Origin of the sequence: Bdellovibrio sp. HCB2-146 (genome assembly GCF_047345725.1) — a bacterium.
Lineage (GTDB): Bacteria > Bdellovibrionota > Bdellovibrionia > Bdellovibrionales > Bdellovibrionaceae > Bdellovibrio.
Genome location: NZ_JBLEQP010000001.1, coordinates 400,111 through 454,944, shown reverse-complemented (window position 1 = coordinate 454,944; position 54,834 = coordinate 400,111). Strand labels below are relative to the sequence as shown.

Sequence of the window (54,834 nt, the reverse complement as noted above, 5' to 3'; positions counted from 1 at the left end):
CATCGCGCACGACCGAGAATTCAATAGGCCCTGAGCTCGCTGCTAATTTTGTTGCAAGCTTTTCGTAAGCCATGTTCGTGATTTTTTCAAAGTCTTCAAAAGAATAATAAAGGCCTGAAGGAGGAGTAAAATCGATTTTGAGATTTTTCTCGATCTCTTTTAAATAGCTTTGTGCTTCTTTAGTAAATTGAAAGTCTTCTAAGAGTGGGTTCATGCGCTCTTTCTAGAAATGCGAAGAACGCGTGTGCAGTTCTGGCAAATCTCCGAAAGTGGCCATTGAAGTTCTGCTCTTTTAATCGCGACTTCTTTTTGGCAATGAGGACAGGTGCTTCTGCCACCTAAGACTTGTCCGTCTGATTTAGAAGAGCGGTAAGCAAAGAAAATTCCTAGAAAGAAAAACAGGGGAACCAAAACAAAATGAAATACAGGAATAAGAACTGAAACAAGTGCAATAGCCCAGAAGAGAGCCAGCTTTTTTAATGACTGTTGCAATTTCTCGCGGGGACTAAAGAGATGAACCTCGAGGAAGCCTTCTGTATTGCGATCGTCCCCGACATTGGCAATCGTGGGAATTTTAAGGTCGGATATCGCGTCAGACATAGGGCAGTTTCTCTCCTTTGACTCTTATAAAAGCTCCTGTTTTTTATCAAAGTCAATAAACTGCCCCGCATAATCAGCTAGTGAGTCGTTTTTTTACGACGCGAAGAAGAAGAGGATGAACTTTTTTTCTTACCCTTTGCTCCGCCGGTTTCTTTGTTCACGGTGGCCCAGGCAATACGAGCGGCTTTCTTACGAGAAGCACCTTCTTTTTCATAGCCTTCTTCGATATGGCGGGCCATACGTTTTTGTTTTGGCGAATAGCTTTCTTTACTTCCACGAGGCATGTATATTCTCCTTGTTGGGTTGAATGGCATTGAGCCGTAAGATTTCCTTTTATTTGAGCACCCGATGGAAAACACTGACTATAAAAATCCGCGTTTCTTCAGGAATACATAATCCCTCTCAGTTGTCTGACGTCCATCATATTTCTAGTGCAACGAACGACGATGGAAGAGAACCGAGACAAAATATCTTTTATGATCAAAGAGAAAGGACAGAGCTTTCAGACTCGTGTCTTTGACGAGGTTTTCAATGTCCTCGACAGAAAATTTATACGAAAGTTCAGTGTGAATCATTTCATCTTGTTGGAAGTGGATTTCCAGATTGAGATCTTCGAAGTAAACAGTCTGTTCCTTTAAAGACAGCAAATAGCTTTCCATCGCTCCTAATCCCGGATTGTAGATTTCAACATGCTTGAAATTTTCGATGTTAAAGTTGGCACCATACTCACGATTCAAGCGTAACAAAAGATTGAGATTGAATTCGGCGGTGAGGCCTTGGCTATCATTGTAGGCTTTGTACAAAATTCTTTCTGCTTTTTTTAAGTCGAAACCCACGAGTAAAAAATCTCCGTCTTTCATCTTGTGAGAAAGTTTCTCAAGGAATAAGGACGCCTGAGAAGGCGAGAAGTTTCCGATCGAAGATCCTAAGAACAAGAAGATATTGCTTTCTTGGCTGGGAATGTCGAGTTCTTCTAAGCTTGTCGTGTAATCAGCGATGACCAAGTGAGGCTCTAAGTCTGGAAAACTTTTTTCGAGATTGGCCTCTAGTTCCTCCAGTGCTTTTTTTGAAATATCGTAAGCGTAGTAACTTCTGAAATTTGGACGAGTCATAGCTTTTTTAATAAGAAGAGAAGCCTTGCTGCCGTCTCCCGCACCCAATTCAATGAGGTTAAAGGGGCGATTCTCCATCTGATCTAAAATAAAATCCGCATTCTTTCTCAAAATCTCTTTTTCGCATGTGGTGAGATAATATTCCGGTGCTTCGGTGATCTTACGGAAGAGGGCTGTTCCGTTGTCATCGTAAAACAATTTCGACGGAAGTCGCTTTTGGGCAGCGGTAAGGCCTGTGACAATTTCTAAAGTGGAATTTACATCCATATCAATCCTCCGTAAGTCGAATGCCCGTAAAGGCCCATTTTTTGTCAGGGTAAAAGAAGTTTCGATAAGTCAGTCGCAAGTGATGTGCGGGTGTCCACGCACTGCCTCCGCGCAGTACCATTTGATTCACCATGAACTTCGAATTGTATTCTCCAAGCGGTCCGTCGTGCCATTGATGACCGGGATAAGGAAGATAAGCGCTACTGGTCCACTGCCAAAGACAATCAGTGAGGTCTTTAAAGGCGTGTCCTTGAGTTTTTGCAGCATGCTCCCATTCGGCTTCCGTCGGAAGTCGCTTTCCCGCAAAGCGAGCAAAGGCGCTGGCTTCATAATAGTTCACGTGGCAAACAGCTTTGTCCTTGTTGAGTTCTTTTAATCCGTTAAAGTCATACTCCCACCAAGTTCCATCGCGATAGACCCAGTAGAGCGGATGCGTATGCCGAGAGTTTTGCACCCAATCCCACCCATCAGATAACCAATATGAAGGCTCGGTGTAACCACCACATTCGATGAAATCCAAATATTCTAAATTGGTGACGAGAGACTGGCGCATTTTATAGGGCCGCAAATAGTGCATGTGGGACGGACTCTCATTATCGAAAGCAAAGCTGCCACCGGGGTGGCCGATCTCAACAAGTCCACCTTCAAAGGAGACGTAGTTTTTTGTATCGGTCAGAGTTGCGGCCTGAGCAATGCCCCAGTACTTTTGTGGTTGGTACTGGCGAAATAAAATACTTTTGATGTCTTGATACAGCAGTTCCTGGTGTTGCTGTTCGTGATGAATACCCAACTCGACAAGTTCCAGTGGTACGATGTTCATCTGCAAAAGGTCGATCATCGCTTGGTCGACATACTTTCGATACTCATGAATTTCACTGACACTTGGTCGAGAGAGAAATCCTCGTTCGGACTGTTTCCAGTGTGAGCCCATTTTTTTATAGTAAGAATTAAATACCTGATGAAGGTCTTTATTAAAACTGTAATACCCGGGCAAGTACTTCTCTAAAAGGAATGTTTCAAAAAACCACGTCGTATGACCGAGATGCCATTTGGGTGGAGAAACCTCGGGCGAAGGTTGAATGCAGCAGTCCTCGACAAAAAGAGGTGCTGTAATCAGACCGGTCAGGGTTCTGGTTTTTTGATAGTGCTCCGACAAATGGGGCATTTCAATCCTCGTTTCTAATTTTCAGGATGAATGTGAAAACACCGTTTTGCCAAGTATGGCCTCGGCAGCAGCACGTAATACATATCACTGTTATGTGACTCAGCATGGTGTTCGACAATTAGGCCAGTGTCCCGTGCTTGAAAACATCGGGAACTCATAGAGGGGGAGGAGTATGCTGAGGGCGTAAACGTAAAGGGAGGAGTTATGAAAATGAAAAATAAGGAGCTTATTTTGATTTTGAGTCCCTTCTTTCTGTTTATGGGAAACCTGTATGCCGGTACTGGATACGGCACGGATTCTGGAACGGGGAGAGCGGCTGTGACTGCTGATGCGCAAAAGGATTCATCGCAACGTGATACTGAAATCACGCGCAGAGTTCGCGAACGTATTATGCAAGATGCAAATCTCTCAACATCAGCGAAGAACATCACCATTGTGACGAAGGGAGGCCAAGTAACACTGTCAGGAGGTGTGACCAACGCGGATGAAAAAAAACGCGTGGAAGAACTTGCTAAAAGTGTAACTGGCGAGGCCCCAGTTTCAAATCAAACAGTTATTTCTAGATAACAGGAGGATGTTATGGATAAAAAAGGTAGAAAGGTGGTCTTTGGTATTTTCGAAGAACGCCTGAATCTTGAAAGATGCGTTGATACTTTACGCCAAGAAGGCTTCCGTAGTTCCGATGTTTCAGTCCTTATGCCTGATAAAGGTGATACGATTAGTTTCGGTCATCAAAAAGGCACGAAAGCACCAGAAGGTGTCGCAATTGGTACTGGAACAGGTGCGGTTGTCGGTGGGGCTTTAGGTTGGCTTGTTGGTATCGGTGCAATTGCCACGATTCCAGCCCTTGGACCTCTTGTAGCAGCAGGGCCTATCATGAGTGCTCTTGCTGGTATTGGTGTGGGGGGCGCTGTCGGTGGCTTAAGTGGAGCGCTTATTGGTATGGGCATTCCTGAATACGAAGCCAAACGCTATGAAAAATTCGTCAAAGACGGCGGGATTTTACTCTCTGTGCACGTCGATGATAAAGAATGGGCGGATCGTGCTGAGCATATCTTAAAAGACACAGGTGCTCGTGATGTCTCTCGAACTATGGAGGTCTCACAACGAACACCACCTAAAGATACGAACTATCATCCAAACCCTTAAATGAACGAACGGCCAAGCGATGCTTGGCCGTTTCGAATCTCACTCAGTTTTCATTCTCAAGAGTCAATCGCTTAGGAGTCTTAAAGACACTTTCATTGTGTTTTTGTAAAATACTTGTTATAGCAAGTATTAACGCTTGAGGTGTTGAAATGTCTTCCGTCCAAACGTCTCCTTCTGTTTTCTTCCGTCTCTCTTCTCAGTCCCCGAAAGTGCAAAAGGCACTTGAAATGTGGGAACAAAAACTTTCTCCCAAACAACGAACGTGGATCAGCATTGGTTTTGTCGCATTTGTGATTCTTGCAAGTTTTGCAACTTATCGCATGATGTGGTTTGAAAGCACCGATGACTCTTTCGTCAAAGCGCGCGTGCATGTGGTGAGTGCGCGAATCTCAGGAACAGTGACGGAAATTTTGGTGAAAGAAAATCAGAAAGTCAAAAAAGGCGATGTGCTTTTGAAATTAGACTCCCGTGATTATGAAGTCGCGATTAAAGCGGCGCAAGCCAACTACAGCAAGGCTCATAAAGATTTGGGACGCTTCAAGGGCTATCTGGATCAGTTAGGGCCGACAGATCGCCCGGTGTTTGATCAATACCAAGCAAGCGCGCTCGTGACAGAAGCTGAATTAACAAAAGCGCAACTGCAGTATGAATACACATCAGTTGTCGCAGCGGAAGATGGCACCGTTGGTAAACGCAGTGTTGAGACGGGTGAACAAATTCAAGCAGGCCAAGCGCTGATGCCGTTGGTAGAGCCAGAACCTTGGATTGAGGCGAACTTTAAAGAAAATCAAGTCGCTCATATCCGTCCTGGGCAAGAAGTTCATATCAAGGTCGATTCCATTCCTGAGCAATCATTTGAAGGACATGTAGAAAGTATTGCGCCTGGATCGGGTTCGACATTTTCGTTGCTGCCTCCTGACAATGCGACGGGGAATTTTACGAAGATCGTACAAAGAATCCCGGTCAAAATTGTGTTCGATAAAAAATCAATTAAAGGATTTGAAGATCGCCTGATCACCGGCATGTCGACAGAAGTTCGAGTTAAAGTCCGCTAAGGTTATTTATGACACAAGATCAACATCTCCAAGCTGAAGCCCCTATGACCTTTCGGGCCTGGGTGGCGGTTTTTGGAGCGATTCTCGGCGCCTTTATGGCGGTTCTCGATATTCAAATCACCAATGCCTCTATCAAAGAAATCACCGGTGGTTTGGGTGCCACAATCGAAGAAGCATCGTGGATTTCGACAGCTTATCTAGTTGCAGAGATTGTGATTATTCCGATCAGCGGTTGGCTGACACGCATGTTATCGTTACGAACTTATCTAACATGGACGTCGAGTCTGTTTTTATTTTTCTCGGTATGCTGTGCTTTATCGTGGAACTTGGAGAGCATGATTGTTTTCCGTGCTTTGCAAGGTCTGACGGGAGGCGCCCTGATTCCTCTCGCCTTTCAGGTGATCTTGTCCCTGCCGCCGTCAAAGCGCACTGTGGGATTGGCACTTTTCAGCGTCACAGCAACTTTTGCTCCGGCAATTGGTCCGACAGTTGGCGGGTATCTGACACAAGCCTTCCATTGGTCCGTTGTGTTCTATATGAACTTGATTCCGGGTGCGTTCTTGATGTTTGCGATCATCTACGGAATCGACAAAGAAAAGAAAAATCTCGATCTCTTAAAGCAACTCGACATCTGGGGGATTCTTTCGATGGCGATTGGCCTTTCTTCATTGACGATATTCTTAGAAGAAGGGGAAAGAGAAGACTGGTTTAGTTCGAATTTTATTCTTGTTTTGGCCCTGACGTCGCTGGTCTTTTTGATCAGCTTTGTTTGGATCGAACTGAAAACTAAAAATCCATTTATCAACTTGCGACTCTTGGTGCGAAAGAATTTTGGTTTTGGTTGCTTGGTGAACTTTGTTGTAGGCCTTGCGATGTATGGAGCGCTTTACCTGCTGCCACTTTATCTGTCATCAATTCAAAGCTACAACTCTGTCGATATCGGCAAAACAATGATGTGGGCTGGTTTACCACAGCTGTTTATCATTCCTTTTGTGCCGAAGTTATTAAAACGTTTTGATGCTCGTGTGCTTGCTTTTGTGGGAATTAATATTTTTGCTTTCAGTTGTTACATGAACAGCCATCTGACTTCGTTAGTCGGTTACGATCAACTGATGTGGTCGCAAATCGTGCGCGCTATGGGGCAACCGCTTTTGATGATTCCACTTTCGACAATCACGACAGGCCTTATAGAAAAATCCCAGGCCGGTTCAGCGTCAGGTCTGTTCAATATGCTTCGCAACCTCGGTGGCTCCGTCGGCATTGCCGTTTTATCAACGCTGATGAGTGTCCGTGAAAAATTCCATTCGGCAAAACTTGTCGAAGGTGTGACGATTTACTCACACGAAACAGTTGAACGATTGGCGATGTACAAAAAACTTTTTATCGCCAAAGGCTTCGACGTTGCCACAGCTTCCGACAAGGCATTAGCCGCACTTGACGTCACGATCCGCAAGCAAGCCCATGTGATGAGTTTCAATGACTGCTTCCTCTTCGTCTGCGGCGCCCTTATCGCAAGCTCCCTCTTGCTCCTCCTCTGCGACAAAGTCCAAAGCCCCACAGGTCCCAGCGACGCCCACTAAAATGCCAGGTGAGGCGAGCGATTGTTTTCTTTTGAAACGCGTTTGTATTTTTTAAGTAAGCGCGTTCATGCTTCAACAATCATATATTGATCGGCGCAGGAAAAAACTGTTTAGACTTTTTCTGCGTGAAAAGAAGTTCAACATCGTCGAATTTTTCGTGTCTTTGCAATTTAAATACTTCATGTAGAGTGAATCTAATGGGGAAATTGTTAGGGTGCATTCTGTTAGTATGTCTGGCTTGGGGATTTCTGTCGAAAGAACAGATGGAAGAAATGAACGCGGCACGAGCTGTGGAGCTGACTCCTGAAGAGTTGCGAACTACGGATGAAAACCCGCGCATGATCGCAAGTCTTGGGCCCTCCGGCGGCGATTCGGCTTGGATTGCATACCGCATGAAACTCTTTGACCAAATAGGCCTAACAGACGCTGAGGTGAAACGCTTGGTGGAGCTGGACAAAGCATTTTCTAAAGCCCGCGATGAAATTATCGAACGCGGCAACCAAGATGCAAATGATCGAAAGAAAAAGAAAGAGTGGGACCTTGTTCTCCAACGTTTGGAAGAAGAACACCTCAAACAACAAATGGGTGTGGTTGGACGAAAAAGATTTCAGATTCTAGTTCGCTCTTTAACACAGTTCCGTCAGGTTTATGGAGATCTCACGGGACAAGCGGCTCCACAAAACACATGGTAATTGAAAGGGTTTTGTCGTGAACAATTTGATTTTACTTTGTCTTGGTGTTTTGGCTTTCATGGCATTTCATTTTAACGAACAAAAAATCGAACCCTCCATTCAAATTACCCAAGAAGAATTGACAGAGGAAAAACCGTTTTCTCGGTCGCTAGCAAATGAATCTGTGGGAGTTGAGTTTGCCAGTCAAGCCGGCGCCCGCATGCCTTCGTCGACATGGTAAGTGCCTGTCTTGGGCACTTTTTAATAATCTAACAGGGCCATCAAAAAAGTCTCACTTTGAGACGATAAAACAATAAAGAAATCAGTGAGATATAATCATCGCTGTCGCAGCGACCCGCACCGGATCTTGCATAGATGAGCAAGTATGAAATTAGCATTGGCATTCGTCGTTTTAAATTTTTTAATCTCTCCTTGGGCACTTGCTCAAAGGACTTGTGAAGATATATTTAGAAACGACCTTTCGGCCCCAGCCAAAGCAGCTCTTCTCGCAGCCGATCGCAATGGATATAAAGTTTTAGTTCTACGCGGTGACCTGGGTGGGGAAACGAAAACCATCGTTTTGATGGGTGAAACTCACTATAAAGATAAAAAAGATTCTGAAACCGGAAAAAATGTTCTGAAGGAATTTACATTCCGCGGGTTAGAGGGCTTTGATCCGGCTCCTTATTGGTTTTCAAGCTTTTTGCGACTGGTTTCTGATGGTGTATTCGCGAAAATGAAAAGTCTTTTCAGCGACGATAAAATCAGCGAAGGATCGACAATTCACGATGCTGCCGATCAGGGTAAAAGATCTGGAGAGTTTGAAATGATGAGAGCGCGGCTTCGCGACGTGATGGAACACAAACTCAGCACTGGACGAATTTCGAAGGAAAGATTTATAGAGAAAGCCAAATCCTTTATCTGGACTTTGCCAAACGGAAAGCAAGTTTCAATGGCCGATCTTTTGGGAGAAGAGAGCGTACAAAAGTTTGCAAAACTGCTGGAGATTAAACCCGAAGACATTCCGCGTGCGCAAGTGGTCAATCCTATTTTAAACGTGCAGTTGGAGCTAGGAAAATCAAAACCCAATTGGAAAGACAATTTAACCATGCTGCATTTTATGACGAGCCTGGGAAGTCTTTTTAATTTGAAGAAGGTGGCTCCTGTCGTAACGGCAAGTTGCTCGGCCGCTGCTTGCTTTGGTGCATTCGGTGATCTTGGACCTATTTCGGGTGCTGCCATTGGGTTGGGCGCTTCGGTTGGGTACGGTCTCTCATCGCGCTTAACTATGGATGCGATGGGAAAAAATCGCGATCGTATTATGGTTGAGAACTTAGTTGAAGCATTAAAAGTTCACCACGGTCAGGATACCATTTTGGTGATTGTTGGTGAAAACCACGTTCCGGGAATGCGAAACCGCTTGGAAGAAAATTTTGGATTTCAAACGGAGTACTTTGCGCTAAGACCGTTTGTGCTTCCAAGTGCCGCATCTAACGGTGCAGACGCAAACTAAATTCCTTCTCCGACGATCTCAATAAAGAATTTTTCCGCATCCATGTCGATAAAAAGCAAACCGCTATGTAAACCCTTGTTCGCCGGTTTAAAAAGAACTTCGATCGCACAGCGTTCTAAGGGCGCTAATTCTTCAGGACAATTCGTGCGGTGATGGAAAGCTTCACCTAGCATAGAAATTTCTTTAAATCTCAACCCGTGTTCTTTCGCGCGTAAGCCCCACTGCAAAGACTTTGTCGTGCCCACTTCTGCAGATCCAAAGTTATAGCTCATGCGAATATCTTTAGCGAATGAGAAAGAGGCGTTGAGAAGCAACATAGAATATACTGTTAAAATACGGATGAAGTTCATGGGCGGATCATAGGCTGGAGCGTGAGGAAAGGTCAAAACATCTTAGTTCCCACTCCGCTTTTTTGCCGTTAAAATAAGCTCCTATGACACAGATACACGAATATTATCTCAAGATGGCAGTTGATTTAGCTCTTAAGAATGCAGAGAAGGGCGGCAGACCCTTTGGAGCTGTATTGGTCAAAGATGATCAAGTACTCGCAACTGGAGTAAATGAAATTTTAGCCACAAACGATCCAACCTGTCATGCCGAGCTGTCCGCTATTCGCCAAGCCAGTCAAAAACTTCAGTCCCCACGCCTTGAAGGGTGCGTGATCTACGCCAGTGGACAACCTTGCCCGATGTGCTTAAGCGCGATGTATTTAACGGGAATTCAAGAGGCCTATTTTGCCTACTCGAATGCCGACGGGGAGCCTTATGGTCTCTCGACCGCGCCGATTTATTCGGAACTGCAAAAACCGCTCGACCAACAGAAAATTCAAATTCGTTATATGCCTCTTGAGCAAAACGCGAGTGCGCATCTTTATAAGCAGTGGAAACAAATCTCAAAATGAGAATGAAGTGAATGATTGTTAGCCAGTGAATGTTAGTTTCTAGGCAGTGACCAAAGATTAGCGTCTGGATTCCACCATAGCCCCCTTGCAGTTGGTGTAGAGCTTGCTATCCTGTTAAGGTGTGGGGGAAGACTATGAGGAATTGGTCCGTATTTACTATCGCAGGCGCTGCGGTAACCTTATTAGCTTATCAAAACTGCTCAAACCCAAAATTTCAAATCGCGCAAAAAACGGATTCATCTTCTTTAGGTGAACCGCCTCCGGTTTGTCGAGAGATGACAGCAGACGAGGTGAAGCCACAACTGCTTTACTCATGGAACTATGTTGCAGATAAAGAACCTGATTACAAACAGGTGATGGCGGCTCCAGTTGTGGGCGACCTTGATGGCGACAAAATTCCAGAAATCGTTTTCACTTCATTTAAGGATCACCTCTATAGCTCAAAAGGAATGTTGCGCGTAATTGATGGCGCAACCGGAATGTCGAAGTTCTCAATCACCGAAGACGATCTTCTTCCCTTTGGCTCAACGACTCCGGTTATTGTCGACATCGACCGTGATGGAAAAGGCGAAATTGTCTACCTTCATTACTTAGGGAAAAAAGTTATAGCACTTAACTATGACGGTTCCGTTCGTTGGCAACAAGCCATTGATACCACAGGGATGGCATTCGCGGCATTGTCGGATTGCCGTATGGGTCTTTCAGCAGCCGACCTCGACGGTGATGGAACGGCTGAAATCATCGCCGGAGCTTGGATCATTTCTGAAAATGCAAGCAAGGTACCTGCAGTTAAAGTGCGCATTGCTGAAAACATTAACGCTTGCCGTACATTTGCAGCAGATCTTTCTGAAACAGAAGGTCTTCGCATCGTCGGTGGAACAAGTGTGATGGATAAAAACGGAAAAACATTGTGGAGCTATATCCGCTCTGGCTTTCCTGCGACAGCTGACTTATTGCCGGAAGTTCCAGGCGCTGAAGTTGTTGTAACAGGTGGTGGATACTTAACGATTTACAATGGGATGACAGGTGCCACTCTTTATGATCGCAAATTGTCAGAGCATGCTGAATTGATCTGCCGTTATGATGCAGCCAACAATCCACTTGTCGGTGGCGGTCAGGCAACGATCGGTGATTTCGATGGTGATCCATCAACACTTGAGATCGCAGTTGCAACAGGTAAGTCTTTAACGATTTTCGACAACCGTGGAAATAAAATTGCGGGTAGCAGCACAACAGACTGTTCGTCGCTGGTAACCGGTATTACATCGTTTGACTTTAACGGTGATGGCAAACCAGAGATCATCTACGCAGACGAACAATACGTTCGCATCTACGAGATGGATGGCAGCCGTAACTTGAAAGCCATCTGGCAAACGATCAATCCAACGGGAACTCTTTATGAGTACCCAGTGGTGGCTGATGTAAACGGTGATGGTTATGCTGAGCTCGTTGTAGTAGCAAATAACTATACTGTGAATAGCTTGTATAAAACAGACGAAGAAAAAGCGGCGGCTGGCGTGATCACAGGACTTCGTGTCTATGGTCCAAATAAAGTAGGTTCTTGGATGCCAACGCGGGCAGTGTGGAATCAACACTCGTACGTGACATCGAACGTGAATGATGATTTGACTGCGACTTCGACGACTTTGGTCAATGGGATGCTTTCCAAATTCTTTAAGCGCAATACGCAAAAAGGACTTTTCCAAGCGACCTGCGTTCCGGTTTCTTCTCCAACAGGCACATCAACCGGCAACTAAGACCGGTTGATTTTAAAAACTTTCAATAAATAAAACAAACTTGGGAAGATAAAAAGACTTCCCACCAAGAGGGCAATTACCAGTTGGCGCAACGTCGCCGCTGGGGCTGCCGCATCGTAAAAACTCATCGGACCCTCGATAGTGAAAAGCGCATTGGGAAAGTGCAAAAGAAACGCCCCAACGATAATCAAAAAGATTTGACCGGCAGAAATCACTCTAGCTTGATAAATCTTTCGCTTCTCAACAAAAAACCACAGAACGATATAAAGCAAAGTTGCAGCCAACATCGCAACAATAGCAGTTTTATGTGCAAAAAACTCTGCCAACAAACGTCCACCTTCTAAATAAGATGTCAAAAAAACCAGAGCACCAAAGACAACAACCAGAACATTGAAAGAAAAAGCCCGACGTGCGAAAAGAATTCGCAGATCAACGTGACGAGTTTCTCCGATTAAATAAATACTCGCCAGAAAACCAAAAATAAAAACAACGAAGAAGCCCATCATCAATGGATAAAGACCCCACCAAGGAGCAATATAGGCCGAATAAAAGTCAGTGGGGTGGAGAGTGATGCGCCCACGATTCAGACTGCCGACAATGATACCCAACCACAGGCTGGTCCAAAAACTCGAGATCCCGAAAAGCCAGGTGTAGATTTTTTGTGATTTCTCGTCTGAAATTGCATCGTAGTGACGAAAGGTGAAAACACTTCCGCGAATAACGATACCTACTAGCAGTGCCACCATGGGAATGTGCAAAGCTGTCATCATAGTGGTGAAAACCAAGGGAAAGCCCATAAAAAGAATTACGACCACGAGGATCAGCCACATGTGATTGGCTTCCCACACTGGTCCCATAGCATCGTTGATCACATTTTTTTGGTGGGTGCGCAGGTCGGGTTTAATAGGAAGCAGTTCAAGAATTCCAGCGCCATAATCAGCGCCCCCTAAAAGAACATACAGAAGTAAACTCGCCCCGATAAAAAATAAAAGAATCTCGATCATTTAAACCTCGAATTTCTTTTGTGCCGCTATCACTTGCCGTTTGAGCAGCCACACGGTGACGAAACCTAAGAACAAATAAAGTGCCAAGAATAAAACAAAATGAAACACCATTCCTGGTACGGGAGTCAGAGCTTCGCTGGTTTTCAAAAAGTTATAGATGATCCACGGTTGTCGTCCGACTTCGGTGACAATCCATCCAGCCTCAATCGCGATAAATCCCAAAGGCAAAATCCAAAAAAGCATTTTGAGAAACCAAACCGGAAAATTTTGTTTTTGAAGAAAGAAAAAATAAAGCAAAGCCACAGCTGCCATAAAGGTGCCGATGGCCACCATAATTTGAAAGCTGATATGAGTGAGGACAACAGGCGGCCAGAGTTCGCGTGGAAATTCCTCAAGACCTTTTACTTCCGCATTAAAATCATTGAAGGCAAGAAAGCTGAGCGCCCCGGGAATTGCGATCCCCCAATTCATCTGTTTATTTTCAACGTCTGGAATGCCACCGAGATAAAGAGCGGCTGACGTTCCAGTGCGAAAATGCCCTTCCATTGCGGCGAGCTTTGCCGGTTGAAACTCAGCCACTCGTTGAGCTGCGAAGTGACCGGCAAACGGTTGCATGAGCGAAGCCGTCGCGCCAAAAGCCATGGCAATCTTGAGTGCCTTCATGTGCAGCTCACGGGCTTTTCCCTTTAATAAGAGATAGGCATGTATTCCGGCTACTGCAAATCCCACGGCTTGCAGGGCTGCGATCTGCATGTGCAGACTTTGATGCAGCCAAGCTTTGTTAAACATCGCTGCAACTGGATCCACATTCGCCACGGCGCCATCAATCCATTCAAAGCCAGCAGGTGTATTCATCCACGAATTCGCTGCGACCACGAAAATTCCGGAAGCAAATCCCGAAAGGCCCACCACCAGGCCCGTCGCCCAATGCACCCACGGATGCATTCGTTTCCACCCGTAAAGAAATAGTCCAATGGCGATAGCTTCGAGGAAAAAAGCCGTTCCTTCCCATGAGAAAGGCATCCCAATAATAGGCCCGGCGTACTTCATAAATCTTGGCCAGAGAAGTCCCAGCTCAAATGACAACACGGTTCCTGAGACGGCGCCGACAGCAAAAAGGATCGCAACACCTTTCATCCACATTTTCGTGAGTTCTAAATACTCGGGATTTTTTTTCTTAAGATAGAGATAGTGTGCAGCCGTCATAAAAAACGGCATGGTCATCCCAATCGAAGCAAAGATGATGTGAAACCCCAGAGAGAATGCCATCGTAGAACGAGCTGCTAGGAGATTGTCCATTTCCAGAATATAGGCTGGTGAAAGAGGAGGGTCAATCCGGACCCTGTAAGGCAACAATTTGCTGCGGATGTCAGATGTCTTCAATCCCCGGGATCACATATATCTTGAAATAATCTAGATCATACAGAGGGGGGATTTTGGGCCGTTCTGGACCTTCATCCCCTCATCCTTCAGCACATTTATTGCGATAGGAACAATGCTCCGTTTAAACCATTAGGGGTTTTGTATGTTTCAACTGTTCAAGAAACTTTCGCTCACTCAACAACTCACGTTCCCTATCGCGATCGTGGGTTTTTTAGTCCTGGGAGTGATCGGTTTTGTCTCAACTCAAGATACTTTTAGGGAAGCCAAGAGCAATGCTTTGGCTACAAGTTTGGAAGTCGGAAAAAAATACTCCCAGCAGATCGAGTCATATCTGAACAAGCCTTTTGCGCAAACTGAAATATTGGGGCGAACTCTTGCTATGCAAGTTGAAAAAGGCCTGCAAAGTCGTCAACGCACACATTTTGAACTTTTAGAAATGCTAAAAAGTGATTCGGGATATTTGGCGACTTGGTCGGCTTGGGAACCGAATGCGTTCGATGGCCAAGATCAAAAATATATCAATGCTGAATTTCATGAAAAGACCGGCCGATTTTATCCATGGTGGATTCGCCAAGGTGACAATCTCATCTATAAAACTCTACTCAATCCGGAAACACCAGATTTGGGTGACTGGTATTTTAAGCCCATGAGTTCCAAGAAGAGTATGTTATTGGAACCGTATTCGGATACCGTTAACGGTAAAAAGATTGTGATGACCTCTGCCGTTTATACGATTGTGCAAAATGGTGAGGCTCAAGGCATCGTCGGTGTGGATATCAGCTTGGATACAGTTAAAAATTTGGTTGCGGAAGTTAAACCGTTCGCCGATTCAGAATCCTATCTTATCTCTGATACCAATATGCTCGTCGCAGGCCCCGACGAAGAAAAAATCATGAAGCCCTTCGAAGCTGAATCACAGGTCGCTGACTTGATCAAAAAAAACGAAGTCGGCAGTCTAGAAATTAAAACAGAAAAAGGGAAGGAATTGGTTCTGGTTGTTCCCGTTGGTATTTACAACCTCCAACAGAAGTGGACTCTCATGGTCCGAACCCCAGAGAAAACAATTCTTTCTTCTGCCTACGCCATTCTTTGGAAGCAAGGGATTATTTCAATCATTGGTTTGGCATTGCTGATGACGACGGTCTATTTTGGTGCGCGTTCTTCTTCGACCAAGATCACAACGCTTTCGACAAATCTGACGACGTCGTCAGGTGCCGTGGCTGAAGCTATTGAAAATCTCAACGTGACGGGTGGACAATTAGCTGATTCTTCCACACGTGCGGCAGCTTCTATCGAAGAGACTGCGGCCTCTCTGGAAGAAATCACTTCGATGGTCAAGCTCAATACGGAAAATGCCCAGCAAGCAGCGGTCCTCTCTGGCGACTCCGCACGTTTGGCCAAAGACGGTGAAGAAAAAATTGAACAACTTATCCAGATGATGACTTCAATTGAGTCTTCTTCCAAAAAAATGGAGGAAATCATTGGAATCATCGACGACATCGCCTTTCAAACGAATCTTTTAGCATTAAATGCATCGGTAGAGGCCGCGCGCGCTGGAGAGCACGGACGTGGATTTGCTGTTGTGGCTGAGGCTGTTCGCTCGTTGGCGCAAAGATCTGCATCTGCGGCAAAAGATATCAATGCTCTGATTACCACCAGCGTGGATCAAGTGAAGCAGGGAACTGTTGCGGGCCGAGAAAACGGTGAAGTTTTACGCAAGATTTCAGGAAGCATCGATAAGGTGGCTTCTTTAAATCAAGAAATCGCCCATGCAAGTCAACAGCAGTCTTCGGGCATTTCGCAGATTGGTTCAGCGATCAATCAGCTGGATGAACTCATTCAAAAAAATGCGTCGCAAGCGCAAGAGGTGGTTGCAACAGCATCAGAGATTAACGATCAGTCCGCTGTTATGAAATCAACCGTGCAAATTTTAAGTGGAGAAGTCAGCTCTGAGAATTCAGAGCTGAACCCTTCGCCGGTATCTGTTTAGTCTTTTTCTGCGATGTGGGGATGAGTTCCTCCCACCAGGATATAAATTCTTTTGTTTCACCTACAGCATAAGCTTCACCAATTCGTGGCGTGACTATTTTGAGTCCGAGTTCCTGACTGGCTTGAATGACCCGTTGAATAGGGTCGTACCAAGAGTGCAGCGAGAGCGAAAATTTTCCCCAATGCACAGGAAGAAGAACTTTGGCCTTTAGATCCATCGCAGCCTGCGCCGTTTGTTCAGGAAACATATGAATCAAAGGCCAATCGGCATCATATTGCCCGCACTCAAGAAGTGCCAAATCAAAGGGACCGTATTTTTCGCCGATGACTTTGAATTGTGAATCATATCCTGAATCGCCTCCAATAAAGATGCGATAATTTCCGAGCTTAAGTACAAAAGAAGCCCAGAGCGAGTGATCTCTTTCAAAAGAGCGACCTGAGAAATGACGTGAGGGAGTGGCCGTTAACTCGCAAGTTTCAGATACGGTCGCTGAGTCCCACCAATCAAATTCCTGAATTTGATTTTTCTCGAAGCCCCAATGTTCGAGGTGTTCTCCGACTCCCAGGGGCGTGTAGATTTTTTTAAACTTCCCCTTCAGGGCCAGGACCGTTTCGTAATCAAGATGGTCATAGTGATCATGGGTGATGATCAAGGCATCAATAAAAGGCATATCGGCCGCTTGATAGGCGTTCGATCCTCGAAAGGCTCGAATCATAAATGAAAATGGTGAGGCGTAGCCGCTAAAAACCGGATCGATCAAAAAATTCTTACCTTGATATTTAATCAGATAAGAAGAATGCCCAAACCAAATCACCGTGGGAACAGCATCCTCAACCGCACGGAGATCTGTTGTTATCGTCGGCACATTTTTAAGAGGAAATGCATAGCGCCGAGACAAGATAAAATTCACCAGCGTTTTGAGAAAAAATCCTCCACCTCGAGTAATCGGCGTCGGCAAAATATTTTGAAAAGTGCCATCCTTGAAATTCGGAGAAGCGAGGTGGCGGCTCAAACGAGACGGATTTGGTTTTTGACCGAGTGTCTTTAAGCGCATAGAAACAAGTATTCCGCTATTCCAGCCAGAGGAAAAGGTAAAAAACCGCAGAAGCATTGCGCTAATCTTGAAACTGCAGTCCGACTTTCAAAATAGAATCTTCAAGGGATTTAGTCCAAATCACTTTTCCGGGCATGACTCCCAGTCGGCCCACCTGCAATAAAATAATCTGATTCGGCTTTAAGACTTCCTGCGTGTGTACGATCAATGCACACCCTGTGTACGATTCATTTAAAATTAATCCGACGGCAGTCGGCTTAAAATTTTTCTCATCTGTGCCAAAATCAATGAGCGCATGATCAAGTGGGTCGGGTTGAAATCGTGTCGATCGCATTTGCCACTCCTATGTCATTAGACTACCTGAGTTCTTTGTTGCACGAAATGCTTGTCTTGATTTGAGACGTCTCAATGACGTGTTCTTAATTAATAGTCTCGACTTAGAGCTGTAACCTCATTCTAAGTCGTGAAAATCTCAGGCAAAAAAGAGATAATTTTAATTCCAGCTTTGGACTCGAAATTCCGATAGGAAAGATATGCAATACCTCATTATTTTCGCAATTATATTCGCTTCTGGTTGTGCCACTAAGACACGTCAACCTAGTTCCGTTGTGACAGCGGTGCCGAAAGGTGCGCTGGAGCTTGAGCAGGCGCTCACGCAAGGAGCGTTGCCGACAGTGACGCATTTAAAATCACTGACGACAGCGAAAGCATATGAGGGTTTAACGTCGCGTGATCCAGCAGCGCAATTGCCAGACAGTTTGCGTGCCGAGAAATACGTGGCACCAGCTTTGACAAAAGAAAAAGCTCAACAGTCTCAATTCTTGCGTAAGTTCCGTGCATGGAGTTTTGCTAAGAAGACGAGCAAGGGCCGTGAGCTGGTAGAGAAGTTTACATGTGACAACGTGATTGAAACACAATCTCTTGGGTATTCTCTTGAGCTTGATTTCCCAGCTGAAGAAGCAGGGCAGTTGGCAAAGGAACTTCACGAGAAAGTTTTGACTTGTCCTGACTATCCAAAAAATGAAAGCATTTTCCGTTTGGCTATCTTTTCGATTCAAAGAGGAGATTGTGCAAAGGCGAATGAGTACCTGACAAAATTTCCTGCTAATTTGGATCGCGGCGTAAGCGATCGTCTCTCTTATGTTCGCAGCCTTTGCTCTGGAACTAAAGACGTGGCAGAGCGCAACCCTTGGGGCGGCTACGGAATTCTTCTTGGTGATCAAAACAAAGAAAATGACGAAGTGCCTGCTTGGTTTTTATCTGCGACAAGTGGGTCTGAGGAGTGGGATCGTCTCTTAGCTTCGTTTATCGAGCTTTATGAGATGGAGCGCTATAGCACGATTCAGTACCTCGCAACGAAGATCAATTTTGAAAAATTCCGTACTCTGCCATTGCCGTTCCAGACCTCGATGCTGGTTATGATGAGCTACGGTGGGGCCGACCTTCCAGTTTTCCAAACATTGCATAAGTATTTGTCTGAGCACCCAGAAACAATTTCACCAGCGGTTGCGGGTCTTTTGTTCCCAATTCGTTATTGGAAAGAGATTGTCGATAACAGTAAAGCTGCAGATCCAGTTTTGGTAAAAGCTTTGATTCGTCAAGAAAGTGCGTTTAACCCTTCAGCACGCAGCCGTGCTCGCGCTTTTGGACTGATGCAATTGATTTACCCGACAGCGAGAATCTTTGGTGTAAAAGAAAAGAAGGAATTGATGGTTCCGGAGTCCAATATCAATGCGGGCTCTAAGTTCCTCGCTCAATTGATCACGCAGTTTGGCTCCGTTGAATTGGCCCTCGCAGCTTACAATGCTGGTCCTGCGATGGTGAAGCAGTGGCAGAAACGTTATCCAACCGATAATATTGATCTCTTTGTCGAGATGATTCCTTATTCTGAAACTCGCGAATATGTTCGCTTGGTCAGCCGTAACTATAAGGTCTATCAAAATCTTTTAGTGAAGCCACAAATCTTGGGTGAGGTCAGACATCCGGCATCCACTCCTGGTCACTAAGAGAGATATCGAAAATTCAGGAATAAAAAAAGGCTTCTGATGAAGCCTTTTTTATTTTTCTAATCTTCTAATCCCAACTCTCGGAAGCGGATCCGCATTTTTTGGAAGTTTGATTTTCCACCAGGACCTGTGATGTCAGGATGTTCTTCTTTCTTTTCTGTTCCTGCCATCGCTGCTGGATCGTGGGTTCCTCCTGGAAGGAACTTGCGCAACTCTGGATTTCCTGGGGGCGGAGTTTCGGAAGCCGTCCCACGGCTTTGTGTTTTCACGCGGCTGAGGGAATCAGAGGTTCCAGAAGTCGGGGTGTCAGGTGTCGTCGTCGGTGGATCCACTGTTACTAAAGTCGGAATTCTTCCGTCAGATGATGTCGAATAAGAAGATGGTGTTCCTGTTGCAACAGTTGTGGTTCCTGAAGTCGTTCCTGTACTTGAGCCAGAACCGGCTAACTCTGGAGAATTTCCAGCAGTCGTAGAGGCTGCCGTACCCACTCCTGCAGCTGGAGCTGTGCTTGTCGAAGAACCACCCGATGAGTTTGTATCCTCATCACAGTTTTTACCTTCTTTAAGACCTTTGAACATTCCCATAATTCCGACGCCGGCAGAGGCGAGGAGCATACCGTAGGATTGTTCACAGGTCTTCTGTTTACCGTGCAACGTCAGTTTGTCCGTTGTTGCCATATCGCGCTTTGTGGCCGTCATGATTTCCTGGGCCGCTTTGGCAATTTGAATTCCAGCTTCGTAACAGATTGAAGGGTTTAAGCCCGGTGTGCAGCGGAGGGATTCACTTCCGACGGCAGAATTCAATTTTATAGCGATATCCAAAATCTTCATCAAACTTTTAATCGCCGTTGAACAACTCATGTTACATTTTACTCTCAAAGCACCGCACGCGACCGTATACGCCGTCATTGCAGCGTTCGCTAGACCCATGGCTTGTTTAAATTTGGAGCAGCTATCATTCATTGCCACACTCGCGACGCCAACAAGACCATTGATTGCCATGACCGTTGTTTGCAAATTGGGGTTTGTCTCGGACCGACAAATTTTTGAAGCTGTGACTTGATCGGCAAAGCATTGCTTACGACTTGCTGAATATGTCGCAAATTCGGCCTTGAGCTGAGCGGCCTCGGGAAGTATCAGTTGGGCACCGCCACCAGCAGCGGCCACCATTGCCGGTGTAGCTGCGATTTTTTCAATCGCAGCACTGATCGCCGGTGGAATGTCTTCGTTACCAGCAGGTGCGACTTCATCTGGAGTAAGAGGTGAGATCGCGGCGGGACCAAAAGCGTAAGAGTTAAGTGCAAGGAAATGTGTCGCAGCCAGAATTGCCAGAAATTGCTTCCACATGGTTTGTCCCCCTTGTATGTTTTTTCGGAATTGTTGAGTCACGACTTAAGGCCTTTTGTCTCTCGATGAGACAAATTTCTTACAGAATCGCTCTTTTTTTTGTCGGGGAGCAGCGACTCCGGGGAACACGATATCTTTACGTGTTTGTTTTATTGTTTCTGCGAAGGAAAAACTGTTTTGATTTAGTGAGTGTTATCTCTCGCCTTTTTTTGAGTTATTGTAGTGCCTGTTCAACTCAAAAGGAGTTCAAGTTATGGAATATAGACAGCTAGGCAGATCAGGATTGAAAGTTCCTGTCCTGAGTTTAGGAACAGGCACCTTTGGTGGCACAAACGAGTTTTTTAAAGCATGGGGGACCACAGATGTTCCTGAAGCAAAGCGCTTAATTGATATTTGTCTCGAAGCGGGACTGAATTTTTTCGACAGTGCTGATATCTACTCAGATGGAGCGGCCGAAGATATTTTGGGAAAAGCTCTCGAGGGACGTCGGCATCAGGTTTTGATTTCTACCAAAGCCACGTTTCGCTCCGGCCAAGGTGCGAATGATGTGGGCTCTTCCAGATTTCATTTGATCAATGCCGTTGAGGAACAACTTAAACGCCTGAAAACAGATTACATCGACGTCTATCAGATGCATGGCTTTGATCCCATCACGCCGGTAGAAGAAGTTTTACGAACTTTAGAAAACCTCGTGCAAAGTGGGAAGGTTCGTTACATCGGCTGTTCTAATTTTTCAGGCTGGCATCTTATGAAATCACTGGCGGCATCGGATCGCTTGGGAATTGAACGCTACGTGGTTCATCAAGCGTATTATTCCTTAATTGGTCGAGACTACGAGCATGAGCTTATGCCTCTTGGGCTTGATCAAGGCGTGAGTGCAATGGTGTGGAGTCCTCTTGGGTGGGGCCGCCTCACTGGCAAAATCCGCCGGGGTGTGGTTCCGACTTCAGGCCGCTTGCACAACGCTCCCGGCACAGGACCATCGGTTTCAGAAGAGTATTTATATAATGTTGTGGATGTACTTGCGGCAATTGCGGAAGAAACAGGTAAGAAAATTCCGCAGGTGGCCCTTAACTGGTTGTTACAAAAACCAACCGTCGCCAATATCATCATCGGTGCTCGCAACGAAGATCAGTTGCGTGACAACCTCGGTGCTGTTGGATGGAATTTGACCGCAGAACAAGTGAAACGACTTGATGATGTGAGCAATAGCTCGCTTCCTTATCCGTATTGGCATCAACAAGACATCCAAACAGATCGTCGATCTTAAAATATGAAAAAAGTCGGAGGTTGTGAACACCTCCGACCATCGAAACACGAATAGTTTTGCGTCCAATCCTCGACCTTCCTCCTCACATTTCTGCTTTGGCCACCATACGAACGTTCGTCTCGAATTATAACATCTGTATTACATATCTTACATATGCTCGATAAACGCGCGTAAAATTCCGAACAATACCTGAGAAAAAAAATCATTCGTTTCCGGAACGTGCGTGTTCCGCAGAGCTAAGGAGACTGCAGATGAGCGTCGCAGCAAGAATGTCGAACCCAGTTTCGCATCAAGATGACTTACATACATTAAGAGAAGAGATCAAAGCTCTTCACCGAGTTCAAGCAGTCATCGAATTCAATCTCGATGGGACAATCCTAACAGCGAATGAAAATTTCTTAAAAGGCTTAGGATATTCTTTGGATGAAATTCAATCCAAGCATCATGCGATGTTTTGTGATCCTGAATACGCTGCCAGTCTTGAGTATAAAAAATTTTGGAGCACTTTAGCTGCCGGGGAATTTGTAGCAGGTGAGTTTAAACGTTTCGCTAAGGGCGGCCGAGAGATTTGGATCAACGCATCTTACAATCCAATTTTCAATGAAGACGGGCAACCTTATAAAGTCGTGAAGTTTGCAACAGACGTCACGGCGGCGAAACTTGCAACAGCTGAATACGAAGGCAAAGTGCAGGCTATCAACAAGGCTCAAGCGGTGATCGAATTCAATCTGGATGGAACTATCATCAATGCCAATGAAAATTTTCTTAAAACTCTTGGCTATGGGATCAATGAGATCCAAGGCAAACATCACCGTATGTTCTGCGAAGGCGAATACGGTGGAAGCGCTGAGTACGAGAACTTCTGGAAAAAACTCAATCGCGGAGAATTCGATTCAGGACGCTACCTGCGCGTGGGCGCTGGCGGAAAACGCATTTGGATTCAAGCGACCTACAATCCAATTATGGATATGAACGGTAAACCCTATAAAGTCGTAAAATTTGCGTCTGACATCACAGCGCAAGTTGAACTTGAACAAGCAGTAAAACGTAAAGCTGAAGAAGACCAAATGAAAGTCGATCAATTACTAGCTACGGTCAGCAAAGCCTCTGAAGGTGACTTGACTTGCGAAGTAACGGTTTCAGGTAATGATGCTATTGGGCAACTTGCTCACGGTATCAAGCGTATGATGACAGATTTGCGCTCTGTGATCTCGAAAGTTGTGCATTCAGCAAATAACTTTGGTGATTCTTCAAAATCTATCGCCGAACAATCGAACTCCGTAGCCTCTGGCGCACAAAGTTTGGGAGCAACAGTGGAAGAAATGAACGCTTCGATTGAAGAGTTCACGGCTTCAATTGCTTCAATTGCCGACAATACGAAAAAAGCCAATGAGCTTGCGAAAGTAACGCAAAAAGAGGCCGAGCTAGGAAATCAAGCCATTGCAAAATCAATCGAGGCGATGGAGCTTATCAATAAATCATCTGAAGATATCAGTGAGATCATTAAAGTGATCAGCGAAATTGCGAGCCAAACAAATCTTTTGGCGTTCAATGCGGCAATCGAAGCCGCTCGCGCCGGCGAGCATGGTTTGGGATTCTCAGTTGTTGCCGATGAGGTTCGTAAACTTGCGGAACGCTCATCTCAAGCAACTAAAGAAATTTCTAAACTGATCAATGAATCTGTGAAACGTGTCGAGCAAGGCAGCTCGATTTCAAAACAAGCAGGGGAAGCATTCGGTAAGATTGTTGCGGGAATTGAGAAAACAACTCAATCAATTTCTGAAGTCACGGTGGCAGCCGAAGAGCAGTCTGATGCTGCAAAAGGTGTGAGCGCCGCGATTCAGCATATTGCAACTGAATCCGAGAAATCAGCACAAGCATCTGAGAGCATCGCAGGTTCGACTCGCGGTCTGGTGAATGAGGCCGAAGAGCTAAATAAAACTGTGTCAAAATTTGTGGTTTAATAAATGGGTGAAGCATCTAGAAAACTAGAGGGAGCAACTCTTCAGAGTTTGCTCTCTTTAGTAAAGACACATACGGGTATTACGATGGAAGAGCGCAAAAGCACTCTTTTGTCGGGTCGTATCGGACGCCGCCTTCGCGTTCTTGGTTTGGAAACTCCAGAGCAATATCTAGAGTATTTGCAAAATACTTCTGAAGAAACTCAAGAATTTGTGAATGTCGTGACGACGAATGAAACGGTTTTTTTTCGCACGCCAATTGTCTGGAATTATTTTATCAACGAGTTTTTGCCGGAGTGGAACAGTAAGAATCCGGGGGCGACTCTTAGAATTTGGTCAGCCGCCTCATCCTCAGGTGAAGAAGCCTGCACCATTGCGATGAGCTGTGAGGAGTTTAAAGTTCAAAATGCTCAATTCCGCTATCGTATCTACGGTTCTGACATATCCACGGAAGTTTTAGAAAAAGCCAAGTCGGGGATCTATCGTGGACGTTCCATGGACGAGTTCAAAATTAAATTTCCAGAGCGTTATGCTAAGTTCTTTGAAACACAATCGGATGGTTCGGCTAAACTACAATCAGCGTTGCTGAACAATATTGAGTACTCGACACACAATTTACATCGTCGAGCGCCGAAGTCTGAGTTTTACGATATAGTATTTTTGCGAAATGTTTTGATTTATTTTAACGACGTCGATCAAGAGTTGGTTCTCCAAAATATTTATGGATCTGTTAAAAAAAATGGCATTTTGATTCTGGGAGAGTCGGAATCTCTTTCACGCTTCAAGGCGTCTTTTAATTTTGTACAACCCTTAATCTATAAAAAGGGATGATCATGAATCAAATCGAGCACCACGTCAGAATTGGCCAGATTAAAACCGCGGATGCGGGCGAGGTTTTGAAAACCGTTCTGGGCTCTTGCGTGGGCATTGCTTTGATTTGGCGTCGCCACGGAAAATTTGCTCTGGCCCACTGTTTGTTGCCTGAGCCATTAGCGGCGGAAAGAACTCAGGAAGCTCGCTATGTCACACAAGCGATTCCTCGCATGCTCGAAATACTGGGAGTCAGTAAAGAGGACATTTCAGAACTGGAAGCAATCGTTGCCGGTGGCGGACAGATGATGGATGTCGAAAAACCATACGTGAAATATATCGTAGGCACTGAAAACCTGCGAGTTGCTAAGCAAATTTTAGAGACTCTGAAGATTAAGATCATCGCATTTGAACCCGGCGGAGAACAGGGGACAAAAATGCGATTGGATACGAGTACGGGCGATTTTACTGTGGAACGTATTCCGCGCGCTGCTTAGGAAGGTTTATGAAAACGTCACATCTGCAAATGTTTGCCTCTTTCCGTTTGGGAACAACTGAACTCGCAATTCCTATCTCTTCTTTGCAGGAAGTAGTTAATTATCCCGAAAAAATCACACTCGTTCCACTAGCTCCTCAATATCTGACTGGTCTTTTTAATTTGCGGGGTGTGGTCAGCCCGATCGTAGATATGGCAAATCTATTGGATGTGCCAGGAGATGCGTTAACCGAAAATAAAAAAGTGGCTGTAGTTTGCTTGGAGCATGTTCGCATCGGACTTCTTTTTGATGCGACCTCTGAAATCCTCAATGTCCAACCTAGTGATATTTCATGGTTTGATGAAACGGCTCCTGGCAATAAATCTGTGATCCGGGGAGTTTTAAAACTCAACGGCGGAGACCGAATCATCGAGATCATTGATCCGATGTCATTGGTGAAAGTCGAAAATATCCCACAAATCCTTGAGCAAACCCGAGACAGTCACGTGGAAGTGGCTCGTAAGAAATCCAAACGCTCGCAATGTATTACTTTTCGTTCGGGTGAGTTGGAGTTCGGACTTGAGATCGCCTCCATCAGTGAAATCATTCGAGTGCCCGAAATTAAAAAAAGTGTATTGGCTGTCGATTACTGCATCGGCATGGTGAACTTACGCGGAACAATTATTCCGATTCTCGATTTTAAAAAGTTTCTAAAAATCGAGGACAAAGGCGGAGTCGACGCAGACATGCAGAGAATTGTGATTCTCAAGCTTGAGAAGGTGCATGTAGGATTTTTGGTGGATGCGGTCGATAGCATTGTCACATTCTACGAAGATGACATCTTACCGATTCCGATGTTTAAGCAAGAAAAGATTGAAATGATGAAGGGACTTCTTTGTCACAACAATCGCAGCAATGTCTTGCTTTTAAAACCAAACAAAATGCTTTCCCATCATGAAGTTTTAGAAATCACCAAAGGCCACGAGAGCCTTTACGGGAAAAAAGACGCCACGGTTCAAGAGACTCAGCAACGTGCCAGCGAGAGAAAGCCCTATCTTTCTTTTAAACTCGAATATCCACTTTCAACTCGTTTGGGATCAGTTGATGAAATCGCCAAAATGAGTGAAGACTTGATTCGTCCTCCTGGATACCCAGAATATGTTTTAGGGATGCTCAATATGCGTGGCCAAGTTGTGATGGTGGTCGACCTTCGTACTTTTTATGGTATGAAGCCTATGGCAGATCGTCAGAACTCGCGCATTTTAATCGTCAAAGGCCAGCAGTCGAAATTTGGTTTGGTGGTTGATGAAGTTGAATCGATTAGCACTTTAGATGAATCTAAAAAAGTTAAAATGCCAAGCATGCTCACGGCGGGAGCAGCCACAGTTCTTCAAGGCGATATGAAAGATGTCGTTGAGATGACCGATATGTCGGGCAATAAGAAAACCATGATGATTTTTGAGGTCGCTGACTTCATTCGCAAAATCGAAGCTCAAACGACCGAAAACTCTGTCGCCTAGGCCCTCAGCTTAGGTGATATGTCTTTGAAATATCTGCGGAAATGACAATGTCCGAAAATGGCTAGTTTTAGGTCATTAAAAGGCCTATGATGGCCTCGATGACCAAGGCTGATATTTTCTATGAAGCAATGCGAACACGCGATGCCCGATTTGACGGGAAGTTCTTTGTGGCGGTTAAAACCACTGGAATCTATTGTCGTCCTATTTGCCCTGCCAAGCCCAAAAGAGAAAACGTCGAATTCTTCGCAAGCCCTCACGAGGCCGAGAAGGCAGGGTATCGTCCTTGCCTCAGATGTCGTCCGGAGAGCGCACCCAGGTCGCCAGCTTGGATTGGGAAATCAGCTGTTGTGCAAAGGGCGGTCAAGGTCTTGAATTCTCGAGACAGCTTGGAATTTGATGAAGATCAATTCGCCGGTCTTTTTGGAGTGAGTGCGCGGCATTTGCGTCGCCTTTTTGTTGAAGAGATAGGAAAAACGCCCAAGCAGTTGCAAATTGAAAATCGCTTGAATCTGGCTAGAAAACTCATTGTCGAAACTCCGATGCCTATCACCGAAATCGCATTCGCGGCAGGCTTTGATTCGATTCGACGCTTCAACGATGCTTTTAAAGAACGCTTTAAAAAAGCTCCGCGCGACATTCGTCGCAATAAAACGGAAAAAGGGGAGGGGCTTAAGATCACTCTCTCATATCGGCCTCCCTTTGACTTTGAAGGTCTGATGAAATCTTACTTCAACCACAGGATGGGAAATTTAGAATGGTTTGAAGCAGGAAAAATGCACCGAGTGGTATCCCTCGGGAATCAAGTGGGCCAAGTGAGCATCTCAAACCTGGCGGAAAAATCGGCTCTCTTGGTAGAGATTAATTTTCCTGACACCTCACAGGTCCACGCCATAATTTCGCGTGTGAGAAATCTTTTTGATTTGGATTCAGATCCAGTGATTGTGGCCAACTGCCTTGAGACCAACAAAGAATTGAAAAGCATCTTAAAGAAGTTCCCAGGCATTCGTTTGCCTTCGGGGTGGGATCCGTTTGAAACAGCGATCGCCACCATTCTTGGACAGTTGGTCAGTGTCGAAAGGGGAAGAGCCCTCGTACATGATCTTATTGAACTAGCGGGATCTGATTCTGGATTTAAAGTGGATGGACGTGCGGTTAAATTATTTCCGACGCCGCAAGAAATCGTCTCGGCTGACTTGACGACACTGAAGACCACGGGAATGCGCAAACAAACTTTGGTCGCATTTTCTCAAGCAGTTTACGCTAATGAAATTTCTCTGGATCCCACCCAAGACGTGGATGAGTTTCTTAAAAAAATTCAGAAGGTCAAAGGCATTGGGTTGTGGACAGCTCAATACATGGCCTTAAAAGTTTTGCGTCACACGGATACATTTCCTGCGAGCGATTTGATCTTGGCACGGGCCCTTGAGCTTCATCCTGAAGCCGCTCTGGAAAAGCTAAGTCCTTGGCGTGGATATGCAGCGGCTCTTTTGTGGCGAAACTACACAGGCCAGCTCAAAAAAATTCCTGCAAACAGAAAGAAGAAAAAATAATGGAACTAGTACAATTTAAAATGGAATCCGTTATCGGACCGCTGTACTTGGTGGCGAGCGATAAAAAGTTACGCGGGATATTTTGGAAAAAACAAAATGTTCCCAATGGAAAAAACAAAATTATCGAATGGGCAGAGGCCGAACTGAATGAATATTTCCAAGGGTCACGTTATCACTTCACGGTACCTCTAGAACCGATCGGAACTGAATTTCAAATGCGCGTTTGGAAGAAGCTGCAAGCCATTCCCTATGGTAAAACCATTTCTTATAAAGAGCTGGCGTGCGAAGTTGAAAACTCCAAGGCGTCTCGGGCGGTGGGCACCGCGAACGGGCGAAATCCTTTGTCGATTATGATCCCTTGTCATCGCGTGATTTCTTCTGATGGAACCCTCGGTGGATATGCGGGCGGACTGCCTATTAAACAGCATCTGCTCCGTCTTGAATCTGAGGTAAAATCAAAGCTTTAAGCTCGGTCTTGCGCCCCAAAAACGGCCTCTGTCTAAAGACTCAACAAGCATTTTAAGTCAGCTGCCATTCATATGCTTTCGGATGGCCCCTGAAATTGCATAGCCTCATCGAGGTTCCTTTTTTGAATCTCGGGAGTGTTTGTGAAAAGGTCTTCGATTTTATCGATTTTTTTGGCGCTCAGTATGGGTTCGACGGCCTGGTCACAGCCTCAAGAGCTGAATTTTATCGATCAAGGTATCTACGAAGAAACATTAGAAAGCTGCTCTCAGTTTAAATTTATGGGAGACCACCTGAAGTCTTTCCTGATTTCGGCGGGACAAGGATTCACTCTCATCAAGGAATCCATTGCTCCTTCTGATGAACTTCAACGTGAAGTCGAACAGCTGATTCGTCACAAGGGGATAAGTCCGTATCTTTACGAGCGTTTGAATTCGGAGGGCTTTATGCAAGCCTTGCGCGAGTGCTTTCCAGACTCGGAAGCAAAACGTAATTTCTATGTCGGCAGTATGATGGTGAGTGATTCAGCAGGTCGTTTACCGGCAGCATTGGTTTTATATATCACTTCTAAAATTTCTGCTAAAGGCGTCGGCGCCGTATTTGCGTATTCAAAAACAGCCGGTGTTTTGACAGTCGGAACACTGACTTTGGCGAGTTCTGTTTCCGTCTACAAGGAAGTAAAAAAGCGCTACAACGTTATTTCAGAAAAGGTCGAAGCTGATCTGGCTGTGCTAGGCGAAATGTCACGCGCTCCAGTAGAGCTTCAGCTTGAACAGGCAGATATCATTCTGCGCGAAACTATTTCAGCCCTCGAAGTCCGTTTGCGAACTGAAGCAAACGCTGATCTTCGCGAGCAAATTCAAAACGATATTCAAACATTAAAAAGCTCATTAGGTAAAAAAGGATAATTTATGAAAAGAAAGCAATTAGCAGCGGGTCTACTTTCGATCCTCACGATTCAAACTTCTGTACAAAGTGCATTTGCTCAATCAGCAACCATCACAAATGATGTAAGCCTTCAATGTGGTTTGGACAGCACATCTTTGTTGGCTGTGAATAAAACTTTAGATATCGCAGTCAAAGAACTCAAAGACGTTGAAGACGGCCGAGCACTGAATGTGGGTGCCGCAACAGCTCTGACTGTAGCAGCCGCTTTGGTCACGCTTTCTGTGGGACAGGACAGCGGACTTAAGGCAGCTCTTATTCCAGCAGGAGTGACGGCAGCAGCTGCGGGATTAGGTGCGTACAACTTCCAAGTGGATAGCAAAAAAGTTTCTGAATACCAAGCCGCTATTGCGAATTTACGCAGCATCGTTGAGCAATCTAAGAAATTGGAAGACAGCGGTGCTTGTCGTGTCGCTACGACGGGCAGTCGCGCCGAGAAGATCCAGGCAATGATTCAATCTTTAACGGAACTACGTGGTTCATTGATTGAAATGAGCGGCGAGCTTGATAAAGCTCTGAAAACCAACGGCACGCGCGGTGCAACTTTGTCGGCAGTGGGTGTGACATTGGCGGCAGCGGGCCTTTTGATGCTCGTAAATTCAAAAACAATCCCTATTCACAATACGCTTTTTGTATTCGGTGCGGGTACCATCTTAGGTGGTGCAGGGAGCGTTTATAGTGCCGCTTATAATACAATTTTCTCGAATGAAGTTCCGAAACTAACAGCAGATCTTCGTCACCAAGTTGAGTTGATTGATGCAAAAAGAGCTGCCCTCGCTCAAGCACTTGTAATAGAATCCAAGTACTAATGAGGTAAGCTGTGGCCATTGATTCTACGAAGTTGATTGAAGGATTTGCATTTGAAATTACATCAGGCGATTTTAAAGTTCGCACGGATGTGACGGAAAAACTGGGCGGTCAAAACAGCGCTCCAGATCCACATGATTACCTACAGGTGGCACTGGCGGCATGCACAGCCATCACTGTGCAAATGTATGCAAAACGCAAAGGTATTCCTCTTGAGTACACGGACGTGAAAATAGAAATCACGGCCGAAGGTGCTTCTAATGAGATCGACCGCCAGCTGAAGTTTGTCGGTGACTTAACGGAAGAACAAAAGCAAATGCTTTTCAATATCGCAGAAAAATGCCCTATCCATAAGTTCATTTCTGCGGGAGCAAAAATCAACTCCCGCCTTGTGTAAATAAGATGAAACTAAGTCGGTTGATGGAACAGCATCAGAAATTCAAGGACCAAGGCTTGAAAGAAAGCTTTGGTGATGGATATTTGATGGTTCACAATCGTGTTTACAAAAACGTCCGTCTGGCTGCGATCGATGCGGGCTATCGCTTTAGTCACGAGCGCAATGAAGCTTATGAAACTTTCCCTCTCTTGCAGCTTGATAAATTACTGCAAACCAAAGTTTTACCTTATTCGCAGAACGTGGTTGCTTTTGAATCCATGACGGCCAAAGAACTCGATATTCTGACTTGGGATGATCTGGACGGTAATCTTAAGAAGAATTTCGTTTTTCATGAAGCGACACATGCGGTGGTTCGAAGTTTGGCGGAAAAGTTTCTTCCTTCGCAAAAGTTGGAAGGAAGTGTCGAGGGCCAACGCCTTTTTGCCCTGCGCATGTTGCTAGAAGAATCCTGTGCGAACACCTGTGAACTGATGGGTGTGCTGGACACCGGTGATGCAATTCATAAATCCTTCTACGAGTTGAACTCCTACGTCTGTGAGTTTGAAAACCGCACACATTTAAAAAATGCAGTAGAGGAGTTTGGCTCAAAGACCGTGTTCCATTGGATGATACTTTCCTATTTGCATGCAAATTTCTTAAGGGAACGTATTAGTGATTCTGAGTTCTCAGGTATGTTAAGAGCTGTGGGTCTTGAGACTGCTGATGCGAAGAAGCTTAAAAACTTGCGTGGTATTAGCAAAATCGCCTTTAACTTAAGTGAACGTTTCCGATACCAGACAACAGATTTTCATCTGCGTCTGGCCGGAGTCAATATTCCGACGGAAGATCTTTTTGATTTCGATTTCCTCGCAGTTCTAATAAGCATCAAAGGTATTGAAAGCTTTTTTAAAGAACTTATGAAGCTCGCTCCCTAAAGGGGCTCGTCGGCAAATGCTTTAGTTCTGATGAATTGAAACGCCTTTCCAGTTCACGCCGATATCGTCCCAGCGGAAACCGTTTCGGTCTTCCCATCTTGCAATTTCCTCAAGATAAATATCATGATGAAACGCTCTGAGAACTGCCGTTGCTTTGGTAAAGTAAGAAAATGCAATAGCGTGAGGTTCACAGAATCCGTATTGATTTTCTTCCATGAGTAATTCGAAAATATCTGCCGGTACAGCCTTCTTGAATTCATGGAAGTCTGCATGCTGTTCTCGTTTGTCTTTATCTGAGAGAACCCGACGGACGAGATTGCATCGCTCGAAGTCCCAACCTGTGTAATGAGCTATGATTCGCAAAATGTCTTCGTGATAGATAATCACACCAAAGTTACCAGCCAGTGACTTTTGTAACTCGGGAGCAAGCGCTGGATGGACAAATGGCTGCTCTTTCGCAAGACGATAGCGTTCGATTCTGTCGAGCATGCCTTGGCAGTTGGGGCGCCACAGAGCCGTGATATTTACGATGTCTCGGAAGCTCACGATTTTTTGATTGCGAAGATATTCTGCCATTTTTGCTGAGCCTTCATAACCCGGGATAAAGTTTTCCCACTTCATAATCAAAGCGTCTGGAGAAAAATCGAACTGAAATATCTTTTCGATATCGCCTTTTCGAAAGAGTGACAAAATCTCTGGAGAGTCGTCAGGAATTTCCCGATATGGAATGGCTTTGCCAAGACGGGCATCCACATTGTTCATAATATCAAGCAAGGGCATTTTAAAAGCCTGAATTTGCCCGTACTTAAGTTTCGCAGTGGTTTCTCTGCAAAAATCAACAAACTCCTGACCTCTTTCGTATTCAACGTCGATATGAATATTCGGAGCCTGAGTTAATAGACGCTCTGGCACGAGGCCGTGTTGAGTGGGATCAAAATCATTTAATCCCAAAGCATACAGCACCAAGCTCGCCGATGAGCTGCCGCGCGAGGGACCTAGCCGAAGTTTTTTTTGCTTCGCTAAATCAATGCATTTCATGAGGGCCACGACAAATTCTCTTTGCTCGGGAGTTCTCAATAATTGATCGCGCTTTAAGTAATTTAGATGAGTCGGGGAAAGTGTACCGTGTTTGGTTTTCAAATTCTCCAAAACTTCTTCGTGAATAGCTTCCATATATTCTTTCCTTTCTGTTTCATTGATCGATTTTCCGGAATCGATTTTTTGCGAAACGGAAAGGAGGTTTTTTAGTTTTGTGTGACGTTCGCGCAGCGCCAAGATCTCAGTATCGACTTCATCGAGTTTTCGCTGCAAGCTTTGCGCAAAGCCGCTTTGAGAAACTTGAAGGATGGTTTTGATCTCTTCTAAACTAAATCCCAAATCCTGCAGGTCTTTGATCTTTTTCACCCTGTCGACAAGGTGAGTGCCATAATAGCGATAGTTATTCTCTCCACGAGAGCCCGAATCGATGAGTCCGATGGATTCATAATAGCGGAGCGTGCGTGCAGAGACGTTAGCTAGTTTCGCAAGATGGCTGATTGAAAGCATGAAGGAGTCCTTTCCGTTCACTCCACCATAGGGTTTGACGTAACGGCAAGGTCAAGACCGTGAGCTGCAATTTAAGAGAGGCCCTGCTGCGGCATGTTGGTTTTGCGTCGCAGGAAGTAAATGATCAGAATGAATATAATGATTCCTGCGGAGATTGTGTAAACCTGGGACTCAAAATGAAAAATAAAAATGACCGACATGGCAAGAGCCATAAAAGGGAGTACCGGCCAACCTGCGATGTTCACTGGCACTTGAAAGGGACGCTTGAGTTGAGGCTGCGTTCTTCGTAAATAAATAACTGCGAAATTAATTACAATAAAAACTATTATTGTAACCAGCGACGAAATACTCGCGACGAGCTCAATTCTTTCTAGCAATAAAAATCCACACGATAACAAAAAGATAAAAATAGAGGCCAGCCACGGCGTTTGTCGTTTCGGTAAAATCTTTTGAAAAACCGCTGAGAGATCTCGGCCACGCGACATGCCCAGCAAAATACGACTGCCAGCAAGGAGGGCGATCATCACCGTATTTCCTGTCGCAAAAAGAGCAATCCCACCCAGTGCACTTGCCATTTTCGGTGATTCTTTAGAGACGGCGGCACTCAGAACTGCAGAAGACTTTCCTAATTCTTGCGGGCTCATAAGCGCCAAAGCGGCGAGGCCTACGAAAATATACACGACGGTGGTAAAAACAATGCTGATAATAATGGCGCGAGGAATATTTCGACTCGGATCTTTTGCTTCCTCAGCGAGATTCACCATGTTCTCAAATCCCAGGTACGCGAAAAAAATCAAACTCGCCCCCGAGACCACTGTCCAGTTCAGGGGGGAGGAAAGAACTTCACCAAACTCTGGCTTTTGCAAACCAATATAAATAAAAATAAGCAACCCGATAGTTTCTATCGACGTAAATAGGATATTCATCCACGCCGCTTCTCGAACGCCTAAAATATTAATAAGTGTAAAAAGCAAAAGAAGACCCGCTGCCACCCAGAAGTGCGGAATATTGAGAAAATGATCCAGATATCCGGCAAAGGAAAGTGCCACAGTGGCTGACGTCGCAACCGCCGCAAAAACCATCAGGGTTCCACATAAAAAAGACAAAAAACGAAAGTTTGGAAAAATATTTTTGAGGTAAACATATTCTGCGCCTGCTTTGGGATACAATGTTGCTAACTCCGCATAGGAGAGGGCGGTGAGAAGTGCACTGATCCCCGCAATGATAAAACTCAGCCAGAGTCCCGCTCCGGCAACGCCTGCGGCTTTACCAATAATTGAATAGATTCCGGCGCCCAGAATCATTCCCGTGGCATAGTAGGTTAGCTGAACCAAACCCAACGATTTTTTTAAGCCTTTTGTATTCTCCACTGACGTCATTTTCTTTTGTGTTCCTCGAAATCACCAGAGAGAATTGCTCTCAATGCGAGATTGCAGACTGGTGGCGCATCCGTTGACACAACTTCTTAAAGCAATTGAGGCCCTGGTCCCTTTTTCGCAAGCTTGTCGTCAGGATTGCGAAGTGGGCAGTCCTTCATCGATAAGCATCCGCACCCAATACAACTATTGAGTTGTGTCTTGAGCTTCGTCAATAATTCAATTTGTTCATCCAAGTGCGTCTGCCATTTTTTTGCTAGGCGATTCCAATCGGCGTTGGATGGTTGATGATCCGTTGGTAACTCAGCAAAAGTGTCTTTGATTTTTTCAAGCGAAAATCCCAAACGCTGCGCCACCTTGATCAAAGAAATCACGCGCAAAACTCCGCGGGGATAACGTCTTTGATTTCCTGAATTGCGTTCACTCGCAATCAAACCTTTTTCTTCATAAAAATGCAGAGCCGACACGGCAACACCGGCGCGCGCTGCAACTTCCCCAACGGAAAGAGTGCTTTTAACGGCTTCTGATTCGTTATTGGACTTTTTCATAAATGCCTTGACCTCAAGTTAACTTGAGATATTAGACTGCCTCCAAAGAATAGACAAGGAGCTTTCGAAATGAGTTTTGCTTTCTATAAAACCTTCCACTTGGCCAGTATCTTCGCTCTTTTTATGAGCTTTGGTTTAATTGTACTGGCTTGCACATTTGCGACAACTGTCGGGCGTTATAAGAAGTTTGCATTTGCTCTGCACGGAACTTCTTGGCTCCTAGTTTTTGCCAGCGCGTTTGGTTTGGTGGAAATGATGGGACTTGGAGAGAACTTCCCGGCTTGGGCCCACGCCAAAACGGGCATCTGGTTCTTACTCGGAGCTTCCGCATTCTTAATTAAATTTCGACCTAAATGGGTCTTGTTTCATATCAGTTTAACTTGGGCGCTAGGACTAGCGGCCATTTGGTTTGTCGTTTACAAACCAGTTTTTTAATAGGAGTGAATTATGAATTTTGAATTACCAGCTCTTCCTTATGCTAAAGATGCATTAGTTCCTTATATGTCCGTTGAAACTTTGGACTATCACTATGGAAAACATCATAAAGCTTACGTCGACAATTTGAACAAGCTTGTACCAGGAACAGAGTTTGAAGGCATGCCACTGGAAGAAATCATCAAACGATCTTCGGGTGGTGTATTTAACAATGCAGCTCAAATTTGGAATCACACATTTTTTTGGAATTGTCTTTCTCCAAACGGCGGCGGCACTCCACCAGCAAAACTAGCGGAAGCCTTAACTAAAAACTTTGGTTCGGTTGAAAAATTTCAAGAACTCTTTACTGAAGCAAGTATCAAACACTTTGCTTCAGGCTGGGCGTGGTTGGTAAAAAAATCTGATGGTTCCCTTGCGATTACCAGCACGAGCAATGCGCAAACACCGCTCACGGAAGCGGGAATCACGCCATTGATGACTTGTGATGTGTGGGAGCACGCTTATTATATCGACCACAGAAATCGTCGGGCCGACTTTTTGGCGGCGTTCTGGAAAATCGTCAATTGGAAATTTGTCGAAGAAAATCTTGGTAAATAGATTTCGACGGATTACCATAAATCCTAAATGACGACTGAAAATACGGTGCTCTATAAAAATATTGTGATTTTGACCGGGGCGGGGATTTCTGCTGAAAGTGGAATCCGCACGTTTCGTGACCAAGATGGTTTATGGGAAGAGCACCGTATTGAGGATGTCGCAACACCGGATGCCTTTAGAAGAGACCCGGCCTTAGTTCAAAGGTTCTATAATCTCAGACGTGCGCAACTGCGCGATCCCAGTGTTCAACCCAATGCCGCACACATGGCACTGGCTGAGCTGGAAAAACATTGGGAAGGTCAGTTTCTTCTTGTGACCCAAAATGTTGATAATTTGCATCGCCGTGCAGGGAGCAAAAATCTTTTGCACATGCATGGAAAGCTCGATCAGGTATTTTGTTTGAATTGTGATGAGCATTTCACGTGGGTTGACGATTGGGATCTCGAAGCTCCTTGCCCGAGTTGTGGCAAAGTCGGTTCGGTCAGGCCCGACATCGTGTGGTTCGGCGAAATGCCTTACTTCTCTGACGAGATCTATGCAGCGCTTGAAAAGGCCGATTTCTTCGTTTCTATTGGTACTAGCGGCAACGTCTATCCTGCGGCTGGGTTTGTCCAGCTCGCCTGGAAGGCTCATAAGATAGAAGTGAATTTAAAGGACACCGAAATATCGCGAGCATTTTCTGAGCACTTCATCGGCCCGGCCTCCGTCGAAGTTCCAAGGCTGGTTCAGGCGTTTCTAGAAGTGAACAAAGAATAGACATTCGTGAAGCGTCTACAATCTGAGGGATAAGAAGGTCGTTCCCTTCGCGACTTTCTGATAGAACTAGCCCCTATGGAAAATGTCGCTCGTATTGTTACAATTTGTTTGGTTTCTTCAGTCCTGTTTGCCTGCAGTTATCCTCTCGGAGAGCTTGGGCTCATCAAATCCAGTAAAGAAGTGAAAGTTTTTGATCTGAAAGCATTTTCTGATAAGAAAATTGATTTTGCTTTGGTGAAATCAGTTCCTCTGCGCACGTGCTTAGAATGTCATACCAGCGGTTCACGATCTATGGATACGGCTGATAAAGTTTTAAAATTGCAGAACGATATTCTGGAGTCGATCCACAAGGGCTCCATGCCACCTAAATCAAGTGGCTACAGCGCTCTTAACGACTGTGAGAAAAAGATCTTGGAAACTTGGATTGAAGATCAAGTCCGTGGTCGCGCGGCTGCGATGCTTGTAAAGGACATTCCAGCATGTGCTGGTGCCAAAGCTCCTGAGGTAAAACCTAAAACAGATTTCAAAAACTTAGAGTTGAGTTTTGAAAATCTTAAAAAAGAAATCCTCGCACCCAAATGTCTGAGCTGCCATGCTTCAGACTCTCCAGGTTATCAATATGCTTTGGATGATCTGCAAAGAATGAAAGACAACGAACTTATTTTGGCGACAGCTGATGAGAGCTTACTTTATCAAGTCACCGTTCCGGGACGAGTGAAATACTTTATGCCACCAAAAAATAAAGGCATTCCTCCGCTCACAGCTGACGAGCAAGACTATCTCAAACGTTGGATCGAAGCGGGCGCTAACGAGTAGGCCCGCTAAAGCAAACGAATCGTATATTGTGCAACATCCGAATGGTCGATTTTGGTTGATGTGCTTCGATATTGAAACGGTGTGGTGCGCTCAAAATTTTGCATTTGCAAAGTCATCAATTCACGATTTCCTTGGAGAATTTTTAGTTCGAAACGTGTTCCTGTCAGAGAGACGTTCATATGCGGAACGGTACAATAAATCACAGTTGAACCTTGGGCACCGTTGATCCATGGTCCCACTTGGTCACGCCAGGGTGCTGGTTGATATTCAAAGTTTGGAAAACGAGACGGATCTCGCTGCGCAATCCAGTTGCGCTGTTCTTTCGAGAGAGCAGGGATCTGGCAGCTCGTGCCAGCAGGAACTCCATCGGCAATCAGATCAATGGCGAAGTCTTGGCGGTGATCAAGCCATAGAATTTTTTGACCCGCGACTGTTTTAAAACGATGGAAGATTTTATTAAATTCTGAAATAAGAGACTCCGTGGCCGTTTCAGAAAAAAGCAAACGAGTCAAAGCGCGCGCTTTGCGCGAGTCTGTGGCATCATAGAGTCTGCGATCTAGCTTATAAAGTGTTTCATGAACCCACAGAGCTGCGACATCCGTCGGACTTAACGCAGATAAAATCTCTCCGTCGATTTTTAAAGTTTCAGAAGCAGAATCATAAAGAGCCAGTTGCTCGTACTGACAATTCTTTAAGGTGAGCTCCGGAAGGGCATCGTCGGTCAATGGCAAGCCAACGCGTGGATTTTTTAGTATCCTCGTGCGGTCTTGAATTTCTTTAAGAGTACGGCGGATTTCGTATTGAACGCCCGGACTTTCATTTAAGCGTTTCAGAGCCTTTTCTAGCTGCAGCTCGGAGATTTCTGTCGAGCGCGGAATTTCCTCGCCCCAACTTTCTGCTTCAAAGAGATCCAAAAGATAGGCCTCGGTGATTTGTTTTGATTGTGAATCACGGCAAACCACTGAGATACCACCATTGCCCACGACCCGCGGTCCCGCAAAGGCCATCGAAGCAAATACGGAAATAAGAAATGTTAGAAAAAATTTAATCACACGATTCCTTTTGAAAATCTAAACGGAAAAATTGGAGTGAAAATTGGTAGACGGAATTTTTCGCTTTTTCCTTCGAATAAAACTTATCGGCAAACTGACGTTGAAAGTGGCGAATTTCTTGTTGCGCTTCATTCAATCGATCCGCATCGAATGACAAGGTCATATTCAGAAACTCGCGATGCAAAACCGATTGCTGTTGTAAGGCCTCTCCAGCTTTTTGCAGCATCTGACGGTGATGAAGTTTAATCGAATCAGAAGGGACGTTATAAGTCGTTTCAGATTCGTTAATGACGGGAGTGTAGCGTCCATTTTGCATTTTAATCACGTTCAGTGACACCAGTTTTTCCAAAGCCCCTTCAACTTGAGGCAGAGGCAGACTGAGACGTTTGGCAATCCAATCAGTCGTGTGTTGGCAGTCGTTCAGCTCAAGAACTTCCAAGATGGCATTAAAGTACCACTCTGAAATCGGATGAAAATCTTCCGAAGTCATTTTCTTCACATTCCAATCACTCGGTGCCAAGGTATTGAGAAGTTCGCGTGCCTGCTGGCGAGATGCAGGGCTGCGTGAGTGATGTGCTTGCACGCTTAAAATAAAATACTGACGCTCCTGATGTGAAAGCTGCAAAGTCGTCGCTAAAGCTTGAGCTTTTTTGAGTGAAATGCCTTTTTTACGAGCGAGAACTTCTGACAACCAAGAGGCCGACACTCCCAAGTCCCGCGCAAAACTACGCAGAGAATAGTGAGAGTTTTTTTGCACACGTCGGTCGAACTCTTGATTTAAAAAGTTGAAATAAAAATTTTCCGCCATGATGAAAGAAATCCTAGGATAGTGGTTAGGGGTTGGCTATTGAATTTTGACCAAGAACATAAAATTATTCAGCGCGCTTTAAAAATATAAACGGCTCCTGCACGATTGACGGAATTATCGGAGCTCGCGCCCGGCCCGTTTGTGACGGTGTTTTGATTGCTGCTTTCAAACGGAGTTCCCACCACAGCGGTTCCATTTCCAAGCACCGAGCTAAAACCAAAATAGTCATTGGCATCAGCGTTGCTGGCTTTCAGATAAGCAGTTTGCGACCATGTCGAGTTTTTTCGTTTAAAAGTGTAACAAGCTCCCGAGTTTATTGACGATGTATCCGTACTTGCCAGAGGATCATTCCAGACTTTGCGTTGATTACTCGATTCTCCCGGTGCACAGGCCAGAACTGTGTCTCCGCTCACCGCAACACTGTATCCAAACATCGCGTATGCTGTTGTGTTGCTAGGCTTGAGATAAGCTTCTTGTGCCCAGCTGCTACCAGTTCTTTTAAAAATATAAACAGCCCCTGAGGATTCAGAAGAGTTATTGGAACTGGCGGTGCTGCCATTGGTGATCGTATTTTGATTGCTGTCTTCTTGATGAGCACCGACGACGAGAGTGTCAGCATTAATATCAACCGAAAATCCAAACGTGTCGTTAGCACCGACGTTGGGTGCTTTGATATAGGCCTCTTGTGCCCAGGTAGAACCACTTCGTTTAAAAACATAAACCGCGCCAGATTCAGCGAAAGAGTCGTCTGCTGAGGCTGTGGTTCCGTTGGTAATCGTACTTTGATTGCTATCTTCTTTCTGCACGCCAACGACTAGAGTGTCTCCGCTTAACGCCAGCGCTGTTCCACCAAATTCATCATTAGCTCCTGCATTTGGAGCTTTGATGTAGGCTTCTTGCACCCACGCAGTTCCAGTACGTTTATAGATGTAGACAGCGCCACTTTTGGTTAAAGAATTATCAGCGCTTGCTGTCGTTCCATTGGTGATCGTTACTTGACTGCTGCTTTCAAGAGGAGCACTCACGGCAAGTGTATCTCCATCAAGAGCGACTTTGGTGCCGAAATAGTCACCAGGATCTGCATTGGAAGCTTTGATATAGGCCTCTTGCGCCCAGCTTGTTCCAGTTCGCTTGTAAACGTAAACAGCTCCGGTCGTATACGCCGAATTGTCTGCACTTGCAGTTGCGCCATTGGTGATGGTTTTAAGATTGCTACTTTCCGAGTTGGCGCCCACAACCAAAGTGTCTCCGCTTAATGCAATCGTGGCTCCGAACCAGTCTCCAGCATTTGCGTTGACAGCCTTGATGTATGCTTCTTGTGACCAGTTGCTGCCGGTGCGTTTATAGACATAAACAGCTCCTGCATCGCTTGCAGAATTATCAGCTGATGCTGTTGTTCCATTGGTGATTGAGGTTTGATTGCTATCCTCAAGAGAAGCGCCCATAGCAACAGTGTCTCCACTCAGTGCCAATGCATAGGCAGCCTGGTCCACGGCATCGGGATTGGGGGCCTTTAAAAAGGCTTGCGGATACCACCAGCCCGGGCGAACGTGACTGACACGAAATCCACTAAAGCCAGTCAGGATAGCAGTCGGCACTGCAACGCCTAACAGTCTTAAAGTTTTTCGATAGGTCCAGAAATTCATACGAGCCCCGCCGTATCTAAATTATCTCTTTATACTGTTGAGGCGCAAAGTTACGAGCGGGGCTAGGATTCCAAAGTGTTCTCTGAGGTCTGAACAGCGAACAGAGTAAGAACAAAACGTCTGTGATGATACATATTCGATTCATCATTCCTATCGGCGATGATCGAATCCTAAGGAGTTCCTATGCATCCGTGGCATGAAGTCGATATTGGCGAGAAATCACCTCAAATTGTAAACGCGATAATAGAAATTCCGAAATTCTCGAAAACCAAATTTGAGATCGACAAAAAATCAGGATTGTTGAAGGTCGACCGCGTGCTTTATAGCTCTGTTCATTATCCCGCGAACTACGGATTTATTCCGCAAACTTATTGTGATGATAAAGATCCGTTGGATATTTTGGTGCTGGGGCAGGCCGAGGTTCATCCGATTTCAATTATGCGCGCGCGCCCCATTGGCTACATGCGAATGGTCGATCAGGGAGAAGGGGATGATAAAGTCATCGCTGTGCATGAGGATGATCCGGAGATGGCGCATATTCATTCCATTCAAGACGTCGCACCTCACATGCTGAAAGAGATCCGAAATTTTTTCGAAGTCTATAAAGAACTCGAAGGTAAAAACGTTGAAGTACAAGGCTTCTTCGATAAAAAAGAAGCTCTGCAAGTTATTCAGGAGTCCATTACTCTTTACAGTAAACACAAAGCAGAACTTAGAACTAAATAGGCCTTTTGATGTCTTTCTGTTTTCATTTTCGGAAACGTTCGACGTTGCCAAGCGGTGTGGGAGCAGTAAACTGTAATGAATAGAGGCTTTTTTGTTGACCCATTGAATGAATAATAAAAAGATTCAAGCGGTTTAAAAGGAGCTATCTCTATGTTTCAATTTTCCGTTCTGATTTTTTCTGTTTTGATGTCAGTGTCTGCCTTTGCCGCAAACCTATGTAATGAAGGCCGCGCCCCGAATTTTCCTTACCCAGCTCGCAAAGCGGCCACGGCCATTCTCGAAAAGCACGAGCAAGGGTTCTCAGTTCCTCACGCCGATTATTCAGGAACAGGTTATTGTTATAAAGCCCCTAAAGCCGAGGGTGTTTCAATGGAAGAAAGCTTTGCACATGTGGGTCGCTTCCGTGGAACAGCTGAAGCAGCGTACTTGTTAAAGCAAGGTGGTTTGCACACAGTGGTTCATCGTGGGTGGGTGGCTTATGTTGGCGACAACGAATGTCCACTGGTCATCGCTGAAGACAATCAACAAGCGCAAGCCCAACTAGTCGCTGGAATCAATCAGCAAGGTGATATTCGCCTGATCCCAGGCGGGCTTGGATGGAGCCTCGTGGTTCCGAGCATTTCCACTTATATCATTTGTTATTTTCCAATTCGCTAATACAAAGTCCACTGCTGGGGCACAACGACCCAGCTGGTTTTTCGCAGCCTTCCGGCTTTCGGGACTCGACGTTTTTTTTCGTTCTTGAGTTAATAAGATGTGCAATCGGAAGGAGATGACTATGCGATCTTCAACTCTAATTCTAGTCCTGGCAGCGGCCGTGGGAGCGATTACTTGGATTGAAACGTCCCGAAAAAAGAAGGGGCCTTCTAAAATAAAATCAAAGCCTCATAAATACAGTGAGGAAGAGGTCGATGAGAGCCTAGATGAGTCTTTTCCCGCCAGCGATGCCCCTGCTTGGAGTTCAAACACCGGATCGGGCGGAATGCCTCATTGAGCACCGCTTGTAATATAAGCGTGAAAAATGTACCCGGGATAAGGCTTAGGGAACGCTAACTAGGCCTCGGATCCCTAGGGTCTGTTATTTACCACTTTATAGGCCGAAATTGTTTTGGTATGTCAGGCCCATGGATGCAAACTCGAAGTTTCCTGACCTAGCTGAATTTCTTCAGAGAAAAATTGCCGAAATCCGCAGTCGTAAGACTCGGCCGGTAAGCATTCGTTCCTTGGCTGCCAAATCTGGGATGTCACCGGGACGATTTACTGATTTGATTTATGGTCGCCGCGCCCTGAGCGAATTTTACGCCGAAAAACTGATCGTCGGACTTAAACTAGAGCGTAAAGACCAAGTCGAACTTCAAGCTCTTATCTCGACGGCATCACGTAAAGAAAAACCTCGTCGTCTGCTCACTGAAGAAGAACTCTCTGTTGTGACAGGATGGGAGAATTTTGCAATTCTCAATCTTCTCAAGACCACGGATTTTGAATCCACTGCACAAAAAATTTCTGAGCGCTTGGCGATTGGTGAAGAGCGCACAACGCAATGTCTGAACATCCTCACAAATCTCGGTCTGGTAAAGCTTCATAATGGACATTACGAAAGAACATCAGGTTTTTTGACCACATCTTACGAAATTCCAAGTCAGGCGCTTAAAAACGCCCATGAACAAGTTCTTTTGAAAGCTATCGACGTTTTGAAAACCACGCAACCAGAACACCGTCACTACAGCTCCCTCACTCTGGCAGTGGATGCTAAAAAACTGGATGTCGCTAAAAAAATGATCGATGAATTCCGCAAGAAGTTCACACGTCAATTCGAGCTGGGTAACAAATCTGAAGTTTACAATCTGAGTGTTCAATTTTTCCCATTCACTGCTGTTAATGAGGCTGCTGATGTTTAAAGTCGTTTTGGTTCTTTCTATCCTTGTGATGTCATTTCAGACTTTCGCTCGTGGCGGAGATGAACTTTTAAACGGTGGCGATGGTTTGGTTTGTGCCTATGGGGAAGTTAAAACATATGAACTTCTCGATTTGCATGAAGGCACTTTGATATATGGATTGTCTTATGAAAGTGCGGCGAGTGTAGAGAATGCACTCAACCGCGTTTTTACCTATTTGAGAAAGAAAGACAACGCGCGTTCTTGCCTTTACAGCCGATGGCTTCGAACTTTTTGGGATGAATCAAGATTGATCTATTCGGCGTTTCCGAATATTCGCGATGAGGGGTACCATACAGTTCACCCTAATTGCTGGGTGGAACAGGTTGCAATCCGTACGTTCCGCGCTCTTCCGAGCAACACGCGCTATCTTATCAGTGGCAAGATTTATAATAAAATGAGCAACCTAGACAAGGCCGCTCTTATTATGCACGAACTCGTGTATCGTGAAGCACGTTTGGCAGATCGAAAAAACTTTTCGAATTCCCAGCATATTCGTAAATATGTTGCGTACCTTTTTTCCAAATCAATGCGCGATGGCAGTCAAGAGCAGTACGATCAAGTGGTTGAAAGTGTCGGATTGCCAACATCAGAGAAGTACTGCGATCCAATGAACAAAGTTTATAAAACGCCCTAGATTTTTTTAATAATCATTTCTTTCGGCAAGCGGAAACGCTCGCCCCAAAGTCCGCGCAAATCTTTTTCGCCGACAGAAACGACCATCACGATACGTGCGCGCCAACCAAGGCCGAGAATTTTTTTAACTCGGCTTTCATCAAATCCTTCCATAGGACAAGTATCGAAACCTTGAGCGCTGATTGCGAGCATAAAGTTTTCAGCGGCAAGAGCTGTTGATTTAATGGCAATTTCTTCGATATCGCGAGAAGACCAGGGCTTGCGCATGATCGGACGGAATAACCCTAAAATATTGAACATCAGCCATTTAAAAGGCGCCAGAAATCTCCATGAGTATACGAGCGGCATCAGCTTTGTATAGTACTTGGTCATCATGGGATGGGGATTGTCGCCTAAATGTTCGAGAATTGCTTTTTGCGAAATTTTCCAAACTGAAGGATCTGCGACAAAGACCACAAGTTCTTGTGCGGTACGAGCGGCGCCTTGATTCAAGCAGGCTTCTGCCATTTTCTTTTTGGTTTCAGAATTATTCACCCAATAAATGCGCCAGGTTTGCATATTCGAAGAATTGGGGGCTAACAAGGCTGCATCCAGAGCTTTGTCCATTACAGACTCTGGAACAGGTGTCTCTTTGTACTTACGAATACTGCGTCGGGCGGAAACGGCTGCGAAAAAATCCATGCATTATCATTGAGTGGATTTTGAGAACGGTCAAGCCGCCGCCCGGTGCTATTTGAGAATTATTTAAGACCTTGCTCTGTTGCGATCGCAGAAGCGCGTTCTTTAAGATCTGTGATATTGTTCAGATCAAATGAAGAGTTGTCTTTGAATGTTCCAAACACTTGCAAAAGCTCAGGCGAAGTGACATGCGGGCTCACCGGATGTTTATCTGTGATTTTGCTAAGTTCCATTTGGGCCGCATCACTCATCAACCAAGCAGCAAATGCTTGAGCTGCATCTTTGTTGGCGCTTGAATTCAAAATCGCCACACCATCAACGTTCACGTGAGCCCCAATATCATTTTGATTTGGAATAACGGCTTTCACTTTTGTATTTGGATGAGCACGAAGATGTCTCATGTAGTAGTACGTGTTGGCGATACCAACCAAGCAGTTGCCATTTTCGATTCCAGCGATCACACCTTCAAGGTCTTTTTCAATCAATGGAAGTGCTTCGCTGTTAACAGCCCATGATTTCAAAACTTGAGCTGTTTTTTGTTCACCCCATACGCCTAGCAAGAAAGAGTGCAGACCGATTGTGTATTGCGCTTTCTTTTGACGAACGCAGAGTTTCCCTTTGAATTTTGCATCACCCAAAGACTCATAAGTTTGAACTTCATTTGGTGAAACGAGTTCAGAGTTATAGTAAATAATGCGCGAACGTTTCAGCAAACCGACCCACATATTGCGAGAGTCTTTAAGATGCGTTGGCCATGCTTTAAGTTCTGTTGTACGAAGAGGTTCAGAGAGGCCCTTCACCGCCAAAGTGTTAAGCATATCAGCATCCTTCATATGAACGATGTCAAATTGAGGATCCACTTTGCCAGCTAAGATATCGGCAATGGCCGCATCGCTTGAGTTATAAACGACTTTGAAACCAGCCTCAGTTGCATAGTGCGAATTGAAAAGTTCAACAACAGGGCCAGCTTGTTCTTTGGGGAATTGTCCAACCCAAGTCAGAACGGGAACTTCTGCTGCGGCAAAGTTCAAAAAACCTAACAAAACAAATAGCAATGCAAATACCTTCATGGTCGCTCCTTTTTGTAATTGAGTTCTCTGTGTAAATGGAAGAACTCATAAAGGGCAGGCAATTGCTGTTTTTTCCGACAAATGAAAGTGAGTTGAAAGAATTTATATTGAGACGCTCTGAGTTTTGTCAGACGACTTTGTTTTTCGATAATAAAAAAGCAAAATGACACCAAGACACATCACTAAGGATCCAAAATACTTCCAAGGACGTCCTGGGTCGCGATTCACAGATAAAATCGAAGCACTCGCCAGGCCCATCGGTGTTTCTTCAAAGCTTGCCTGGTACAAGTAATAGTCTTTGTACTTAAGTGGTTCATTCATCGAGATGAGAGCCTGCACCCCGTTATCGTAAGAAACTTCGCTCTGATAACTTTGCGCTTTTTTACTTCCCGGATAATCTGTTTTCTGAAAGTTTCGCAGTGAAATATCAAAACCCAATGGGATCTTTTTATTTTGATAAGCGATCAGATAAACCCATTTTTCGGTAAAAACTTTGATGTAGTCATTTAAGATCAAATAACTTTCATGCCCGTTGTAGCGAGCACGAAGGGCAGGACGAGTCGTGGGTGTCGGATATTCCAAGCGCTTGATATCGTATTTTTGAATGGCCTTTTTAAAATAGCGCAGAGCCTTTAATTCTAAACCCATCCATTTAGTGCGAACGAGATCACCTTCTTTAAGAGTTCCCTGTTGATAAGGCTGCAAATTTTCTTTGCTGTAAAGAGCATAACTCAAAGTCTTTTGCTCATTCTCAAAAAAACGAATCTCATTGATTTCAGGAGTTCGCTGCCAAAGTCCCCCTAGACTTAAAAGCACGGGGCCTACTTGTTTTTCTGCGCGTTCAAAGGGGTTGCGTTGAAGTAACCAATCTACTTCGCTCACGTTGGCGTTGGAAAGTTGGTAACGAAGAGCAGAACCACTGGGCCCCTCCGGTGCATTTTCAATTTGGACTTCTGCTTGCCCATAGGGAATGGATTCTAAAAGTTCAAAATTAAGGTCCTTAGCACGAATGAGAAAAGGTTTGTCATCCTGAATCGGCTTTTTTAAAAAGTTCACATCAAGTGAAGTTACAAGCTCATAGTTTTCGCCAGTTCGTGAGCGATAGACATTTAAAACTGTTTCTTGCAGAACGATATCGCGAACAGCTTCACCGGATCGAGGGAGTCGAAGAGTCCCATCCACGCCATAGAGCTGAGTCAGAAGCGAACCATAGATAATAATAATGATTCCGACATGGGCTAAGATAAAAGGCGCGTGGCGAGGCTTCCATGGCCAGCGATCGGCGATAACGGCAAGAAGGCTTGCAACCAAAAGTCCTAAGGTCGCATACATCCACGGTGAGTTATAAATAAGGTTCTTGGCAGTCCACGCATCAAAGCGTGACTCCACAAAAGTTCCGATTGAAATCAGAACAGCGAGGGCCGCAATAATCACCACGGCCAGTCTTAATGAAGCAAAAAACCGAAGAACTTGACGAAACACTCAGATTATTTTCCCGATTTATTTTTGCGAAGTTCGGCGATAATTTTTTGTCCTTTGCGAACTTTGTCAATAGAAATACCCAGCACGCGGGCCGACTCTTGAGGAGCATGGAATCCAGAAGAATTCTCTGCCTCGACAAAGTCAAAAAGGAATTGGGCTTGTTTTTGTAAATCACGAGCTTCGGCAAGTTTTGCGTTTGGAGTTTTGGCCAAATCCACATCTTTGAATTCTTTAAGATCGTTGATGTAGTCGACGAGCGCATCAAAAGCGATGTTACGAAGTTCAATGTGACGATCTTGAATAGTCTCAACGCGCGCTTTAAGTTCTTTTTCAGGAACGTTGTGACATGTTTGGCAGGCTTTATTGATATTAAGAACCGGGCTGCGCACTTGGTGGTCTGTGACCTTCATTGCGCCGACACGTTGATACGGCATATGGCAATCCACGCAAGCAACTCCCGCACGCGCGTGAGTTCCCTGATTGAACATCTCAAACTCCGGATGCTGGGCTTTGAGAACGTTGGCGCCAGTCAGAGCATGAACCCAATCTTTATGACCATTGGACTCGTACTCCGCTAAAATTTCATCAGCCTTCAAGCCTTTTCCCCACGGATAAGTCAGGCGCTTCCCTTCGCCTTTAAAGTAATACTCGACGTGACATTGACCACAGACAAAAGTGCGCATTTCTTGGCGAGTGGCCATTTTGTTGACGTCGTATTCTTTAATTCCTTGAGAAGCTTTAAACGCACGGATTCCCTCAATGAATGCAGGACGAGTGATCCGCAACGACATCGTGGAGGGATCATGACAGTCGATACAAGAAACAGGATGCTGCACGGAATGAACAATTTCTTTGTACGGAATTTTGTTCATTTCATCAAATCCCTTCGTGATGTCTCCATTGCCTAATTTTTTGTACAGCACATACGTTGAAGCGTGACAGTTCAAGCAGGCACCGGGTTGTCTCACGACGTTTTGTCGCTCTGTGAATTCTTGATCCTCGAGCATATAAGCGTGTCCACGCTCTTCACGGAAATCTTTAGAAAATGCGTATCCAGCCCACATGATTTTAAGGCGTGGATCTTCATCCAGCTTTTGTGTTGAAACTGTTTTGCGCGGATCTTTTTCCGTTGGGATATGCGGGAAGGCCTCAGAGCCCCCGTACTTCGTGCGGCCCATGTCAGCGGTTCTAAGATAAGAATCATACTGATGCGGAAAGTTTTTACCCCAGATCGCTGGATCATCCGTGTCGTCTGTGATTTCTACCACGCGGTAAAACGGATTACGTCCTTCGGACTTACGTTCAAAGATATTTACCAAAAGCATTGTCAGAAGAACAGTCGCAATAGCAGTTCCCGCGACGGCAATAAAAATCCATTTGTTCTTTCCCATACTTTCTCCTATCTGGCGTGACCGGTGCTGCGATGACAGTGCAAGCAATTGGCTTTGTCGTTGTGATTTGCATCCATGCGATCCATAGCCTGAATCATGGGTTGATGGCAGCTGATGCACGAACTTTTCACGACATTTAAACTGTGCTCTTTAATTCGAATCGGTTCATGAAAATTTTGAAGTGTGAAGGCAGCGGAATGGGCAAATCCATTCATCGCCTTCACGGCATATTTACCTACGATATTGTGGGGGAGGTGGCAGTCGTTGCATTTCGCGACATGGTGATGTGAGGACCTCTGCCACGTATCCATATTTTCTTGCATAACATGACAGTTCACGCAGGCCATCGGATTATCTGACATATAAGAATAGCCGCGAGCATAGATAAATGAATAACAACCTAAACCAATCACCACTCCAAAAAGAATGAGAATAAGAAGATTGAGTTTACTTAGGTTTGCCATAAACCAATTCTCGATTGGATTTCAACAAAAGTGAAGCAATTTGCGAGCTGCGCGTGACTCGCATGCTCATGCACAGATAGAACTGGGGGTGGATGCATGAACTGAGACAAGCCTCCAGGTAAGGGCTTGCCTCCTAGCAATACTAATTAAAGACCGCATTCGAAAGTAAATTTCTCCCAGTTGTTAATCTGTGTTGCGTCGGTGTGAATCGTGTCAGTAATGCGACCGCCACCACCAACAGCTGTCCAATAGCGCCCGTTGATAGTTTGAATGGCATACACATTATTTCCGAGGGGAATGGTTTTAAATTTTTCCCATGCTTGCAGCCATGTGGCATCAGAGTGCATCACATCGGTAATGCGACCCCCACCGCCGACTGCCGTCAGATAGAATCCTTTAACCGTTCTAAATCCATAGTTGATATAAGAAGATTGACCGTCGCAAGAATCAACTAAGGTGAATTTTTCCCAAGAGCCAATTCTTCGTGCATCGGTGTGAAGCACGTCTGTGATGCGACCTCCACCGCCGACAGCTGTGACATAGCGACCATTAAAAGTTTTTATCGCACAGACGATCGGTCCGTTGCAGGCATAAGATGTGGAGTAAAAAATGAGAGACAGGAAAAAAGTAGAGAGAAGAAAGACGGCTTTCATGGTCTTGGCTCCTTGTGGTGAAGTGGTTCCTTGTACTTAGGAAATACTCGCTTCAAGTAAGGATCAAGACGGCCCTCTTAAAAACATTTTTTTCTGAAGAGTGCTGCTGCATGACAACCTGTGAACGAATCGGAGTAGATCGACAAAGGCGTTTTTCTGTTTTTATTCGGGATCGGGAACGATTTATTTCGTCATGTCCTCATTGAGTTAAAAACAAGTATGGCAAATATACCGGTCACCTCATTTGATTCGACGTTTCTCTTTTTGCAAGATCCCTATCACTTCGTTTGGCGTACCTGCGATCAGGAAAAAACGAATATCTTTCAAACGAGAATCATGGGCCGCAAAACCATCTGCCTGACCGGGCATGAAGCCGCAAAGTTTTTCTACAATGAACCACGCTTGGTACGAAAAGGCGGGATGCCAGAGCCACTGGTCTCTACTTTGATGGGAAAAGGTGGAATTCAGAATATAGACGGAGAGAAACATAAAAGAAGAAAGAAAATGTTCATGCTCATGATGACTCCGCAAAACGTCAAATACCTCGTTGATCTCGTCGAATTTCACTGGGAAAAAGCCCTACCGGCGTGGAGTGGGAAAAAAGAAATACTTCTTTATGATGAACTGATGCCGATTCTAACTCAGTCCGTTTGTGAGTGGGCAGGCATTCCTTTGCCACGCTCAGAAGTAGGAAAACAAACGGCCCGTTTGCGGTCTCTTTTTGATGATGCCGGTCGAGGAGCTCGCAATCTGCGAGCCCGATGGGCGCGTCGCCAAGTGCAAAATTGGATTGGGGATATTGTGTGTCGCGAACGCAATGGCTTTATGAAACTTCCTGATGGAAGTCCGGCAAAACTCATTGCTTGGTATCAAGATGAGGACGGACAGTATTTAAGCGAAAAAAATGCGGCCGATGAAATTATCAACCTCTTGCGCCCGACTGTGGCGGTTGCCGTTTACATGACTTTTGTGGCGCACGCACTTTATGAGCATTCGCACTATCAAAGCAAGATTGCGCGAAAGTCCGATATTTTTAATACGTTTTTTGCGCAAGAAGTTCGCCGTTTCTATCCCTTTTTTCCAGCGGTGTCAGCGAGAGTACAAAGTCAGTTTGAATGGAATGGATATGTTTTCCCTGAAGGCGCTCGGGTGTTATTGGATCTGCACGGTATCAATCATGATCCGCGAGTTTGGAACAGTCCCCAGACTTTTTTTCCCGAGCGCTTTCAGCTTTGGAATGGTGATCTTTATAATTTTGTTCCGCAAGGAGGTGGTGATCACTGGACGCAGCACCGTTGTCCTGGCGAACGCATTACAATTGAATTGATGAAAATGGCGTCGGTTTTTCTGGCCACACGTATTTCTTACACCTTACCGAATCAAGAAATGTCGATAGATGAACGAAGATTACCAGCACTTCCCAAGAGTCATTTCGTTATGAGCAATGTGAAGCTGAAAGTGGGAAGACTTGACCAGCCGTTGCAGATTTGAAATTTGAATGCTGTGTCACTTGTGAGTAGAACCCAATCATTATGACAATTGCCGAACGTCTTCTTCAAAACAGCTCTTTAAATGAGTTTAAAGAGAAATATTATCGCAAAGAACCTTTTGCGGCTCCTTTAACGGCGTGGGAGTTCCGTGACCTTTTAAGTTGGAATCTTTTAGAGGAAGTGGTTTCCGACCACAATGACTGTTGGCTACCCAAAGAAGGCCATCTGCCTGCCAGTCCAAGTTTGTGCACAGGACGTTTAAGCTCGCATGAAGTTCGCCGTGGTTTTGCTGAGGGACGAACGATTCTCGTGCGACATTCTGAAAAGGCTCATCCGGCTTTTGAGCACATCGCCAACGATTTTCAGTATAACTTTCAAGGCTCTATCGACATTCAATTGTACTACACACCAAGTGGTCAGCAGGGTTTTAATTGGCATTATGACCTGGAAGAAGTTTTTGTGATCCAAAGTGTGGGTTCCAAGGAATTTCGCCTGAGAAAAAATACGGTGAGCACCTTTCCCTTAAACATCGAGAACTGGCGAGAAGATTGGTACAAAGAAACCAGCGGTCCTGAAATTCGATGTCTTTTAGAGCCTGGAGATTGGCTCTATATTCCGTCTGGATATTGGCACACAGCTCATGCTGTCACAAACTCCGCTCATTTGTCAGTGGGAGTTCTCGCGCGTGAGGTTTATTGCTGAGTAAATACAAGTTGCTGCCTTTCGTAATCGATTTCACTATGAAAATCTCACGGGAGGATAAAATGAAATATGTTTTGGCATCCTTTTTTCTTATGTTCTTCGCCTTCGCCCATGCCGATGATGAGAAAGCGACAGAAAAAACACATCAAAATATTCAAAAAGGCGTGGAAGAGGGACATCCTGCTGAAGCCAAACGCAAGCAGAAAAAGCCTCGTAAAGATGCCGAATCTTATCAACGGGAAAATAGCCAACGTTCCAGCTGGCCTGCGAATCCAAGTGACCGAGCGACACGCGGGTCGGGTCCATCGGGGGATCCTACTCACAGCGATAAAAATGCCAATGAGTAAGTCATGACGATTTTCACGATCGGATATGAAGGGAGCGACATCGATCAGTTTGTAGAAACGCTTCAGAAAAATAAAATGAAGTGCCTGATCGATGTGAGAAAAAATCCCGTCAGTCGGAAAAAAGGATTTTCGAAATCAAAGTTGGCGCAAGCGCTGGCTGCTGAAGGTATTGAATATCTGCATTACGGAGACCTAGGAGTGCCCTCGGCTTGGCGTAAGGAAGCAAAGGCAGAGATTATCACCCGCGAAAAAATGTTTAAGAAATACGCCAAGGAAATCTTACCGATCCATCAAGATAAGATCGACGAGATCATCAGAATTGCAAAAAAACGTCGTTCTGTATTGCTGTGTTATGAACACAATGCCTTGGACTGTCATCGCCACTATTTGACAGAGAGAATCAAAAAACAAATCAAGGTAAAAATTGTAGATCTTGAGGTTGAAGATTTTAGCCAAGGCCCCCGGCTTTATCGCCCACGAACAACTGCGAATCGCACTTTATCTTAAAGTCATTTGACTTTGTTAGCGAAAATAAACAATTGTTCGATGCGAACCTTCAAAAAAGGAAAAATCATGACTAAAGCATTTTTGAGTTTTGTGATCTTGTCATTCTCTGTGGTGGTGTTTGCTACTCCTGCAAAATCTGAAAAAAAATTGGAAGGCAGCCGTTTTGTTTTTGAGGCTTTGGCTGAAACTTTCCCAGAATTTGTTGAGGATGTTGGTGACTCTACAAAAGAAATCAAGATTCCCCAATTGAGTTGTTTTTCTGCTAATGAAATTGTTGAGAATCAAGCTACGACAAACACTGTGTGTGAAGCGATCAACAATGATTTTAAAAAGATTAGAAAGAGCGCTACGAATTTGTTCTTGGTTTTGCTCAATCAGCGTATGACCATCCACAACTATAGCAGCCCTGGCATCACGTACATTGAACTTAGAGATGTGGACTGCAAGATGCAGCACTCCTCAAAGTATGAATGTACTGTGCGCCAGGTTCGCTAAATTTATTGAGCGTCGCAGGCAAAACTACTTATTTAAAGTTTCGATAGCGGCCGCATCATGGCCGGGAATAATCATAATATGAGGATTGCGTTCGCGCAGAGCTTTTAGTTCGAGAATGCGCTCCATCACCTCATCTGGCTTATTGTCGGCAGTCACGCGCGCCACCCAAAATTTCGGAAGAGCTTTGGAGATGGCCGCCGAATTCCATACGGTGTCACCGACCAGGAAGATTCTTTTGTCGGGGCTAATATTAACAAAGAGTCCAACAGATCCTGGTGTGTGACCAGGCATTCCCACCAGCACGAGCGTGCCGTCGCCAAAAATATCGCGGCTCTTTTTATAGCCTTCATATTCTTTGTCTTGCAGCTCGTAGATTTGCCAATTGGTATTGGCGTCAAATGTAGAAGCAAGGACGGCCGTCGAAGCACCTTTAATTTTCGTAAACTCAACTTCTTCTTTAAGTGCTTCAACCGGTGTGCCTGGGAAATCCGCCAGACCGCTGACATGGTCAAAGTGAACGTGGGAGACAATAATGCGATCAAGCTTAATACCCATTTTTTGCAGCTGTTCAGCCGCTGAATCTCGTTGGGTAAAATGAGTCGCGATACGAGCCCACCAAGTCATTTCTTGAACTTGCTCTTTCGCTTTTTTACCAAGTCCTGTGTCGAAGAGAAAATTCCCCTGCGGATGCTCAATTAAAAAAGCGGGATGTGCCATCGGAAATTTTTTAAAAGCTGAACCGCCTTTAAACGTCATCATCTCTAGGGGATTTGCAGTTCCCGTTAAAAGTACCGTGAGTTTCACTTTAGGACTCGGCGCTTGCGAGTATCCACCAGAGCTTAATAATAAAAATGCTACGACAAAAGAAAATATCTTCATAAATTACCTCTGGCTTGATTCTAAACCTTGGAGTAAACTCCATGGTCAAGGGGTCTTTATGCTTATTGGTGAATTGTCGCAAAAAACAGGTCTTTCTCGAGACACGCTTCGATTTTATGAAAAAGAAGGGCTG

General features: G+C 45.0%; 61 protein-coding genes (2 of these 61 cut by a window edge). 37 read left to right on the top strand and 24 right to left on the bottom strand.

Going from position 1 to position 54,834, the window contains the following annotated elements; genetic code table 11:
- The 5 genes from ACLWOR_RS02235 to egtB form a co-directional block, all read right to left on the bottom strand.
- Window positions 1-214 carry the 5' end (the start) of a hypothetical protein gene (locus tag ACLWOR_RS02235; protein WP_413939038.1) on the bottom strand. 290 nt of this gene lie to the left of the window's left edge, so the window shows 214 of its 504 coding nt (coding positions 1-214); the start codon lies at window positions 212-214; its stop codon lies beyond the left edge, outside the window.
- Entirely contained in the window at window positions 211-600 is a 390-nt protein-coding gene (locus tag ACLWOR_RS02230) for a hypothetical protein (protein WP_413939037.1), read from the bottom strand. The genes ACLWOR_RS02235 and ACLWOR_RS02230 overlap by 4 nt, the downstream gene beginning before the upstream one ends.
- Window positions 601-677: 77 nt before the next feature.
- Window positions 678-884 carry a hypothetical protein gene (locus tag ACLWOR_RS02225; RefSeq protein WP_413939036.1) on the bottom strand — a complete coding sequence of 69 codons (207 nt, stop codon included), beginning with the start codon at window positions 882-884 and terminating at the stop codon, window positions 678-680.
- A gap of 144 nt (window positions 885-1,028) precedes the next feature.
- Complete coding sequence (egtD, locus tag ACLWOR_RS02220; protein ID WP_413939035.1) at window positions 1,029-1,979, bottom strand: L-histidine N(alpha)-methyltransferase; 951 nt, start codon at window positions 1,977-1,979, stop codon at window positions 1,029-1,031.
- 1 nt (window position 1,980) lies between these two features.
- The gene (gene egtB / locus ACLWOR_RS02215) at window positions 1,981-3,144 is read right to left on the bottom strand and encodes an ergothioneine biosynthesis protein EgtB (RefSeq protein WP_413939034.1); all 1,164 of its coding nucleotides are present in this window, start codon (window positions 3,142-3,144) and stop codon (window positions 1,981-1,983) included.
- A 204-nt stretch (window positions 3,145-3,348) separates the two neighbouring features.
- Between egtB and ACLWOR_RS02210 the strand changes: the two genes are divergently transcribed.
- From ACLWOR_RS02210 to ACLWOR_RS02180, 7 genes are all read left to right on the top strand, one after another.
- A complete protein-coding gene (locus ACLWOR_RS02210) occupies window positions 3,349-3,711 on the top strand; it encodes a BON domain-containing protein (protein WP_413939033.1) in 363 nt (120 codons plus the stop codon).
- Window positions 3,712-3,723: 12 nt separating this feature from the next.
- Window positions 3,724-4,293: a DUF3341 domain-containing protein gene (locus tag ACLWOR_RS02205; protein WP_413939032.1), complete on the top strand. Its 570-nt coding sequence runs from the start codon at window positions 3,724-3,726 to the stop codon at window positions 4,291-4,293.
- A 149-nt stretch (window positions 4,294-4,442) separates the two neighbouring features.
- Window positions 4,443-5,348, top strand: coding sequence for an HlyD family secretion protein (locus ACLWOR_RS02200; protein WP_413939031.1), 906 nt, complete (start codon window positions 4,443-4,445; stop codon window positions 5,346-5,348).
- Window positions 5,349-5,356: 8 nt separating this feature from the next.
- Window positions 5,357-6,928, top strand: coding sequence for a DHA2 family efflux MFS transporter permease subunit (locus ACLWOR_RS02195; protein ID WP_413939030.1), 1,572 nt, complete (start codon window positions 5,357-5,359; stop codon window positions 6,926-6,928).
- 197 nt (window positions 6,929-7,125) lie between these two features.
- On the top strand, window positions 7,126-7,620 hold the full coding sequence (locus tag ACLWOR_RS02190) for a hypothetical protein (RefSeq protein WP_413939029.1): 495 nt from the start codon (window positions 7,126-7,128) through the stop codon (window positions 7,618-7,620).
- Between the two features lie 16 nt (window positions 7,621-7,636).
- Entirely contained in the window at window positions 7,637-7,840 is a 204-nt protein-coding gene (locus tag ACLWOR_RS02185) for a hypothetical protein (protein WP_413939028.1), read from the top strand.
- Window positions 7,841-7,984: 144 nt separating this feature from the next.
- Window positions 7,985-9,112 (top strand): hypothetical protein, encoded by a 1,128-nt coding sequence (locus ACLWOR_RS02180; RefSeq protein ID WP_413939027.1) that lies wholly within the window; start codon window positions 7,985-7,987, stop codon window positions 9,110-9,112.
- On the opposite strand, the gene ACLWOR_RS02175 is transcribed toward ACLWOR_RS02180, so the two are convergent.
- Window positions 9,109-9,462 carry a hypothetical protein gene (locus tag ACLWOR_RS02175; RefSeq protein ID WP_413939026.1) on the bottom strand — a complete coding sequence of 118 codons (354 nt, stop codon included), beginning with the start codon at window positions 9,460-9,462 and terminating at the stop codon, window positions 9,109-9,111. The genes ACLWOR_RS02180 and ACLWOR_RS02175 overlap by 4 nt on opposite strands.
- Before the next feature lie 83 nt (window positions 9,463-9,545).
- Between ACLWOR_RS02175 and ACLWOR_RS02170 the strand changes: the two genes are divergently transcribed.
- Window positions 9,546-10,013 (top strand): nucleoside deaminase, encoded by a 468-nt coding sequence (locus tag ACLWOR_RS02170; RefSeq protein WP_413939025.1) that lies wholly within the window; start codon window positions 9,546-9,548, stop codon window positions 10,011-10,013.
- A gap of 134 nt (window positions 10,014-10,147) precedes the next feature.
- Window positions 10,148-11,770 carry an FG-GAP repeat domain-containing protein gene (locus ACLWOR_RS02165; RefSeq protein WP_413939024.1) on the top strand — a complete coding sequence of 541 codons (1,623 nt, stop codon included), beginning with the start codon at window positions 10,148-10,150 and terminating at the stop codon, window positions 11,768-11,770.
- On the opposite strand, the gene ACLWOR_RS02160 is transcribed toward ACLWOR_RS02165, so the two are convergent.
- Window positions 11,767-12,774: a cytochrome d ubiquinol oxidase subunit II gene (locus ACLWOR_RS02160; protein WP_413939023.1), complete on the bottom strand. Its 1,008-nt coding sequence runs from the start codon at window positions 12,772-12,774 to the stop codon at window positions 11,767-11,769. The two genes, ACLWOR_RS02165 and ACLWOR_RS02160, sit on opposite strands and share 4 nt — an antisense overlap.
- Entirely contained in the window at window positions 12,775-14,073 is a 1,299-nt protein-coding gene (locus ACLWOR_RS02155; protein WP_413939022.1) for a cytochrome ubiquinol oxidase subunit I, read from the bottom strand.
- A 226-nt stretch (window positions 14,074-14,299) separates the two neighbouring features.
- Here ACLWOR_RS02155 and ACLWOR_RS02150 point away from each other — a divergent pair, with 226 nt between their 5' ends.
- Complete coding sequence (locus ACLWOR_RS02150) at window positions 14,300-16,147, top strand: methyl-accepting chemotaxis protein (protein WP_413939021.1); 1,848 nt, start codon at window positions 14,300-14,302, stop codon at window positions 16,145-16,147.
- On the opposite strand, the gene ACLWOR_RS02145 is transcribed toward ACLWOR_RS02150, so the two are convergent.
- Window positions 16,101-17,201 (bottom strand): MBL fold metallo-hydrolase, encoded by a 1,101-nt coding sequence (locus tag ACLWOR_RS02145; protein ID WP_413939020.1) that lies wholly within the window; start codon window positions 17,199-17,201, stop codon window positions 16,101-16,103. The two genes, ACLWOR_RS02150 and ACLWOR_RS02145, sit on opposite strands and share 47 nt — an antisense overlap.
- A 61-nt stretch (window positions 17,202-17,262) precedes the next feature.
- On the bottom strand, window positions 17,263-17,535 hold the full coding sequence (locus tag ACLWOR_RS02140) for a hypothetical protein (protein ID WP_413939019.1): 273 nt from the start codon (window positions 17,533-17,535) through the stop codon (window positions 17,263-17,265).
- Window positions 17,536-17,734: 199 nt separating this feature from the next.
- Between ACLWOR_RS02140 and ACLWOR_RS02135 the strand changes: the two genes are divergently transcribed.
- Window positions 17,735-19,207 (top strand): lytic transglycosylase domain-containing protein, encoded by a 1,473-nt coding sequence (locus ACLWOR_RS02135; RefSeq protein WP_413939018.1) that lies wholly within the window; start codon window positions 17,735-17,737, stop codon window positions 19,205-19,207.
- 59 nt (window positions 19,208-19,266) lie between these two features.
- Here ACLWOR_RS02135 and ACLWOR_RS02130 read toward each other — a convergent pair whose 3' ends face one another.
- Window positions 19,267-20,553 carry a hypothetical protein gene (locus ACLWOR_RS02130; RefSeq protein ID WP_413939017.1) on the bottom strand — a complete coding sequence of 429 codons (1,287 nt, stop codon included), beginning with the start codon at window positions 20,551-20,553 and terminating at the stop codon, window positions 19,267-19,269.
- Window positions 20,554-20,806: 253 nt separating this feature from the next.
- On the opposite strand from ACLWOR_RS02130, the gene ACLWOR_RS02125 reads away from it, so the two are divergent.
- From ACLWOR_RS02125 to ACLWOR_RS02075, 11 genes are all read left to right on the top strand, one after another.
- The gene (locus ACLWOR_RS02125) at window positions 20,807-21,823 is read left to right on the top strand and encodes an aldo/keto reductase (RefSeq protein WP_413939016.1); all 1,017 of its coding nucleotides are present in this window, start codon (window positions 20,807-20,809) and stop codon (window positions 21,821-21,823) included.
- Between the two features lie 251 nt (window positions 21,824-22,074).
- Window positions 22,075-23,787, top strand: a complete 1,713-nt coding sequence (locus ACLWOR_RS02120) for a methyl-accepting chemotaxis protein (protein ID WP_413939015.1) — start codon at window positions 22,075-22,077, stop codon at window positions 23,785-23,787.
- A 3-nt stretch (window positions 23,788-23,790) separates the two neighbouring features.
- Entirely contained in the window at window positions 23,791-24,615 is an 825-nt protein-coding gene (locus ACLWOR_RS02115; RefSeq protein WP_413939014.1) for a CheR family methyltransferase, read from the top strand.
- 2 nt (window positions 24,616-24,617) lie between these two features.
- The gene (locus ACLWOR_RS02110) at window positions 24,618-25,091 is read left to right on the top strand and encodes a chemotaxis protein CheD (RefSeq protein ID WP_413939013.1); all 474 of its coding nucleotides are present in this window, start codon (window positions 24,618-24,620) and stop codon (window positions 25,089-25,091) included.
- A gap of 8 nt (window positions 25,092-25,099) precedes the next feature.
- A complete protein-coding gene (locus ACLWOR_RS02105; RefSeq protein WP_413939012.1) occupies window positions 25,100-26,590 on the top strand; it encodes a chemotaxis protein CheW in 1,491 nt (496 codons plus the stop codon).
- An 86-nt stretch (window positions 26,591-26,676) separates the two neighbouring features.
- Entirely contained in the window at window positions 26,677-28,140 is a 1,464-nt protein-coding gene (locus ACLWOR_RS02100) for a DNA-3-methyladenine glycosylase 2 family protein (RefSeq protein WP_413939011.1), read from the top strand.
- Complete coding sequence (locus ACLWOR_RS02095) at window positions 28,140-28,607, top strand: methylated-DNA--[protein]-cysteine S-methyltransferase (protein ID WP_413939010.1); 468 nt, start codon at window positions 28,140-28,142, stop codon at window positions 28,605-28,607. The genes ACLWOR_RS02100 and ACLWOR_RS02095 overlap by 1 nt, the downstream gene beginning before the upstream one ends.
- A gap of 141 nt (window positions 28,608-28,748) precedes the next feature.
- Window positions 28,749-29,513 (top strand): hypothetical protein, encoded by a 765-nt coding sequence (locus ACLWOR_RS02090; protein ID WP_413939009.1) that lies wholly within the window; start codon window positions 28,749-28,751, stop codon window positions 29,511-29,513.
- Window positions 29,514-29,516: 3 nt separating this feature from the next.
- Window positions 29,517-30,359, top strand: a complete 843-nt coding sequence (locus tag ACLWOR_RS02085; protein ID WP_413939008.1) for a hypothetical protein — start codon at window positions 29,517-29,519, stop codon at window positions 30,357-30,359.
- 11 nt (window positions 30,360-30,370) lie between these two features.
- Window positions 30,371-30,754, top strand: coding sequence for an OsmC family protein (locus tag ACLWOR_RS02080; protein ID WP_413939007.1), 384 nt, complete (start codon window positions 30,371-30,373; stop codon window positions 30,752-30,754).
- Window positions 30,755-30,759: 5 nt separating this feature from the next.
- On the top strand, window positions 30,760-31,668 hold the full coding sequence (locus tag ACLWOR_RS02075) for a hypothetical protein (RefSeq protein WP_413939006.1): 909 nt from the start codon (window positions 30,760-30,762) through the stop codon (window positions 31,666-31,668).
- A 21-nt stretch (window positions 31,669-31,689) separates the two neighbouring features.
- Here the strand turns inward: ACLWOR_RS02075 and ACLWOR_RS02070 are convergent, their stop codons facing one another.
- The 3 genes from ACLWOR_RS02070 to soxR all read right to left on the bottom strand — a co-directional run bounded on the left by ACLWOR_RS02070 (window position 31,690) and on the right by soxR (window position 35,137).
- A complete protein-coding gene (locus ACLWOR_RS02070) occupies window positions 31,690-33,213 on the bottom strand; it encodes a MerR family transcriptional regulator (protein WP_413939005.1) in 1,524 nt (507 codons plus the stop codon).
- Between the two features lie 71 nt (window positions 33,214-33,284).
- Window positions 33,285-34,583 (bottom strand): APC family permease, encoded by a 1,299-nt coding sequence (locus ACLWOR_RS02065; protein ID WP_413939004.1) that lies wholly within the window; start codon window positions 34,581-34,583, stop codon window positions 33,285-33,287.
- Between the two features lie 95 nt (window positions 34,584-34,678).
- Window positions 34,679-35,137, bottom strand: a complete 459-nt coding sequence (gene soxR, locus ACLWOR_RS02060) for a redox-sensitive transcriptional activator SoxR (protein WP_413939003.1) — start codon at window positions 35,135-35,137, stop codon at window positions 34,679-34,681.
- A 69-nt stretch (window positions 35,138-35,206) separates the two neighbouring features.
- Between soxR and ACLWOR_RS02055 the strand changes: the two genes are divergently transcribed.
- From ACLWOR_RS02055 to ACLWOR_RS02040, 4 genes are all read left to right on the top strand, one after another.
- Window positions 35,207-35,572, top strand: coding sequence for a hypothetical protein (locus ACLWOR_RS02055; protein ID WP_413939002.1), 366 nt, complete (start codon window positions 35,207-35,209; stop codon window positions 35,570-35,572).
- A 12-nt stretch (window positions 35,573-35,584) separates the two neighbouring features.
- On the top strand, window positions 35,585-36,169 hold the full coding sequence (locus tag ACLWOR_RS02050) for a superoxide dismutase (RefSeq protein ID WP_413939001.1): 585 nt from the start codon (window positions 35,585-35,587) through the stop codon (window positions 36,167-36,169).
- 27 nt (window positions 36,170-36,196) lie between these two features.
- Window positions 36,197-36,925 carry an NAD-dependent deacylase gene (locus ACLWOR_RS02045; protein ID WP_413939000.1) on the top strand — a complete coding sequence of 243 codons (729 nt, stop codon included), beginning with the start codon at window positions 36,197-36,199 and terminating at the stop codon, window positions 36,923-36,925.
- Between the two features lie 75 nt (window positions 36,926-37,000).
- Entirely contained in the window at window positions 37,001-37,741 is a 741-nt protein-coding gene (locus tag ACLWOR_RS02040) for a hypothetical protein (protein ID WP_413938999.1), read from the top strand.
- Between the two features lie 5 nt (window positions 37,742-37,746).
- Here the strand turns inward: ACLWOR_RS02040 and ACLWOR_RS02035 are convergent, their stop codons facing one another.
- The 3 genes from ACLWOR_RS02035 to ACLWOR_RS02025 all read right to left on the bottom strand — a co-directional run bounded on the left by ACLWOR_RS02035 (window position 37,747) and on the right by ACLWOR_RS02025 (window position 41,247).
- Window positions 37,747-38,793 (bottom strand): hypothetical protein, encoded by a 1,047-nt coding sequence (locus ACLWOR_RS02035; protein ID WP_413938998.1) that lies wholly within the window; start codon window positions 38,791-38,793, stop codon window positions 37,747-37,749.
- A complete protein-coding gene (locus tag ACLWOR_RS02030; protein WP_413938997.1) occupies window positions 38,786-39,601 on the bottom strand; it encodes a TIGR02147 family protein in 816 nt (271 codons plus the stop codon). The genes ACLWOR_RS02035 and ACLWOR_RS02030 overlap by 8 nt, the downstream gene beginning before the upstream one ends.
- Before the next feature lie 68 nt (window positions 39,602-39,669).
- Window positions 39,670-41,247 (bottom strand): FG-GAP repeat protein, encoded by a 1,578-nt coding sequence (locus ACLWOR_RS02025; RefSeq protein WP_413938996.1) that lies wholly within the window; start codon window positions 41,245-41,247, stop codon window positions 39,670-39,672.
- A 183-nt stretch (window positions 41,248-41,430) separates the two neighbouring features.
- Between ACLWOR_RS02025 and ACLWOR_RS02020 the strand changes: the two genes are divergently transcribed.
- From ACLWOR_RS02020 to ACLWOR_RS02000, 5 genes are all read left to right on the top strand, one after another.
- Window positions 41,431-41,973 carry an inorganic diphosphatase gene (locus ACLWOR_RS02020; protein WP_413938995.1) on the top strand — a complete coding sequence of 181 codons (543 nt, stop codon included), beginning with the start codon at window positions 41,431-41,433 and terminating at the stop codon, window positions 41,971-41,973.
- A 150-nt stretch (window positions 41,974-42,123) separates the two neighbouring features.
- Window positions 42,124-42,630 carry a hypothetical protein gene (locus tag ACLWOR_RS02015; RefSeq protein ID WP_413938994.1) on the top strand — a complete coding sequence of 169 codons (507 nt, stop codon included), beginning with the start codon at window positions 42,124-42,126 and terminating at the stop codon, window positions 42,628-42,630.
- A 121-nt stretch (window positions 42,631-42,751) separates the two neighbouring features.
- A complete protein-coding gene (locus tag ACLWOR_RS02010; protein ID WP_413938993.1) occupies window positions 42,752-42,967 on the top strand; it encodes a hypothetical protein in 216 nt (71 codons plus the stop codon).
- A 130-nt stretch (window positions 42,968-43,097) separates the two neighbouring features.
- Entirely contained in the window at window positions 43,098-43,871 is a 774-nt protein-coding gene (locus tag ACLWOR_RS02005; RefSeq protein WP_413938992.1) for a DUF4423 domain-containing protein, read from the top strand.
- Window positions 43,864-44,544: a hypothetical protein gene (locus ACLWOR_RS02000; protein ID WP_413938991.1), complete on the top strand. Its 681-nt coding sequence runs from the start codon at window positions 43,864-43,866 to the stop codon at window positions 44,542-44,544. The genes ACLWOR_RS02005 and ACLWOR_RS02000 overlap by 8 nt, the downstream gene beginning before the upstream one ends.
- On the opposite strand, the gene ACLWOR_RS01995 is transcribed toward ACLWOR_RS02000, so the two are convergent.
- The 6 genes from ACLWOR_RS01995 to ACLWOR_RS01970 all read right to left on the bottom strand — a co-directional run bounded on the left by ACLWOR_RS01995 (window position 44,541) and on the right by ACLWOR_RS01970 (window position 50,281).
- Complete coding sequence (locus tag ACLWOR_RS01995; RefSeq protein ID WP_413938990.1) at window positions 44,541-45,224, bottom strand: nitroreductase family protein; 684 nt, start codon at window positions 45,222-45,224, stop codon at window positions 44,541-44,543. The genes ACLWOR_RS02000 and ACLWOR_RS01995 overlap by 4 nt on opposite strands.
- 59 nt (window positions 45,225-45,283) lie before the next feature.
- Window positions 45,284-46,291 (bottom strand): extracellular solute-binding protein, encoded by a 1,008-nt coding sequence (locus ACLWOR_RS01990; RefSeq protein ID WP_413938989.1) that lies wholly within the window; start codon window positions 46,289-46,291, stop codon window positions 45,284-45,286.
- 102 nt (window positions 46,292-46,393) lie between these two features.
- Complete coding sequence (locus tag ACLWOR_RS01985; protein ID WP_413938988.1) at window positions 46,394-47,773, bottom strand: cytochrome c biogenesis protein ResB; 1,380 nt, start codon at window positions 47,771-47,773, stop codon at window positions 46,394-46,396.
- A gap of 5 nt (window positions 47,774-47,778) precedes the next feature.
- A complete protein-coding gene (locus ACLWOR_RS01980) occupies window positions 47,779-49,164 on the bottom strand; it encodes an ammonia-forming cytochrome c nitrite reductase subunit c552 (RefSeq protein ID WP_413938987.1) in 1,386 nt (461 codons plus the stop codon).
- An 8-nt stretch (window positions 49,165-49,172) separates the two neighbouring features.
- Complete coding sequence (nrfH, locus tag ACLWOR_RS01975; RefSeq protein ID WP_413938986.1) at window positions 49,173-49,628, bottom strand: cytochrome c nitrite reductase small subunit; 456 nt, start codon at window positions 49,626-49,628, stop codon at window positions 49,173-49,175.
- A gap of 146 nt (window positions 49,629-49,774) precedes the next feature.
- A complete protein-coding gene (locus tag ACLWOR_RS01970; protein ID WP_413938985.1) occupies window positions 49,775-50,281 on the bottom strand; it encodes a fascin domain-containing protein in 507 nt (168 codons plus the stop codon).
- 219 nt (window positions 50,282-50,500) lie between these two features.
- Here ACLWOR_RS01970 and ACLWOR_RS01965 point away from each other — a divergent pair, with 219 nt between their 5' ends.
- The 5 genes from ACLWOR_RS01965 to ACLWOR_RS01945 all read left to right on the top strand — a co-directional run bounded on the left by ACLWOR_RS01965 (window position 50,501) and on the right by ACLWOR_RS01945 (window position 53,822).
- On the top strand, window positions 50,501-51,772 hold the full coding sequence (locus ACLWOR_RS01965) for a cytochrome P450 (protein ID WP_413938984.1): 1,272 nt from the start codon (window positions 50,501-50,503) through the stop codon (window positions 51,770-51,772).
- A gap of 41 nt (window positions 51,773-51,813) precedes the next feature.
- A complete protein-coding gene (locus ACLWOR_RS01960; protein ID WP_413938983.1) occupies window positions 51,814-52,473 on the top strand; it encodes a JmjC domain-containing protein in 660 nt (219 codons plus the stop codon).
- A gap of 62 nt (window positions 52,474-52,535) precedes the next feature.
- Window positions 52,536-52,820, top strand: a complete 285-nt coding sequence (locus tag ACLWOR_RS01955; protein WP_413938982.1) for a hypothetical protein — start codon at window positions 52,536-52,538, stop codon at window positions 52,818-52,820.
- A 3-nt stretch (window positions 52,821-52,823) separates the two neighbouring features.
- Window positions 52,824-53,327: a DUF488 family protein gene (locus tag ACLWOR_RS01950; RefSeq protein ID WP_413938981.1), complete on the top strand. Its 504-nt coding sequence runs from the start codon at window positions 52,824-52,826 to the stop codon at window positions 53,325-53,327.
- Between the two features lie 66 nt (window positions 53,328-53,393).
- Window positions 53,394-53,822, top strand: coding sequence for a hypothetical protein (locus ACLWOR_RS01945; protein WP_413938980.1), 429 nt, complete (start codon window positions 53,394-53,396; stop codon window positions 53,820-53,822).
- 24 nt (window positions 53,823-53,846) lie between these two features.
- Here ACLWOR_RS01945 and ACLWOR_RS01940 read toward each other — a convergent pair whose 3' ends face one another.
- Entirely contained in the window at window positions 53,847-54,701 is an 855-nt protein-coding gene (locus ACLWOR_RS01940; protein ID WP_413938979.1) for an MBL fold metallo-hydrolase, read from the bottom strand.
- Between the two features lie 58 nt (window positions 54,702-54,759).
- On the opposite strand from ACLWOR_RS01940, the gene ACLWOR_RS01935 reads away from it, so the two are divergent.
- A protein-coding gene (locus tag ACLWOR_RS01935) for a MerR family transcriptional regulator (RefSeq protein WP_413938978.1) crosses the window boundary here: on the top strand, window positions 54,760-54,834 show its 5' end (the start). 279 nt of this gene lie beyond the right edge of the window; only the first 75 of its 354 coding nucleotides appear in the window; the start codon lies at window positions 54,760-54,762; its stop codon lies off the right edge, out of view.

Excerpts from the sequence above, each read along its gene's own strand:
- ACLWOR_RS02055 (WP_413939002.1), top strand. The coding sequence starts at position 35,207 with ATGAGTTTTGCTTTCTATAAAACCTTCCACTTGGCCAGTATCTTCGCT.
- ACLWOR_RS02200 (WP_413939031.1), top strand. The coding sequence starts at position 4,443 with ATGTCTTCCGTCCAAACGTCTCCTTCTGTTTTCTTCCGTCTCTCTTCT.
- ACLWOR_RS02175 (WP_413939026.1), bottom strand. The coding sequence starts at position 9,462 with ATGAACTTCATCCGTATTTTAACAGTATATTCTATGTTGCTTCTCAAC.
- ACLWOR_RS02225 (WP_413939036.1), bottom strand. The coding sequence starts at position 884 with ATGCCTCGTGGAAGTAAAGAAAGCTATTCGCCAAAACAAAAACGTATG.
- ACLWOR_RS01960 (WP_413938983.1), top strand. The coding sequence starts at position 51,814 with ATGACAATTGCCGAACGTCTTCTTCAAAACAGCTCTTTAAATGAGTTT.
- ACLWOR_RS02005 (WP_413938992.1), top strand. The coding sequence starts at position 43,098 with ATGGATGCAAACTCGAAGTTTCCTGACCTAGCTGAATTTCTTCAGAGA.
- ACLWOR_RS02210 (WP_413939033.1), top strand. The coding sequence starts at position 3,349 with ATGAAAATGAAAAATAAGGAGCTTATTTTGATTTTGAGTCCCTTCTTT.
- ACLWOR_RS02230 (WP_413939037.1), bottom strand. The coding sequence starts at position 600 with ATGTCTGACGCGATATCCGACCTTAAAATTCCCACGATTGCCAATGTC.
- ACLWOR_RS01945 (WP_413938980.1), top strand. The coding sequence starts at position 53,394 with ATGACTAAAGCATTTTTGAGTTTTGTGATCTTGTCATTCTCTGTGGTG.
- egtD (WP_413939035.1), bottom strand. The coding sequence starts at position 1,979 with ATGGATGTAAATTCCACTTTAGAAATTGTCACAGGCCTTACCGCTGCC.
- ACLWOR_RS01990 (WP_413938989.1), bottom strand. The coding sequence starts at position 46,291 with ATGAAGGTATTTGCATTGCTATTTGTTTTGTTAGGTTTTTTGAACTTT.
- ACLWOR_RS01965 (WP_413938984.1), top strand. The coding sequence starts at position 50,501 with ATGGCAAATATACCGGTCACCTCATTTGATTCGACGTTTCTCTTTTTG.
- ACLWOR_RS02100 (WP_413939011.1), top strand. The coding sequence starts at position 26,677 with ATGATGGCCTCGATGACCAAGGCTGATATTTTCTATGAAGCAATGCGA.
- ACLWOR_RS01955 (WP_413938982.1), top strand. The coding sequence starts at position 52,536 with ATGAAATATGTTTTGGCATCCTTTTTTCTTATGTTCTTCGCCTTCGCC.
- ACLWOR_RS02040 (WP_413938999.1), top strand. The coding sequence starts at position 37,001 with ATGGAAAATGTCGCTCGTATTGTTACAATTTGTTTGGTTTCTTCAGTC.
- soxR (WP_413939003.1), bottom strand. The coding sequence starts at position 35,137 with ATGAAAAAGTCCAATAACGAATCAGAAGCCGTTAAAAGCACTCTTTCC.
- ACLWOR_RS02140 (WP_413939019.1), bottom strand. The coding sequence starts at position 17,535 with ATGCGATCGACACGATTTCAACCCGACCCACTTGATCATGCGCTCATT.
- ACLWOR_RS02180 (WP_413939027.1), top strand. The coding sequence starts at position 7,985 with ATGAAATTAGCATTGGCATTCGTCGTTTTAAATTTTTTAATCTCTCCT.
- ACLWOR_RS01940 (WP_413938979.1), bottom strand. The coding sequence starts at position 54,701 with ATGAAGATATTTTCTTTTGTCGTAGCATTTTTATTATTAAGCTCTGGT.
- ACLWOR_RS01970 (WP_413938985.1), bottom strand. The coding sequence starts at position 50,281 with ATGAAAGCCGTCTTTCTTCTCTCTACTTTTTTCCTGTCTCTCATTTTT.
- ACLWOR_RS02045 (WP_413939000.1), top strand. The coding sequence starts at position 36,197 with ATGACGACTGAAAATACGGTGCTCTATAAAAATATTGTGATTTTGACC.
- ACLWOR_RS02150 (WP_413939021.1), top strand. The coding sequence starts at position 14,300 with ATGTTTCAACTGTTCAAGAAACTTTCGCTCACTCAACAACTCACGTTC.
- ACLWOR_RS02110 (WP_413939013.1), top strand. The coding sequence starts at position 24,618 with ATGAATCAAATCGAGCACCACGTCAGAATTGGCCAGATTAAAACCGCG.
- ACLWOR_RS02115 (WP_413939014.1), top strand. The coding sequence starts at position 23,791 with ATGGGTGAAGCATCTAGAAAACTAGAGGGAGCAACTCTTCAGAGTTTG.
- ACLWOR_RS02105 (WP_413939012.1), top strand. The coding sequence starts at position 25,100 with ATGAAAACGTCACATCTGCAAATGTTTGCCTCTTTCCGTTTGGGAACA.
- ACLWOR_RS02010 (WP_413938993.1), top strand. The coding sequence starts at position 42,752 with ATGCGATCTTCAACTCTAATTCTAGTCCTGGCAGCGGCCGTGGGAGCG.
- ACLWOR_RS02095 (WP_413939010.1), top strand. The coding sequence starts at position 28,140 with ATGGAACTAGTACAATTTAAAATGGAATCCGTTATCGGACCGCTGTAC.
- ACLWOR_RS02025 (WP_413938996.1), bottom strand. The coding sequence starts at position 41,247 with ATGAATTTCTGGACCTATCGAAAAACTTTAAGACTGTTAGGCGTTGCA.
- ACLWOR_RS02125 (WP_413939016.1), top strand. The coding sequence starts at position 20,807 with ATGGAATATAGACAGCTAGGCAGATCAGGATTGAAAGTTCCTGTCCTG.
- ACLWOR_RS02205 (WP_413939032.1), top strand. The coding sequence starts at position 3,724 with ATGGATAAAAAAGGTAGAAAGGTGGTCTTTGGTATTTTCGAAGAACGC.
- ACLWOR_RS02170 (WP_413939025.1), top strand. The coding sequence starts at position 9,546 with ATGACACAGATACACGAATATTATCTCAAGATGGCAGTTGATTTAGCT.
- egtB (WP_413939034.1), bottom strand. The coding sequence starts at position 3,144 with ATGCCCCATTTGTCGGAGCACTATCAAAAAACCAGAACCCTGACCGGT.
- ACLWOR_RS02085 (WP_413939008.1), top strand. The coding sequence starts at position 29,517 with ATGAAAAGAAAGCAATTAGCAGCGGGTCTACTTTCGATCCTCACGATT.
- ACLWOR_RS01950 (WP_413938981.1), top strand. The coding sequence starts at position 52,824 with ATGACGATTTTCACGATCGGATATGAAGGGAGCGACATCGATCAGTTT.
- ACLWOR_RS02145 (WP_413939020.1), bottom strand. The coding sequence starts at position 17,201 with ATGCGCTTAAAGACACTCGGTCAAAAACCAAATCCGTCTCGTTTGAGC.
- ACLWOR_RS02070 (WP_413939005.1), bottom strand. The coding sequence starts at position 33,213 with ATGCTTTCAATCAGCCATCTTGCGAAACTAGCTAACGTCTCTGCACGC.
- ACLWOR_RS02050 (WP_413939001.1), top strand. The coding sequence starts at position 35,585 with ATGAATTTTGAATTACCAGCTCTTCCTTATGCTAAAGATGCATTAGTT.
- ACLWOR_RS02020 (WP_413938995.1), top strand. The coding sequence starts at position 41,431 with ATGCATCCGTGGCATGAAGTCGATATTGGCGAGAAATCACCTCAAATT.
- ACLWOR_RS02160 (WP_413939023.1), bottom strand. The coding sequence starts at position 12,774 with ATGATCGAGATTCTTTTATTTTTTATCGGGGCGAGTTTACTTCTGTAT.
- ACLWOR_RS02030 (WP_413938997.1), bottom strand. The coding sequence starts at position 39,601 with ATGGCGGAAAATTTTTATTTCAACTTTTTAAATCAAGAGTTCGACCGA.
- ACLWOR_RS02075 (WP_413939006.1), top strand. The coding sequence starts at position 30,760 with ATGAAACTAAGTCGGTTGATGGAACAGCATCAGAAATTCAAGGACCAA.
- ACLWOR_RS02120 (WP_413939015.1), top strand. The coding sequence starts at position 22,075 with ATGAGCGTCGCAGCAAGAATGTCGAACCCAGTTTCGCATCAAGATGAC.
- nrfH (WP_413938986.1), bottom strand. The coding sequence starts at position 49,628 with ATGGCAAACCTAAGTAAACTCAATCTTCTTATTCTCATTCTTTTTGGA.
- ACLWOR_RS02190 (WP_413939029.1), top strand. The coding sequence starts at position 7,126 with ATGGGGAAATTGTTAGGGTGCATTCTGTTAGTATGTCTGGCTTGGGGA.
- ACLWOR_RS01980 (WP_413938987.1), bottom strand. The coding sequence starts at position 49,164 with ATGGGAAAGAACAAATGGATTTTTATTGCCGTCGCGGGAACTGCTATT.
- ACLWOR_RS02000 (WP_413938991.1), top strand. The coding sequence starts at position 43,864 with ATGTTTAAAGTCGTTTTGGTTCTTTCTATCCTTGTGATGTCATTTCAG.
- ACLWOR_RS02165 (WP_413939024.1), top strand. The coding sequence starts at position 10,148 with ATGAGGAATTGGTCCGTATTTACTATCGCAGGCGCTGCGGTAACCTTA.
- ACLWOR_RS02155 (WP_413939022.1), bottom strand. The coding sequence starts at position 14,073 with ATGGACAATCTCCTAGCAGCTCGTTCTACGATGGCATTCTCTCTGGGG.
- ACLWOR_RS02195 (WP_413939030.1), top strand. The coding sequence starts at position 5,357 with ATGACACAAGATCAACATCTCCAAGCTGAAGCCCCTATGACCTTTCGG.
- ACLWOR_RS02135 (WP_413939018.1), top strand. The coding sequence starts at position 17,735 with ATGCAATACCTCATTATTTTCGCAATTATATTCGCTTCTGGTTGTGCC.
- ACLWOR_RS02015 (WP_413938994.1), top strand. The coding sequence starts at position 42,124 with ATGTTTCAATTTTCCGTTCTGATTTTTTCTGTTTTGATGTCAGTGTCT.
- ACLWOR_RS01995 (WP_413938990.1), bottom strand. The coding sequence starts at position 45,224 with ATGGATTTTTTCGCAGCCGTTTCCGCCCGACGCAGTATTCGTAAGTAC.
- ACLWOR_RS02130 (WP_413939017.1), bottom strand. The coding sequence starts at position 20,553 with ATGTGGAAGCAATTTCTGGCAATTCTGGCTGCGACACATTTCCTTGCA.